The sequence below is a fragment of the Flavobacterium psychrotolerans genome, from assembly GCF_003097635.1.
Classification (GTDB): domain Bacteria; phylum Bacteroidota; class Bacteroidia; order Flavobacteriales; family Flavobacteriaceae; genus Flavobacterium; species Flavobacterium psychrotolerans.
This window is the reverse complement of the sequence record NZ_QCZI01000006.1, coordinates 1-57,671: the sequence shown is the minus strand read 5'-3', so window position 1 is coordinate 57,671 and position 57,671 is coordinate 1. Positions and strand designations below refer to the sequence as shown.

Sequence of the window (57,671 nt, the reverse complement as noted above, 5' to 3'; positions counted from 1 at the left end):
TTTTAACATACAAAACACCCCATATGTTGGGTATTGCACTGCTTTATCCAATGAAGTAATTTTGAAATGTTGAAGTCCTCTGAGTATCTTGTATAGAATTACATCCCGAATATTAGGAGTCACCACTCGACCTAAAAACATATCACCAACCAAAATAATACTTTTTGAAATTTTGACATGGTTAAAATAATTATGTATTAAAAAAGGAATTCTGATGCCTAAAACAAGTAGGAAACAATTAACCATAAATACCATGATGAAACAAATTTACCTAAGTTTTTCTGAAGTGTTCACCTCAGGAAACAGAAAATTAGTAGTCGCAATCTTTTTTTCAATCTTTTCAAACATTGCAACCGCAGAAAATTTATCAGACAAAAATATCGAGAAACAACACCTTAGACAATCTGAAAGAGAAATGCACCGTTTTTGGTTGGATATGACCAATAGTGGAGGGGCATTTTCTCAAACTCTAATAGGGTATATTACAGGAGCCACTCTTGGGGTTGATCGTGGCATTGATGGCAAATATTTTAACGACGGGGAAATTGCTTTATATTCTTTAATTGACAATGTTAACTATGCCATTCAAGGGCGTGGATTGCCATTTGACGCTTCAAATTCCGTACCTTTAGGTTTTAAGGTAACAACTGCTGGTAATTATTCTGTTACAATTAACCATATGGATGGCCTATTTTCTTTAGGTCAGAAGATATTTATAAAAGATAATTTAACCAATACTACATATGACTTGAGATTAGGGGGATATACTTTTTTTTCTGATTCGGGAACTTTTAATAGTCGTTTTGAAATTGTATACAAAATGCCATTTGAAGAAAACCAAAACTCATTAACAGGAACACAAACTACATTTAATGAAAATACAGTAATCGTATACAAACAAGACCAAAATTTAATAATAAATACTGCAAAAAGCATCATATCTTCCGTAAAAGTATTTGATATAAAAGGACAACTTTTAGCAGAAAGAAACGCAGTTAATTTATCCGAAGTGTCGATCCCAATGAACAACTCAAATTTTTTCCTATTGGTACAAATAATATCACGGGAAGGATTCGTTTCAATTAAAAAAATATTTTTCTAACTCATTCGCTTTAAAAATGACAAAATAAAATTCTCGATACCATTCGCTTTTTGTAGTGCTCTATCGAGAATTTTTCTGCACAAATATTCCATTTTCAATGCGTTCGGCACCCATCAAAACTTAAAAATTTAAGTGTAATTTTAACCCCCCAATTAAATCCAACCTTCCCGGATCACTTTTGCAACGAGTTCACAGGTTGTGATGGCTCCAGTTTTTTTAAGCATGTCTTTTCTATAGCTTTCTATTGTATATACCGATAAAGACAATTCTTCGGCTATTTCCTTACTGACTTTTCCATTAATCAGCAAATTGACAACTTGTTTTTCCCGTTTAGACAAAAAAGAGGAAATACTATATTTTTGCTCCACATCAATATCAATATAGGAAGGCTCTCCGGCTATTCCTATTATGGACAGCAAGGGTTTGCCACTTCCTTTTAAGTGCGATACATCAATATGGGAACTCAATGATTTTAATATATCTCCGTCATCATCGTGTTCTAGAACAATATCTTGTTGAAGAATTCGCATGTACTGCCCATTGCTTTTTTGAACTCTATAATCAAATCTCGATTTGTATTTGGCAATTTTTTCGGCAGGCAAGTTTTTAAAAAATGCAGCTATCGCATGCGTATAGTTCATGAAATGGGACAAGTCTTCCGGATGAATCCTCCTTAAAAGAACTTTAATGGTCACATCTTCTGGTTTCACTCCTAAGATCTCTTCGGTGTGCTCACTTACATAAATGAATTTTCCCGAATGATTATCTAGAACAACGCAATAAAAATCTCCAACTTGAAAAACATTACGTTGTTTTATATGGGCTTGTATTTCAAATTCTAAATTTTCACTTAATTTAATTCCTTTATTTTCTCCATTGACAACCAGCAGATCATTTTCTGTCAAAACGACAAATTTTTGTTTTAATTTACCCTCTTGCACTTGCTTGTTTTTTGAAATATCCGTTGTGTTCATTTTTTTGACATTTTAATGTAAAAGCGTTTAAACAACAATACAAAGGTGAGTCCATTTTAACTGGAAAGTATTACATAACTTTAGGAAGTAGTTATATCATTCACGGCATGTGTAAATACAATCTTTAGTCAATTTAGAGAAAAAAAACATTGAGTTGTTTTTTATGGGCTTGTATCTCAAATTTCAAATCTTCGTTTAATGCTCCCCCTTCTGTAAGTACTGTCCAAATATTGGAAACTCCGGTTATATTGGACTTTTTTGTAGTATTAGGCATTGTTCGATTAATTAGGTATTATAAAAGTTGATTTTAAGAAAAACATAAAAAGGAAATTTATGTCATTGCAGGTATCAATCTAATATGATTGGTTTAAAGGGTGTTGTTGTTTAAAAGAGCATTCATTTCTTTGTCTAATTGCTTATATTCTTTTTTTATTTTGTCTGCAAAAACCGGCGTTCGATCTCCCGTTATACATTGTTTGATCTATCTTTTAGAAAAGCTATATTTAGTGGCTAAAGAACTTAATACCGTTGTATTCTATTTTATTTTTTTGTCTACTTTTGTCCATTGGTTTTTTTGCTCCCATTGTTGGAGCAAATATAATAAGACACATTCTAAATAATCATTTTTTTAAGATTTTTTCTAAATTTTATATATATTTTATTTTATGGAAATAGGCACGTTAAAAAGAATTAAAATATACATTGATTATAAGGGATTTAGTGTTATGTTTTTCGAAAAAGAAGTTGGGATGTCCAATGGCTCTTTTGCCAGCCAATTAAAAAAAAATAAGACGATTGGAGTAGATAAATTAGAAAATATCTTAAAAAAATACCCTGAAATAAACCCCGAATGGTTACTAACAGGCAAAGGATCCATGTTAAAAGATCAACTAAAGGAGGAGAATTCTTCCGAGGGACTCAATGTTGTACAGTTAGCCCAATTGCTGGCTATCATAAATAATAAAGAAGAAATAATATCTGGATTAAGAAGAGAAAATCAATTGTTAAGAGATATCATTTCGAAAAAAGAAAGCAAAAAATATGAAGAATAAACTGAGCACCTAATTATCTGGCGGTACTTGTATTTAGAATCAACACTAACTCAACCAATACACTACCATAACGGCGGGAATAAAATAAATGATAATGGTTCGGGCTCCATCATAATCTTTAGCCAAACGCTGTCCAAAAAGCATCATTATTAAGGTAATACAGGAAAAAATTCCGCCATAAAGTCCGAAAGTTCGCCCGTTGTTAACTAGCAATTGAATACACCCTACAACACACAGAATTCCTGAAATCAATTCTAGAACTAACAAATGAAATAGCGCTAAAGGAACATGATTTTTAAGTCGTGTTTTCGAAAAATGTTCTTTGAGCCAAGTAACATTGTCACTCCAATACATTACTTTTTCATAACCGGATTGGATAAATGTAACTGCAAGCAGCACCAGAACTAAAATGGAGGCGATGTTAAACATAAGTTCTATTTTTTATGGATTAATCGAGTCAGTTTAATTGACAAATCCGTTAATATTATTTTTGCATTACCATTACGTTCAATATGGTACATCGCATCAGAAAGTTCCTTAAAGATATCATTTATATTTGTACCATTAACAAAGGGCGCAAAATTTTCGAGCTTGAATTTTTCGATTTTAGGCTCCATATACACTAAACTCGTAGTCTGATAATTCAGCAGCAAAGCCTGCCGAAACATTTCAATACAATACTGCAAGAACTTTTTCTGAGTTTCTCTTCCCAAACCTGCAATTTGTTCACTCCAAGCAATTAAATCCTGAATTGCTGCGGCATTCCCCTTGGCACGAAAAGCAGCGCGAACCCAATCTACAAAATGTTTCTCAAAAACAACCTCTTCCCCATTTTCCTGCAACATTTGCAAGGCTTTGTTATAATTCCCTTGTGACTGATGTGCCAGTTTTGTGGCTGCTCTAGGTTCAATATTTTTATCGGCAACAAGGGCTTCGACAATCACTTTCTCTGGCAAGGCATTAAAATGCAAAACTTGGCAACGCGAACGAATAGTCTGAATAAGGTCTTCCTCGTTTTCAGTAATTAAAAGAAACAGCGTTTTATCCGTAGGTTCCTCCAACAATTTCAATAATTTATTAGAAGCGGAAATATTCATTTTATCGGCCATCCAAACAATCATGATTTTATAGCCCCCTTCATACGATTTCAACGCTAAAGATTTCAAAATTTCTTGGGCGTCTTCTACACGAATTTCGCCCTGCTTATTCTGAACTCCAAGGATTCGGTACCAGTCAAACAAACTTCCATATGGGTTTTCAGCAACAAACTGACGCCAATCGGCAATAAAATCGAGACTTTTCGGCTTGGTCTTCACCTCCTCTGTAGTTACGGTAGGAAATATAAAATGCAAATCTGGATGCGAAACCGTCTGAAATTTCAAATTGCAAGATTCATTTCCTCCCGAATTATCATTCCCAATATTGTGGCATAAAATATACTGCGCATAGGCAATTGCCATGGCTAATGTCCCGCTTCCCTCTGGCCCCACGAACAATTGTGCATGCGGAATCCTACCTGAAGTGGCACTTTTAGTCAAATGACTTTTAATATAATCTTGTCCTAAAATGTTAGAAAATTGCATGAAGCAAATATATTTAAAAGTTCCAATGTTATCGATTTACAAAACCGCAAAAAACAAAAAAGAAAATAAATTTTAAATTTGTTTATTATTTACAACGTTTTCGTAGATCTATTGCCCTTATTTTGACACAATTCCTATTTTTTTGTTCCTTAAAAATCATATATTTGTGAATCCAATAAAATTTAACTAAAAAAATAGCAATAATGAAAACTTTGAACAACTTCAATTTCAAAAATAAAAAAGCCTTAATCCGTGTTGATTTTAATGTGCCTTTGGACGAAAATTTTAATGTGACAGATGCCACTAGAATTGAAGCCGCAAAACCAACCATTGATAAAATTCTTGCCGATGGCGGAAGCGTAATCTTAATGTCACATTTAGGCAGACCAAAAGGGGCTGAAGAAAAATATTCATTGAAACACATTTTAAAAACGGCATCAGAAGTTCTTGGTGTTCAAGTTAAATTTGCCGAAAATTGCATTGGGCCAGTAGCAAAAAAAGCTGCTGATGATTTAAAACCCGGAGAAGTCTTATTATTGGAGAATTTACGTTTTCATAATGAAGAAGAAGCTGGAGATGTTGCTTTTGCAAAAGAATTAGCGTCACTTGGCGACATCTATGTAAATGATGCTTTTGGAACAGCACACAGAGCACACGCCTCAACCACAATAATTGCACAATTTTTTCCAAACGACAAATGTTTTGGCACGTTATTGGCTAAAGAGATAGAAAGTTTGAACCGCGTATTGAAAAACAGTGAAAAACCAGTAACCGCAGTTCTTGGAGGCTCTAAAGTATCTTCTAAAATTACGGTTATCGAAAATATTTTAGATAAAGTAGACCACATGATTATTGGTGGAGGAATGACCTACACCTTCGTGAAAGCCCTAGGGGGAAAAATTGGAGATTCCATTTGTGAAGACGACAAACAAGAATTAGCCTTGGAAATTTTGAGACTGGCGAAAGAAAAAGGAGTTCAAATTCATATTCCAGTTGATGTAGTTGCGGCAAACGCTTTTTCAAACGATGCGGAAACTCAAATTGTGGATGTTACCAAAATCCCTGACGGATGGCAAGGGTTGGATGCTGGGCCGAAATCATTGGAAAATTTCAAAAAGGTAATTTTAGAATCTAAAACCATACTTTGGAACGGACCGTTAGGTGTTTTTGAATTGCCAACTTTTGCAAATGGAACCATCGAATTAGGAAATTATATTGCGGAAGCAACTGAAAAAGGCGCCTTTTCGTTAGTTGGTGGAGGAGATTCTGTTTCTGCAGTAAAACAATTCGGATTGGAAGACAAAATGAGTTATGTTTCCACAGGTGGAGGTGCTATGTTAGAAATGTTAGAAGGACGAGTTTTACCTGGAATTGCTGCAATTTTAGATTAAAAATTCACAATTAACACTATTTGGGATAAATTTAAGTTATAAGATTAAGTATGTTTGTTATAAGATTCCTATGTTTGCAAATATAATTGTTTGAAATATAGCAACTTGTGAAATTGATTTCGTTAGAAAACTGATTTCGCACAAAAAAAACAAATTAATGTATTCAAAATAACATTGCTTTCCTCCTACTGAAAGCAATAAAAATATAATTTATGAATTTAAAAAAAATCACCTTATCTGTCCTTTTACTGATAGCTGGAAATGCTTTTGCCCAAGACATTTCCAGTAATTCGATAAAGCTCCAATCGAATATATCGTACTTAGATTCTATCAAAAGGACGTTCATAAATGACAATATTGCGTCTTGCGTGGACAGCCTTTGGCTGAAAGAATTGACCAGTTTGGATTTATACAATGATCTCGAAACGGATATCAAAACCATAAATCTGGATCAGAAAGTAGATTATGAATTGCCGACAGCATTATTGAAAGCAAGATTAAAGGAGATGGATGCAAAATCTCCCTTTAACATCGAATACAACCAAGGGCTTGAAAACATTATCAAATCATTTCTTAAGAATAGAAAAAAATCTTTCGAAAGATTAATGGCAACATCAGAATATTATTTTCCAATTTTTGAAGAAGCTTTATCTAAACAAAACGTTCCACTAGAGATTAAATATTTAGCAGTAGTAGAATCGGCTTTAAATCCAAAGGCGGTTTCAAGAGTGGGTGCAACGGGACTTTGGCAATTTATGTATCAAACAGGAAAACAATACAATCTAAATATTGATTCCTACGTTGATGACAGAAGCGATCCGCTTAAAGCCAGTGAAGCGGCAGCACAATACATGACAAACATGTATAAGATATTTGGGGATTGGGATTTAGTTCTCGCATCCTACAATTCTGGACCCGGAAATGTAGCCAAGGCAATCCGACGTTCCGGTGGACAGCAAAATTATTGGAACATCAGAAAAAATCTTCCGGAAGAAACTCAAGGATACGTTCCTGCTTTTCTGGCTACCATGTACATCTATGAGTACCACAAGGAACACGGAATCATTCCGAATAGAGCCATTGTAAAGCAATTTGCAACAGACACTATTATGATTAAAAAACAGATGAGTTTCAAGCAGATTTCAGATTTACTTGATATTCCCGTGGCGCAATTGCAATTATTGAATCCGCAGTACAAACTGAATGTGATTCCTGCCTATAATGACAAAAAACATTTCTTGAGATTACCCTCGCAAAAAATTGCTGTCTTTACTTCAAATGAAGAGAAAATCTATGCTTACGCCCAACGGGAATTAGACCAAAGAGAAAAACCATTTACACGTCTTCAGCGAGCCTTTGCGTCAAGGGATTCAATAAAAGGGGATAGTTATGTGGTATCTAAAACTAAATTTCACAAAGTAAAACGTGGAGATAATTTAAGTGAAATTGCAGATCGGTACGACGTATCCATGTCACAAATTAAAAAGTGGAATAAGCTAAAAGGAAATAAAGCACCCTTAGGCAGAAACTTAAAAATTATCACAAGCGAAAGAATCGCAGTCAAAGAAAAGAAAAAGACTATCGATACTATTTCTGTTACTAAAAACACCGAATCAATTGCTTTAAATTCAAATACCGTGGTTCAAGCTCAAACGAAAGAGCCTAAGGAATTGAAAGTGTACAAAGAAGAAAAAGTAGTTACTTTTAAGGATATCACCACAATTTATAAAGTGAAAAAAGGAGATAATTTAGGCGAAATTTCAGATAAATATGGAGTTACTATAGTCCAAGTTAAAAAATGGAATAAATTGAAAAGCAATAACGTTGCTTTAGGAAAAAAACTGAAAATTATAACAAACGAAAAAATAGTTACTACGGTTAAGAAATTAGTTAAATCGGAAAGTATTGCTTCTTATGAAAAGCCAAAGAAAGATCAAAAAGCGAATGCTTCCGAAAAACAAGCTACTTTTTATGTAGTACAACAAGGTGACAATTTAATTGCTATATCTAGAAAATATAACGTTTCTGTAGATGACTTAAAACAATTGAACAATCTTGAAGACAATAATATTCAATTAGAAAGCAAACTAAAAATTGCTGATATTACCGTTGATGAACAGTCCGAAACTGCACCTAAAACCGAAATCAAAAACGTGGAATATGTGATTCAAAAAGGAGATAATTTAAGAACTATTGCCAGCAAAAACGATGTTGCCATTTCTGATTTAAAAACATGGAACGATTTATCTGGGGATAATATTCAAATTGGTACAAAAATCATTGTCGGTAAAAAACTAATTGCTGATGCAAATCAAGCTGTAGTTGAAAAGCATGCCAAAAAAGACAAAGTTTCTAAAACCGAAAAAGAAGACCATTATTACGTTCAAAAGGGCGATTCTCTATTTAGTATCGCTAAAAAATACCCGGGAATCACGATTTCTGACATTAAAAAATGGAACAGAATTAGTGGCAACGAATTAAAACCAGGAATGAAATTGAAAATAAACGGATAATACAAAAAATCTACATAAATTTAGGGCTTATTTCATATCAAATTTAATTATGAAAAAAGCCCTTTTTTTATTTCTTCTTATTTCCATCCTCTCCCTGTCGTGCACCAATAAACACGATAGAAATACAGAAAAAACCTCGGGAAAAATAAACACGATTTCGGTAATCATTGATGACCCATTGTGGAACGGGGAAGTTGGCGACAGCATTAGAAACAAATTCGCATCTCCTGTCATTGGTTTGCCGCAGGAAGAACCGCTTTTTACCATCAATCAATATCCGATTAAATTATTGGAAGGCTTTGTGACTAAGACACGAAACAGCATTGTCATAAAAAAAGAAGCCAAAAATAATTTTGAGGTTATAGAAAACGAATATGCCTCTCCACAAAACGTATTTCATATTTCCGGAAATACCTCTGCAAGTATCATAGACCTTATCGAGAAAAATGCGCCTGCAATCATCCAGAAAATGCGCCAAACAGAAATTAAAGAAAATCAGAGAATTATTGATACTTCCCGAATCAAGACCAAGAAAATCCAACGCAAATTCAACATTGATTTACATATTCCCAAAGGCTATATCTATGTTTTGGAAAGAAAGAAATTCATGTGGTTAAAAAAAGAAATTACCAGCGGAAACACCAGCATTTTAATCTATCAAATCCCTCTAAGCAGCTTGAACAGAAACTCAAATGTAGTAAACCGTATTATTAAAATCAGGGATTCCATAGGCAATTTATACATTCATGGTACTATTCCAAGAACCCACATGATTACCGAGGACTCCTATGCACCCTATTTATTTCACATCAAAATAAATGGAAAAGAAACCTTTGAAACTAAAGGAACTTGGGAATTAAAAAATGACTACATGTCTGGGCCTTTTATAAATTACACCATTTTGGATCGAGCAAACAAACGAATTTTAATTTTAGAAGGATTTTGTTATGATCCATCAAAAGAAAAAAGAGATTTGATGTTTGAACTTGAAGCCATAATTAAATCAATAGAGTTTCGGAAAAAAACAGAACAAATTAATCCTAACCAAAACTCAATTAATAAAAAATAACGCATTGATTAGTTTTGTTCATTTCGTATTTATGGAACAACTTTTGGACACGAAATAGCAAGCCGTTACTCCCTGTAATTAGATTGATCAAAAGGCGGTAAAAGAACGACACCTAAAAGTGTTCAAATTAGCAACTATTTTTAAGTTTATCGTGAGCAGTTTCGATAACAGAAAATATATCAGCCTATGTTTTGAGAAATAAAAAATACAAAAGTATTTGAAACAACTAAAACGATACAAATGAAATAATGGATAATAATTACATCAGACTTTGACATGATTCACCTGTGTTTAGACTGTATGCCAAGAAAAATTGGAGTGGTTTTGTCAAAATTTTATCGAAATTAATTCATAATAAAAAAAAATTAGTATTTTTATTGAAATACAAGACGTAATTTTAGTTAATTTGATTGGAATTAAATGCCTGAAATTTATTAAAATTTGTCTTTTTTGCATTTTTTATCACGATTATTAATCGAATCCAGGTTCCCCAGTTTATTAGCATTTACTCATTTAACACTAACTAAATTTTAAAACAATGACAAAAAAAATCACAAGTCTGCTTACTTTGTTTTCGGCACTTCTAATTTCGCAATTCTCTTTTGCTGATCCTACTGAAGATTTATGGAAGGCTCTAAAAGGTAATAATGCCCAAGATGCACTTACAGCCATTGCCGCTGGTGCTGATGTAAAAAATTTAGATTCGGCTTTTGGTTCTCCACTCAATTTTGCTTCGTGCTGGACAAGCGCCGAAGTTGTGAAAGCTTTGATTGATGCAAAATCAGATGTCAATTTCGTAGCTGCCGCCAACGGATATACGCCTCTAATGAATGCTGCGGTATGGGGAAACATTGATGCCATGAAACTGTTGTTAACCGCTGGAGCCGACCCTAAAGCCACCTCACCAACTGGAAATGTATTATCGGCAGCCATTATGAGTAGCAAAGGCGAATGTATTCAATTGATAATTGATGCAGGAGCAAACGTAAACACCCCATATTTAATTAAAGGCAACCCAACCTATAAAACAAAGGATATGGAAATGTTTCCTTTTACTACTTTTTGCATGTCTTATAAATCACCCGCCGAAAAAACAGCAGGTGTTTTAGCCACAAAGCCCTACTTAGAAAAAATGGGACTTGTTTTACCAAACTCAATTACAGAGCCATCTGAAAAAAATTACACTTCAGAAGAAGATGCTACTGATATTTTTATAAAGGCAGGAGCGGATATAAAAACAAAAACAGCATTAGGAACTCCTTTTGAAATTGCAACACGTTCAAAAAAATTAGGAATTGCTTCCCGATTAGGTGGAAGTATTTCAGCATCAACCAAAGGTGCCGATCCAGATGAAGATTTAATTGATGCAATTAAATATAAAGACTTGGCTAAATTAGAAAAAGCCATAGCTGCAGGGGCTAAAGTTAATCGTGATTTTAAACAATTTCACATGATGAAAATTTTCGGATCTGTAAATATTAAAAGCTGTACGCCTTTAGTATATGCCGTAATTAATGATTTTTATGATGGTGCTTTAGAATTATTACGTAACAAAGCCAAACCCAATGAAGACACTAAAATAACGGGAGGTACTTATGGATCTTGTAATTACGACTCATTTAAAGAAGTAACGGCTATTTATTATGCTATTGACAATCAAAATATTCCAATGATAAAATTGTTAATACAAGGCGGGGCTGATCCGTATATGATAGCTGTTGGAACCATGCCTAAAGGATATGTTTGTAATGGAGGTGGAATGTTTTTCGGACTTAAACGTTTAGCCAAAGACTTAAACAATCCTGAAATTGTAGAAATTATTAAAGAGGGCAGAAAAGCAATGTGGGCAGCGGGTGGACTTCCACCTAAAGGTGGGGTAAACAACATGAAGTAAGCATTCTTTAAAAACCAAAAGCCTCAAGTTTGAATATAAACTTGAGGCTTTTTTATTGATGTAATTTACAACTTGACAAATTGGTGGGCGTTTAGATATGAATCTAAAAAACTGGGCGTCACATCAAAATTTAAACAAAACCAATCTACAATACAAAAAAATAAGTATTTTTATCGAATTACAAGACACTATTTTATTTAAACATTTAAAATTCAACACTTTAAATAAACCAATTTTTATCTTTTTTATTTTTTATAACAAATTATTAATCGAGTTCAAGTTTCTATGTCAATTTATTGGAAAATAAAGTCTTTTGAAGCGCTTTCCGTTAGCGAACTCTATTCAATATTAAAATTGAGGAGCGAAGTCTTTGTCGTGGAGCAAAACTGTATCTATCAAGACATTGACAACAAGGACTACAAAGCATTGCATCTCGTGGGAGAATATCAAGGCAAAATTATCGCCTATTCTCGTCTTTTTAAACCAGGAGATTATTTTGAAAGGGCTTCTATCGGGAGAGTCGTTATCGATGTCAATTACCGGGACAAAAAATGGGGACACGATTTGATGCAACAAGCCATTTCTGGTATTGAGAGCCATTTTGGAGAAACTAAAATCACGATTTCAGCACAACTGTATTTGCGGAAATTCTATGAAAGTCACGGTTTTACAAAAACAAGTGATATGTATTTAGAGGATGACATTCCACATATCGAAATGAAAAGAGGTTAACTATATTTTCGTAATCACCAACTCCACCCTTCGGTCGTATTTAGAACCTTTATGCAAAGGAACCGTATTCCCATAGCCTTTAAAAGTCATTCCCGCTCCACAAAGAGTTCCTATGAAAAGCTCCGCAAATGTCTCCTGACTTTGCGGAATTTTTCTATAAAAATTGTATCTTCGAAAAAAATAGCTATAAAATAAGGTTGAGTTGGTTCAGCTATTTTTTGTAAATGTTTTAAGCCAAAATTCTATTGTAAAATATTAGTATGATTGATGTTGTTCCGCAAAGTCAGGAGACATTTGCGGAGCGTTGCCGATACACACTTCGGAGAGCGGGGTTACCAAACGTACCCAGATTACGAAATTTTTCGTTGGATAACTAACCCTTAAAAAGAGAATTAATTTTTGAAAAATAAATTATGAAAAAATCAATATTTATAACCATTTCAGTATTTGTATTTATAAGTAGTTGCGGGCAATCAAAAAATCAAGTTTCCGAGATTGAAGCAAAAAATATGTTAAAAAAGTTTTATACCACATATAACAAAGTTTGGTCAAACACTTCTAATCCTGATATTCTTGTAAAAAAAATCGATTCCCTGAAAGCAATATACTGCACTTTGAATTTAACAAATAAGATTAAAAAGCAATTTAAACTTGAAGGGTTAGACCATGATTTGTTGACAATTGACCAAGTAGCGGATTTGAACCAAATAGAAAAATTGTTAGTTACAAAAGATTCCGTCAAGCCAAATGTTTACATCGTTTCTTATATTGAGGATTATACAAATCCTTCAAACAAGAAAGAATTTAAAATGGCTATTATTCATGTAGCTGTTGTTAAAGATAAAAGTGGCTACAAAATAGATTCTGTTTGGTAATATAGGGAATGTTCCAGATTTAGTGATGAACTAATACCCCACTCTCGAAGTGTTCGATTAAAACGTTAGTGCTCCGCAAATGTCCCCGCTCTCCGAAGTGCTCCATTAAAACATTAGTGCTCCGCAAATGTCTCCGACTGGCTATTCACCATCATATGTACTTCCATCAATGAGTAGTGTGCCACGAGGAATAAGAATGCATTAATTAAAATGAAAGAATATAAAATAGAGAAAATGAAAAATTTACAATTACTTTTCCTAATGACATTTTGTTTTTTGTTAGGTTGTTCAAAGAAAGAAACTGTGACTAAAAAAAACGCTATTCTGAATTCAAAGTCAGTAAGCAATACACACACACTTTTAATTAGTCAACAAGAAAAGGACTCAATCAAGTATGATTCCAATTATTTTTTTGCCAATGACTCTGTTTGTAACAAGATTTCTATTAAAACCTTGAATAAAGGGGAAGAAGATGGGATACCGAAGAAACTAGGATTTAATTTAATGCTTCGAAATAAGAAAAAGAATAATCAGCAAATCAATTTTAAAGGTATAGCTGTATTAACAAGTTCCGATGAGTCATTCTTTGATAAAACAGAAAATGATGGAGGTGATTATTTTGCTGCGGACTATAGTTTTAGTGACACTAATTACAATTTAAAAATAAGATTAGATATTGAGAAATATGAAGCTTGTGTGATTTCCATAGAACATAAAGGCTCAAAGGATTTGATTAAAGAATATGGTTGTTTCGTTAAAAAATATCCAGATTACGATGTAATGAAAAAAGGGGATTGCAGATAATATCTTTATCCTAGATTAAGACAAATACCCCACTCTCGAAGTGTTCGATTAAAACGTTAGTGCTCCGCAAATGTCTCCCGACTTTGCGGAATATAAAAGATTAAAAATTATGAAAGGAGTATATATAATAAGAGATCAAACATTCCCCAGATACCAAATAGATACTCTCGTGTGGTAATTATTATTAAAATCTGTTTTATTTACTATTGTCTTGACCTATACATATGATTAAACTAAAAACGAATAAAAAAACTTTGGACTCTTCAATAAACATTACAGTCAAGTTTAACTATATTTTAGTAATCACCAACTCTACCCTTCTGTCATATTCAGAACCTTTATGCAAAGGAACCGTATTGCCATAGCCTTTAAAAGTCATTCTGGTCTTGAGGACTCTTTTAATCGTCAGGTATTTATAAACCGATTCGGCGCGATTGGTGGATAAATTGCGCTTTCTGGTTTCCATGTCGATAGCTTCTTTTTGATAGGGAGGCGTGCAACAGATATGGCCTTGTATTTCAAATTCCATAGTCTTGTATTTCAGTAATGCTCTCGAAATTTTGTCCAGTTGCGTTTTGGCTTCATACGTAAGTTTGCTGCTCCCGCGTTCAAACAATAGGTTTTCCAAATAAATATGATCCCCTACAATATGTTTCCTTTTAATGGTGGTAAAATAACCCGGAATTTCAATTTTTGGTAATTCCTTCAAATTCAAAACCACATCTACCCTACGGTTTTTAGAGCGCTTTTCGGGAAGATTTTCCAATATATCATCATCAATTAAAACGCGTCCTTTGCCTTCAATGGTGACAATAATTTTATTTTTAATGCCACTCAAAGTCAGTTTTTCCTTGATGGTATTGGCTCTATTGGTAGATAATTTAAAATTGTAGGCATCCTTCCCCACATCATCCGTATAACCAAAAATCTGAACCGATTCGATTCGGGTGGAATCAGTAGTTTTTATAAAATCAACAACGGCATTGCTTTGATTTTCATCCAAACTGAATTTATCAAATTCAAAATAAACGGACTGCACTTTTTCCTCTTGGGCAAAAAGCACCCCACAAAACAACAACGGTAAAACCTTTAAAAATGGAATCATTATATTTTCAATATCTTGTTATATTCTATTGGATTGTTCAAAATGGAAACTGCCTTTTTGATTTCTAAATTATTTTTTACATAATATTGATACAAACCTTCTTTGTATTGGTAACGTTTGATGATTTCATCCAGAATTAATTTTTTGATTTCCTTTTGGTTCTGGTTGAGTTGCGCATCTTCGCTTTTTTGCAATGCCACTAACAACTGTTGGTATTCAAGGGTAATCTGGCCATCAATTTTTTCCTTTTTGGCCGCTGCCAAAGTATTTTTCAAAGCAAGCTCCGTTTCGGTATCAAAGTTAAAATTCTGATTTTTCAGGAAGACTTTAAATGACACAAAATCGGCATCGGTAATCGTTGGAATGGTGGTTCCCAAATTCGGATTTTTATAATAATAGTAAGTGACATAATTAAAAATCCCGTCGTTTTTCACTAAGGCTTCAGCTATAGAACTCATCTTAGATTCCTCTAAAACCTCATCCGGAAGGATTCCGCCGCCATCGTAAACCGTTCTTCCTTTTTTGGTTTTAAACGCATTGTAATTTACAGAAGCCGTCCGAATTGCCTTGCCCTCTTTGTCTTTATGCGAATAATCCAATGCCTGAATACATCGACCGGAAGGGGTGAAATAACGAGAAATAGTGATTTTTATTTGCGTTCCGTAGGTCAAGTCTACAGGGCGTTGCACCAATCCCTTCCCAAAACTGCGGCTGCCCACAATTACGGCACGGTCTAAATCCTGCAATGCACCCGAAACGATTTCTGAGGCCGAAGCGCTTTTTCCGTCCACGAGTATAACCAATGGAATGGCTAAATCAATAGGTTCCCGGCTGGTTTTGTAGGTATTGTTGTGCTTGTCTATTTTAGATTTTGTGGTAACGATAATTTCATCTTTTGGCACAAATAAATTGCAAATATTAACTGCTTCATTCAAGAGTCCTCCAGGATTTCCTCGCAAATCGAGAATGATTTTTTCGGCACCTTCTTTTTTCAATTGTTCCAAAGCTTCTTTGGTTTCCAGCGACGCTTTCTTGTTGAATTGTGACAAAACAATGTAACCCGTTTTGTCATCCACTTTCCCAAAAAAGGGAACGGCTTTGATTTCTACTTCGTCCAAAACAATTTGGGTGTTCAGCGTTTTGCCTTGGCGCAGGTATTTAATGTCTACTTTAGTGTTCTTGGCCCCTTTTAACAATTGAGAGGCATCGTCCTTGAAATCCATCAGATTCACATCGCCAATCTGGATGATTTCGTCTCCTGCTTTCAATCCCGCTTTGTCCGCAGGGAAGTTTTTATAAGGTTCCTTGATGATCAGTTTTCCTTCCTTGCGGGTAATCATGGCACCAATTCCGGTGTATTCGCCCGTATTGTTGATTTTGAATTTCACCACATCCTGCTCGTTAAAATAATTCGTATAGGGATCCAAACTGGCCAACATGCTTTTTATAGCCGTGTCCATCAATTCCCCCGGATTCGTTTCATCCACGTAGTTGGCATTGACGGCTTTAAAAAGCGTAGTGAAGATTTCGATTTGTTTGGCAACCTCAAAAAAATCTTGGGTAAAACTAACACCAACGAAAAGAAAAACGCTGGCTACAACGGGAATGATATATCTTTTTTTAAGAAATGCGTACATGATTTTGTGGTGCTTTAAGAGAATTTAGGCAAACGAAATTACGATTTAACTTCAAATATAAAGGATTAACAATGACAAAAGCAAACTTTTACCATTTCGTTATAATTTCATGTATTAAAAAAGGGATTTATTTGTTTTCTTCTTCGGTTATTGCCTTCACGAACTTCTCAAACAATTGAATCGTTTTTGTTTCAATTTCGGGATAGCTCAATCGGTCTTTGCTTTGATAAAAAAACATAATCGCATACCGTTTGTCCAGGGCATCAAGGAGGATTTGTTTGTTCAATCGGTAGGTTTCCCGGAGAACGCGCTTAAAATAATTCCGATCTACGGCATGTTTGAAATATTTCTTGGAGACCGAAACCCCCATTTTTATTTTCTGTTCCGAGTCTTCCGGAATGCCATAATCACTTTCCACATACACCAACCGCAACGGATATTTTGACACCGACTTCCCTTTAGAGAACAGCAAGTCTATCGTTTTTTTGCTTTTTAGCTTTTCGGATTTGGGGTAGGTAAAGTTCATTTTGTTTTATAAAAGCGTAGCAGCAAAGGTACAAAGTCAAAAGCAATAAAGAAGCACGATGGTGCCGTTGCTTGCTAATTAGGGTAAATATATGCTCGTTCCCTGAAAACTGCATCGAATTAACCTAAATTTGCACAAAATTAAAACTCCAAAAATGGCTTCAAAATTTACATCCCTCGGATTAATAAAACCACTAATCAATACATTAACCCAATTAGGCATTACCATTCCTACGGCTATTCAGGAAAAAGTAATCCCTGTTTTGTTAGAAAACAAAAACGATATTGTGGCGCAATCCAAGACGGGTTCCGGTAAAACCGCCGCTTTTGGCTTGCCCCTTTTGCAATTGGTCGATACGAATATTCCAACCCTTCAAGGCGTAATTTTAGTGCCAACACGGGAATTGGGAAATCAAATTTTCACGAATTTAGTCTCTTTTGCTACCAACATACCCAATATCAAAATAGTATCCGTTTACGGTGGCGTTCCCATAAAACCACAAATTCAGCAACTGGCAGAAGGCGCACACCTTGTTATTGCAACCCCCGGCAGATTGATTGACTTGTTGCAACGCAACGCCATTCAATTAAAAAACACCCAATTTCTAGTTTTGGACGAGGCCGACGAAATGGTCACCGCCCTAAAAGAAGGATTGGATGAAATTATTGCCGCCTTACCCAAGGAAAGACGAACCTGGCTGTTTTCGGCTACGATTCCCGGAAGCATCAAGCAATTAGTTCAAAATTATCTGCACAAAAATGTCACGCACCTCAGCGCCGAATCCGAATCGGCAATAAATCAAAATATCACTCATCAGTACTCAGTGGTCGAGCCAATAGAAAAACTAGAATTTCTAATGCACTTTTTAAACCAAAGGGAAGGCGAACGCGGAATTATTTTCTGTAAAACCAAAGCCGCAGTAAACAAGTTGGCTAAGAATTTAGCTATCAATAAATTCTCTTCCGGCGCTTTGCACGGCAGTTTAACGCAGGCCATCCGGGAAAGAATCATGAACCAGTTCAGAGCGGGTCAGGTCTCCATTTTGGTGGCTACCGATTTGGCTGCGCGCGGAATTGACGTTGCCGAAATTGCCTATGTGGTGAACTACCATTTACCCGACACCTATGAAACTTATGTGCACCGTAGCGGAAGAACCGCCCGTGCCCAAGCTAAGGGGATTTCCCTTACCATTCTGCAACCCGAAGAAGTGGCGGGACTGGAAGATTTCAGAAAAAATCTAGGCATTGATTTCATAAAATTTGAAAAACCAACACCCGAAAGTATCGAGGAAAACAACACGGTGTTGTGGGCTAAAAAAATCTTCAAAACCAAACCCAATCATGAAATTTCTGCCGCTTTTAAGGGGAAAATCAAGGAGATATTCCACCACCTCTCTAAAGACGAATTGATCGAAAAAGTATTGGCATTTCAATTGGCTCAGACCAAGAAAGAAGACGCCTCCATAGGAAAAAAGTAATCCGGAATGCGTTTCCTTTTTGAGTAAGAAAAGTTCGTCTTGTTTTATTAAAACAAACATTTACAGACAATTACATCGTCGAAACTTTGAAAACAGATTAAAAAGAGTTAAATTTAATATAGTGATTTTTGAGAAACAAAAATCTTCAAACCGTTAAAAAAACCGGTTTATGGATACTAAAATTCTTGTCATTATAGTACTCCTTTTGAGCTGTAATCTTTTTATTGCCCAAGAAAAAACACACAAATGTACTTTGGGGTTTCACTATGGTTTTGGCAATGAAATCAAAAACTCGGATTATACTTTTTCCAATCAGTATTACAAGCTACAATTAGATTGTTTGTTAAAGGAAACAAAGACTTTACGGTACGAATTGTTGCTTCAGCCTGAAGTCAATTTTGCCACACACCAACTTTTGAACCCCTATTTTGTAACGTCAAACGAACCTGATTATGATGGAAAAAGGGCAAAATATACTCAATTTAAAACCCTAAAAGAGTATATTTTAAACATCGGGATCATCCTTAGGAAACCGATTTTAAAAAAAAGCAGCATCTATGTATTAGGAAGTGTGGGGCCTTTGATGGCCGATACCGAAACGGAACGACTGTCTAAAGGGTTTGCTTTTTCGGATGTTTTGGGTCTGGGAATATCCCTAAAAACAAATGCAATCACTTTTGAGCTGTGTCCCAATATTCGGCACGTTTCTAATTTGGGTCTGCTAAAACACAATGCTGGGTATAATACCCTAAATCTTGAATTTGGCTTTTCTTTTTCGTTATAAAAACACCATTCAACTCGATCACCACACCACACCATTTTCAGTTCGGACAACTTCCCCATTAATGGTCTGAAGGCCTTGTATGCCCAAAATGAAAAGCTATGCTTTTTGGAAGTTTTCACCCCAACGCTAATGAATGACAAGATATTGTTGGAGTATTTTAACGAATTGGAGTAACCCATTTTTTATGGCATATCCGTTACCAATTCACGGCAACGTTTTTAGAACTTCCCTTCACTTTTTTTATGTGAGCCGATATTTTACCGGAATATTTTCACGTCTAAAAAAAGATTTCTTTGATTTTCCGGGTAATGGTTTTTTTATAATCTTTCGGATAGGTTCTGTCTCCCATAAATAAGTCAGTCATTGCCTCGGCTAGATACTGTCCATATTTTTTTATAATCCCATTGCGCAAGGTTTGTTTTTCGTAAAACATTTTTGCAATAAAAAGACCCGATTTTATTTCTGGAAGGAGATTTTCTTCTAATTTTTTGTGGTACAATTGTGCCGCAATACTAGAATTGAGATTGCCCTCAACAATAGATTGCGCCGCCAGTTTGCCGCTTAATATCGCATTGGAAATCCCCTCGGCAGAAATAGGGTCGGCAAATCCTGCGGCATCCCCAATTAGAAAAACATTTTTTTGAACGAAAGTATCCGTTCTAGGAGAAATTGGAATAACGAAACCATGAGCCGACTCCTTTATCATTTCGTTGATTCCCAATGTTTTTAGATACGTTGCGTAATATTCTTTCAAATTGATTTTGCTGTTTGTTTTTGAGAAAACAGCAACACCTATGGATAAATGATTCTTTTTAGGAAAACACCAGCCATAGCCATAAGGGATGGCATCAAAATCGAAACGTACGTTTTGCGATAATCGTTCAAAATCGGAATCAGGAACTTCCACCTCATATTCTAAGGCAGGAATTATGGTTCGCGTTTCTTTCCAGCCGGCTATTTTGGCCACGGGACTCAAAGCGCCGTCTGCGGCGATGATAAATTTGGCTTTTACATCTCCTTCAGAAGTATGGATGGTTTGCATTTCTCCAAAAGTAATATCTAAAACCTTGTGATTTTGCAACAGTGTGACTCCATTTTCTTTCGCTTTTTCCACAATCAAATTGTCAAAAGCATCCCGCATAATCATGCTTATTATCGGATTGTCTCTTTTTGTGGTATGTTTCACATTCATTTTCTCAAAATGAATGTCAACATCATAAAACTCTCGTTCTACCACTGATGCAATATCAAAAGGCATATTTTTTCTTCCCCTGAAAACAAAACCGCCACCGCATGTTTTATATCTTGGTAAGATTTCTTTTTCAATTATAACGGTCGAAATCCCATTTTTAGCTAATTCCAAAGCTGCTGATGCTCCTGAAGGACCACTGCCAATAATTGCTACATCAAACGTTTTCATGAATTTTATTTTTTGCAAATCTAAAATAAATATGCAATCACCAATAATTTTTCTGGATTTAAAATAAGTGGGGTTCTTTTCTTCTTAAAAACGCCTTGACAAGATCCCGTTAAGGTTATGAAATCATTATGGTTGCATAAGTTGATTGAATTAATTGTCATTAAGTTTGGACAGGAACCACTGGGACACATTAGCAGCAAGACCACCGAGATTTATACCCACGTAAGCACAAAAAGTATCCAACAAATAAAAAATCCTTTTGTAATATTTTTTTATACATTTGAAAGTAATACGCTATTGAGTAGCGAGTATATACGGGATGCGCAAAGTGTAGCCACTGCGCAAATATCTCTGACTTTGTGCCCACAACAATGCCCCTGATAACAAGGAATTGCATTCCCACAAAGTGGAGAAAACACAATAAGAAACCTATTTCTTACCTACAGCAGGAAAAACGTTGTTTTCCCTATTCACATCGGCCATTAAACCGCTTTCGTCAATCGTGATTTTTTTGATGGTGGCTTTGGGTTTGGCAATGCTAAATTCAAACGTGGGATATGCCCAAGCCCAATCGTTCAAAATCGTTCTTTTGATTTCCGGATTTGGGTTCTCTTTCTCGAAACTCATCATTCGCAACGGAATGTAAAAACTTTCCTTGGTTCCATCAGTATATTCTACCGATAAATCAATAGGCATGGGCATTCTGCCGAGGCGTTCCAAAGTAACAGTCGTGTTATTTCCGTTTTCGGTTACGTTTTTTATGCCATAATCAATGGTATTTGTCGTTTGGGTCCAATCCGTTAAATACCAATCTAAATTGGCACCGGAAACTCGTTCTGCGGTGCGCTTGATGTCATTTGGCGTTGGATGCTTGAACTTGAAATCATTGAAATACCGTTTCAGGGTTTTCATCAAATTGGCTTTCCCAATGAGGTAACCCAATTGCGAAAGGAAAATATCCCCTTTGCTATAGGACGTAATGCTGTAAATTTGGTTTACTTCATACCGGTCGGAATGTGTGGTTTGGGGTTGCTCCTTCCCGGTTTTAACCATATAATAGTACCCGTCATAAGATCCTTCATGGGGATTAGCAACTTTCTTTTCGGCAATCTCATTCATTCCCAAATCTTCCAGAAAGGAAGTGAACCCTTCGTCCATCCACCCGTGTTTGCTTTCGTTGGAAGCCAAAACATGCTGGAACCAGGAATGCGCCATTTCATGGGCAATAACGCCGACCAGTCCATCAAAAGTACCTTCGCCAAGAACCAAAGTGCACATGGCATATTCCATGCCACCATCACCTCCCTGAATCACGGAATATTGATCGTAGGGATATTTTCCCACGGTTTCATTGTAAAACTGCATCAACTGAACCGTTTTGGATTCTGCATTTCTCCAGTTGTCTGTGATTTTTGGATTGTTTTTATACAGAAAATGAAGCGTAGTCCCATTGGGAACCTGTACTACATCGTGAAGATAATTTTTATCGGCGGCAAAAGTAAAATCATGCACGTTTGGCGCTATAAAATGCCAAGTCAAAGTTTTGGTTTTCTTTGGATACGAAACAACGATTCCCGCATCCTGATAACCGTGACCGATTTCGTTTTTATTTTGCAAATACCCGCTTCCGCCTAAAACATAGTCTTTGTCGATGGTGATATTCACATCAAAACTTCCCCAAACGCCGTGAAATTCTCGGGCAATATAAGGATCGGTGTGCCAGCCTTCAAAGTCAAATTCCGCTATTTTGGGATACCATTGTGCCATTGAAAATTCGACCCCTTCAGCATTATTCCGTCCCGAACGACGAATTTGAACCGGAACCTGCCCGTCAAAATCGAGGGTAAACGTGGTTTTGGAATTGGGAAAAATGGGTTTTGCCAAAGTCACTTCAAGAATGGTTCCCACTTCTTTAGCACTGGCAGGAAGGCCGTCCTGCATGAAATTTGATATCTTCAAACAACCTATTTCGTTGGGCTTCAATTTAGAAATCCGACTCTCTTTTACTTCTTTCCCATCTACCTTGTTTTTATTGACCATCCTCCTATCCGGATCAATTATGGATTGCACTCGGGCGTCCATTTCGCTTCCCGGTTGGAACGCATTGTTGTACAAATGATAAAAGATACGTTTTAAAGTATCTGGAGAATTATTGGTGTAAACCAATTCCTGCTTGCCCTTGTATTGGTAGTTTTTTACATTCAGCGCCACATCCATTTTATAATCGACATGCTGTTGCCAATAGGAGGTGCTTTGTGCAAATGTATTTCCGAAAACCAAAAAAACAGTCGAAAGTAAAAGGAGTTTCTTCATAGGAATGCAAATAAAAAATGGAAGGATTTTGGTCCTTCCATTGAAAATAGTGATGTGGAATTATTTTTTGGTTGCCATTTTTTCAGCCATTAGCAATGCGTTGTAGGCATTGACCATTTTTCCTGATTTTGATGCGTTGGTAAACGGACGTTTCTCTTCTTTTTCCCCTAAAATCACAGTAGAGGTAACCGGAGTTCCAGAATCCATAAGGATTTGTTTTACTTGTGCGGCGGTCAAAGTTGGATAATAAGAACGAATTAAAGTGGCAACACCAGCAACATTTGGAGATGCCATAGAAGTGCCTTGTTCGTATTTGTATTTGTTGTTGGGAACGGTGGCGTAAATTTTCATTCCCGGAGAAAACACATCCACATTAAAACTACCAAAATTAGAAAAATTAGCCACTAACCCGGAACCATAAGTTGTGTTTAAAGCACCAACCGTAATGAAATTATTTGCAAATTCTGTCTTGTTGTCATCTGAATCATTCGGATAGTTTTTGTTTTCAGGCAAGTCGATATCATGTCCGTCATTTCCTGCGGCATGAACAATCAAAACGTCTTTGCTTGCCGCATATTTTATGGCATCATATACCCATTGTTTGTGTGGGGAATAGCTTTTACCGAAACTCCCGTTTATCACCTTAGCACCGTTGTCTACCGCATAACGAATTCCTAATGCGATGTCTTTGTCGTATTCGTCCCCATTTGGAACTGCTCGTACCGCCATGATGATGGCATTGTTTGCAATACCGTCTCCTCCTAAATTGTTGTTACGAACTTGGGCAATTATTCCTGCAACATGAGTTCCGTGAAGTGCATCTTCCTTATTAGGCCCATAAACAATGTTGTTTCCGTAAACTTTATCGTTGATGTCTTCGGGATTGTCTCCTACCACTTTTCTTCCGTCAAATTCTAAATTCAAATTGTAATTCAACATATCATAAACTTGATTTTTGTAGTCCTTTAATTCCGAATTAAAATCCGGGCCGGTTTGTCCAATAATACTCATCATTACTTGCTTGCTTTGGTTTAAAGTAGCGTCTGTTGTGGTGATGGCCGTTACCTCTTCAATGGTGTAATTTTCTTTTTTCAAATAATCGCTTACCGTTTTATTCGCTTTAAAGATGAAATCTACCTGTTGTTTGCTCCCCTGATTGTCCTCAAGTTGTTTGTCGTAATCCGCCTTTGCCTCTTTATAGAATTGCAAACTGGTATCTCCTTTTTTAACAATTCGGGTCATTTCCAGGTTTTCATTTCCTGAATTGCCCAAGAAATTCCATCCGTGAATATCATCGATATACCCATTTTTGTCATCGTCAATTCCGTTACCGGCAACTTCTTTCGAATTGGTCCAAATCACTGATTTTAAATCCTCATGGTCAATATCAACACCCGAATCGACAATTCCAACAATAACTTTTACTCCTTTTTTATTTTTTAACAATTCAGCATAAGCCTTATCTACACTCATTCCCGGAATGGTATCTTTCATCAAATCTAAATGGCTCCAGCGTTTTAGGTCTGATTCTTTTATCGGGCTAATTTTTAAAGGAATTTTGTCGACATTGGCAGCGCTAGTCGAAATCATTTTTGATGTTCCGCAACTCGCTAAGGTTACTATTGCAAAGGCCGTCAAGGCTAGATTTTTAATTAATTTCATGGTATTTTTGTTAAAATTCAAAATATTGGTCTAAATTATATGTTTTTGTTACACTTAACTCAAGCATTAACGCTATTTTAAGATTTCTTCAGAAATAAAAATATCTTTTAAACGAACGCCCTTCTCCGTGTTTTCAACCGTAATGATTTCATTATGTGCATCGTGTTCCAGGAATAAATAAAAATTATTTTCGGCTGCCGAAGTCAAAAATTTTGCTTTTTCGGGCATCGTTAATAGCGGTCTAGTATCATAGCCCATCACATAAGGTAAAGGAATGTGTCCTACGGTTGGCAATAAATCGGCCATGAAACAAATGGTTTTGTCTTGGTATTGAATGTGTGGAATCATCATTTTTTCGGTATGGCCGTCTACAAAGAATATTCCAAATCCCATTTCCGATTTTTGAAGCATATCGCCTTCCGATCTTTTGATGAAATGCAACTGTCCGCTTTCCTGCATCGGCAAAATATTCTCAGTGAGGAACGACGCTTTTTCACGAGGATTGGGTTTTGTTGCCCATTCCCAATGATTTTCATTGGTCCAATATTTGGCGTTTTTAAAAGCGACTTCATAACCGGTTCTGTCTTTGTTCCATTGTACGCTTCCGCCACAATGGTCGAAATGCAAATGGGTCATAAAAACATCGGTGATATCATCCCGATGGAACCCATATTTCGCTAAGGATTTGTCCATAGAATGCGTTCCCCAAAGCGAATAATAGCCAAAAAATTTATCGGATTGTTTGTTCCCCATTCCGGTATCGATTAAAATTAACCGATTCCCATCTTCAATCAAAAGGCAACGCGCCGCAAGGTCAATGAGATTGTTGGCATCGGCGGGGTTGGTTTTATTCCAAATCGTTTTGGGCACAACGCCAAACATGGCGCCACCATCAAGTTTAAAATTACCGGTTTCTATAGGATAGAGCTTCATTGCTTTTGTTTAAAGATTGAAAAATCCAAAATTTCAAATATGCTGCAATTTAGCGAAATCTAAATTATTTAATTAGATGCAAATCAATTTTTTCTATTCCCCTATCAAACATAAAAATGTTAAGAAGCATTAAAGAAACTTTAAAATTTAATATCTTTGTCTTTTATTTAGACAAAATCAAAATAAGCCATGGAATAGGCATGACAAAATTTAATTTAATTATTGATTTTTTAATTGCAAATTGCATAGCGCTTTCCAAATAACAATAAAAAAGAGGTTATGATACAAGTTTCAGATACAGCAAGTAAAAAAATCGTCGACATGATGAAAGACGATGGATATGACGCGGCCCAAGATTACGTGAGAGTGGGCGTAAAAAGCGGTGGTTGCTCTGGTTTGTCATACGAATTGAAGTTTGACAAAATAATTGGAGAAACCGATAAAGTTTTTGAAGTAAATAATGTAAAAATTGCGGTAGAGAAGAAATCTTTTCTTTACTTAGCGGGAACCATTCTTGAGTTTTCAGGAGGGTTAAATGGCAAAGGATTTGTATTCAATAATCCTAATGCAAGCAGAACATGTGGTTGCGGAGAATCATTTTCTTTGTAAAACAGTAAAAAGAAATTATGTCAAAATATACCGAAGACGACTTAAAAATCGAATTAGAAACCAAGGAATACGAGTACGGATTTTATACGGATATTGCTTCCGATACGTTTCCAGTTGGGTTGAATGAAGATATTGTTCGTGCCATTTCTCATCGGAAAGAAGAACCGTTGTGGATGATGCATTGGCGAATTGAAGCTTTTAGAGCCTGGGAAAAAATGGTGGAACCGGAATGGGCAAATGTCCATTATCAAAAACCAGATTTCCAAGCCATTTCCTATTATTCTGCACCTTTAAGCAAAGCGAAATATGAAAGTTTGGACGAGGTAGATCCTGAATTACTAGAAACTTTCAAAAAATTAGGCATTTCAATCGACGAACAAAAAATGTTATCGGGAGTTGCCATGGATATCGTGGTCGATTCCGTTTCTGTAGCCACCACTTTCAAGAAAACATTAGGAGAAAAAGGCATTATCTTTTGTTCTATATCTGAAGCGATTCGGGAATATCCTGAATTGGTTCAGAAATATTTAGGAAGTGTTGTTCCTCAAAAAGATAATTTTTACGCCGCCCTAAACTCGGCCGTCTTTTCTGACGGATCGTTTTGTTATATTCCAAAAGGCGTTCGTTGCCCAATGGAACTTTCTACGTATTTTCGTATCAACCAAGCTGGAACAGGACAATTTGAAAGAACATTGGTCATTGCCGATGAAGGAAGTTACGTTTCCTATTTAGAGGGTTGCACCGCGCCAAGTCGAGATGAAAACCAGTTGCACGCAGCTGTTGTGGAACTAATTGCCATGGATGATGCCGAAATTAAATATTCAACAGTTCAAAACTGGTATCCTGGAAACAAGGAAGGAAAAGGTGGTGTTTTCAACTTCGTAACCAAAAGAGGTTTGTGCGAGAAAAATGCAAAAATTTCGTGGACACAAGTCGAAACGGGTTCAGCCGTAACTTGGAAATATCCTTCTTGTATTTTAAAGGGAGATAATTCGGTAGGGGAATTTTATTCGATTGCCGTTACCAACAATTTTCAGCAAGCCGACACAGGAACCAAGATGATTCACATTGGTAAAAACACCAAATCGACAATTATTTCGAAAGGAATTTCAGCCGGAAAATCACACAATAGTTACAGAGGATTAGTGAAAGTTGGACCAAATGCAGATAACGCGAGGAACTTTTCACAATGTGATTCTCTACTGATGGGAAATAATTGCAGCGCAAATACATTTCCTTACATCGAAAGCAAAAACCCATCAGCCAAAATAGAACATGAAGCCACGACGAGTAAAATTGGAGAAGACCAGGTTTTCTATTGCAACCAACGCGGAATTCCAACCGAAAAAGCCATCGCTTTAATCGTAAACGGTTTCAGTAAAGACGTTTTAAATAAATTACCAATGGAATTTGCCGTAGAAGCACAGAAATTGTTGGAGATTTCTCTAGAAGGAAGCGTAGGGTAAAAATTGGTTTAAAGTTTAAGGTTTAAAGTTGTGTAACCGGAATCATTAATAACTTTAGACAACGATACTTTAAATTAAAAAGATGGCAACAATTACAAGATTTGAAGATTTAGAAATTTGGCTAGAAGCTAGAAGATTAGCAACAGAAATTCATATTATTAGTGTAGAAACTGATTTAAAAAATGATTTCAGATTTAAAAATCAAATAAAAGCATCGTCGGGTTCCGTAATGGATAACATTGCCGAAGGATTTGAAAGAAATGGAAATTTAGAATTTAGACAATTTTTATCTATTGCAAAAGGATCGGCTGGAGAATCCCAATTACAACTATACAGAGCATTAGATTTCAATTATATAAATGAAGAAAAATTTAATATTCTAAGATTAGATTACAAGAATTTAAGCGGGAAAATAAACAATTTTATATCATATTTAAACAAGAAAGATTTTAAAGGCACGAAGTTTCAGTAATCACGAGAACTTTAAACTTTAAACTTTAAACAAATAAAACAAGATGTTAAGCATAAAAAATTTACACGCCTCAATTGGAGACAAGGAAATATTAAAAGGAATCAACCTTGAAGTAAAAGCAGGAGAAATTCACGCGATTATGGGCCCGAATGGAGCTGGGAAAAGCACACTTTCCGCAGTAATCGCAGGAAATGACACTTACGAAGTGACTAAGGGCGAAATTCTATTAGAAAACGAAGATATTTCAGAATTAGCTCCTGAAGAAAGAGCCCATAAAGGGGTATTCTTGTCTTTCCAGTATCCAGTAGAAATCCCGGGAGTTTCAGTAACCAACTTTATGAGAACCGCAATCAATGAAACTCGTAAAGCGAACGGTCAACCTGAAATGCCGGCCAACGAAATGCTGAAAGTGATTCGCGAAAAATCAGAATTATTAGAAATTGACAGAAAATTTTTATCTCGTTCCCTTAACGAAGGATTTTCTGGTGGGGAGAAAAAACGTAATGAGATTTTTCAAATGGCCATGTTAGAACCAAAATTGGCGATTTTGGACGAAACCGATTCAGGATTAGACATCGATGCTTTGCGAATTGTTGCTAATGGGGTTAACAAATTGAAAAGCGACAAAAACGCCATCATCGTCATCACACATTACCAAAGATTATTGGACTATATCGTTCCTGATTTTGTTCACGTTTTATACAACGGGAAAATTGTAAAATCCGGAGGTAAAGAATTGGCTTACGAACTAGAGGAAAAAGGATACGACTGGATTAAACAAGAACAAGAAGCGTAAATTTTGTTTAAAGTCTAAAGTTTAAAGTTAGCATGTTAACTTTAAACTTTAAAACCTTAAACTTTAAACAATAAAGAATATGGAATTGAAAGAAAAATTATTGTCGTCTTTTATGGCTTTTGAAGAGCGTATCGATGTACATTCTGATTTGCATGAGGTCCGAACTTCAGCCATAAAAAATTTTGAAAATAAAGGGTTTCCGACTAAAAAAGAGGAAGCTTGGAAATACACTTCGCTAAATACCATTTTGAAAAATGACTTTTCTGTATTTCCGAAAAATGAAAATGCCATTGAATTCGCTGATGTAAAAAAATATTTCATCCATGAAATCGACACCTATAAAGTCGTTTTTATCGACGGGGTATTTAGTTCGTTTTTATCTTCAACTACTCATGACGGAATAGACGTTTGCTTGATGTCATCAGCATTGAACAAGCCCAAATACAAAATGATTATTGATAATTATTTTAATAAAGTTGCTAATAAAGATGAAAGTTTAACCTCTTTAAATACGGCTTTTGCCAACGAAGGAGCCTATATCAATATCCCAAAAAGCAAGGTGGTCGACAAACCTATTGAGATTATGTATTTCTCAACAGGAAACGAAGCCGCTTTACTGGTTCAGCCTAGAAATTTGATTATTATTGGAGAAAATTCGCACGTACAAATCATCGAAAGACACCAAAGTTTGAATGAAAATCCGGTTTTAACCAATTCGGTTACCGAAATTTTTGCCCAAAAACGTGCCATTGTTGATTACTATAAAATTCAAAACGACAATCTCGAAGCCAATTTGATTGACAATACCTATGTTTCTCAAAAATTAGAAAGTACGGTTTCGGTAAACACCTTTTCTTTTGGAGGAAATCTGACTAGAAACAACTTGAATTTCTATCATTTTGGTGAAAGAATCGTGAGTAATCTTAACGGAATTACGATTATTGGAGACAAGCAACATGTGGATCATTATACCTTAGTACAACATGCTCAACCCAATTGTGAAAGCCATCAGGATTATAAAGGAATTTTTTCTGACCGTTCGATAGGTGTTTTTAACGGGAAAATTTTCGTAGAAAAAGAAGCACAAAAAACGAACGCGTTCCAGAAAAGCAATAACATATTATTGAGTGATAAAGCGACCATCAATGCTAAACCGCAACTGGAAATTTTTGCCGATGACGTAAAATGTTCTCACGGTTGCACCATTGGTCAATTAGATGAGACCGCCATGTTCTACATGCAACAACGCGGAATTCCGAAGAAAGAAGCCAAAGCATTATTGATGTATGCTTTCTCTAATGCGGTTATAGAAAGTATCAAAATACCAGAACTCAAAAAACGAATTACCACCATTATCGCTAACAAATTGGGCGTGAAGTTGGGATTTGATTTATAATCTTTCAGGACTATTTGACTTCTATAGTAATTAATTAAGGACAAAATGAGTTTTAACATAAAAGATATTCGTGCAGATTTTCCAATTTTATCTCAAAAAATAAATGGAAAGCCATTAGTTTATTTCGATAACGGAGCCACATCGCAAAAACCCCAAGTGGTAATTGATGCAATTTCAAAATATTACCAAGAAATAAATGCCAATATCCATCGTGGAGTTCATACGCTAAGCCAGCTTGCTACCGATGCTTATGAAGCTTCCCGTAACAAAATTAAAAATCATATTAACGCAAAATTCGCTCACGAAGTTATTTTCACTTCGGGAACAACACATGGAATCAATTTGGTTGCCAATGGATTTGCTTCACTATTGAAACCGGGTGATGAAGTTTTGGTTTCGGCATTAGAACATCACAGTAATATTGTGCCTTGGCAGATGTTGTGTGAAAGAACTGGAGCCACTTTAAAGGTGATTCCGATGAATGAAAACGGCGAATTGATCTTATCGGAATTTGACAAATTACTTTCCGAAAAAACCAAAATAGTTACCGTAAATCACATCTCCAATGCTTTGGGAACTATCAATCCCATAAAGTACATGATTGATAAAGCGCACCAAGTGGGAGCCGCCATTTTAATTGACGGAGCGCAGGCAGTATCACATCTTAAACCCAATGTTCAGGAATTGGATTGTGATTTTTATGCTTTTTCAGGTCATAAAATGTTCGCCCCTACGGGAACCGGGATTTTGTACGGAAAAGAAGCTTGGTTAAATAAACTTCCGCCTTATCAAGGGGGAGGTGAAATGATAAAGGAAGTAACTTTCGAGAAAACGACTTATGCCGATTTACCTCATAAGTTTGAAGCTGGAACTCCAAACATTGCTGACGGAATTGTACTAGGAACTGCCGTTGATTACATCAATTCAATTGGAATTGAAAACATTCAAGAACAGGAAAAAGAATTATTGGAATACGGGACACAACGATTGTTAGAAATTGAAGGGTTGAGAATTTTTGGAACCGCGGCTGCAAAAACTTCCGTGATTTCGTTTAATATCGAGGGAATTCATCCATACGACATTGGGACAATAATTGACAAATTGGGTATTGCTGTAAGAACAGGCCATCATTGCGCACAACCCATCATGAATTTCTATAATATTCCAGGAACCATTAGGGCTTCATTTGCTTTTTATAATACCAAAGAGGAAATTGACGTTATGGTGGAAGCAGTCAAAAAAGCAAAATTAATGTTATCTTAAAAAAATAATTTATGAAATCGCCGTGATTCAAGATCACAAATCATAATGAAGATTGGCGACCCGAGCTTGCGAACAGGCGAAGCATACCATATTCCTTTAAAAAACAAATATTATCAACATATGAAAATAATGTCTTTACTATTCCTTACCCTTTTTCTTGCAAAAGGTTGCGACAGCGAAAAAAAACAAGATCTGGCCACTGCTAAAATTGAATATGTTGCTAACACGAGAGGATATTATAAAAAAATAACGATTCAAAATCAAACAGTTTCAATTTCAAAAGTCAGAAAAGGCAATGAAATTCCCACTCCGAAGAAAATTTCTGACAAGGATTGGAAAGAGCTTATTGTTTATTTTCAAGAAATTGAGTTAGAAGAAATTCCAAATTTAAAAGCCCCTACCGAAAAGCGTTTTTATGATGGTGCAGCCATTGCCAATTTAAAAATCAACTATAAGGAAAAATCGTATGAATCAGCAAGTTTTGATCATGGAAATCCACCGGTAGAAATCGAGAAATTGGTCACTAAAATAAATTCATTGATTAAAGAAGAATAATGAACATAAAAGAAATACAAGACGAAATAGTAGACGAATTTTCAATGTTTGATGACTGGATGCAGCGTTATGAATACATCATCGAATTAGGAAAAAACCTTCCGTTGATAAAAGAAGAATTCAAAACGGAAAACAACCTGATTAAAGGCTGCCAATCTAAAGTTTGGTTAAAAGGGGATCAAAATAATGACACTATTGTTTTTACTGCCGATAGCGACGCTATTCTGACCAAAGGAATAATTGCCATTTTAATTCGGACTTTTTCCAATCAAAAAGCTACGGATATCTTGAATGCGGATATGGATTTCATAGACGAAATAGGACTAAAAGAACATTTATCACCAACTCGAGCCAACGGATTGGTATCGATGATTAAAAATATTAAAATGTATGCTTTGGCATTCGATTCAAAAAACTAAAATTATGGAACAAGTAATAGACACTAACTTATTAGGGGAAGAAATTGTAAAAAAATTAAAAACCATCTACGATCCAGAAATCCCTGTTGACATTTACGAATTAGGATTAATTTATGACGTCATGGTAAACGAAGATTACGAAGTAAAAATCCTAATGACACTAACGTCCCCTAATTGTCCTGTTGCCGAAACGCTGCCATTAGAAGTAGAAGAGAAAGTAAAATCGATTGAACATGTGAAAGATGCTGATGTTGAAATCACGTTTGATCCGCCATGGAGCAAAGATTTGATGAGTGAAGAAGCAAAATTGGAATTGGGAATGCTTTAAAATTCAGTTATAAAGTTGACAGTCATAAAATCAAAAACAGGAATTTTATGACATTCAGCTACAAGATCTCATTATGGATGAAATAATTAACAAAGTCGCCAATAGTTCACTCGAAGTTTTCGATCTGGAGGATTATTATCCAAAAGGAATTCGTTCCCAAATTGACATGTCCCAATGGCTTATTGAAGGGGTTTTATTGAGAGAAAAGGACTTTCGGGAAGGACTTAAAAATCATAATTGGCTTCAATACCAAGATCATTTTGTCGCCATAAATTGTCTGACCGATGCCATACTTCCGGCATGGGCACCTCTATTAGTGGCAGTTCATGTAGCTCCATTTGCAAAAAAAGTAGTAAACGGCACTTTAGAAGATATCGACACTGTATTGTATCAGGAGATTTTACCAAGTATTGACTTTACTGCTTATAAGGACAAGTCGGTTATTATAAAAGGGTGTTCCAAAAAACCAGTTCCTATGAGTGCTTATGTTTTGGCTGCCCAAAAATTGCAGCCTTTTGCAAAAAGCATTATGTATGGTGAAGCTTGCTCAGCAGTCCCTTTATATAAGGCAGTTAAGAAATGATTTTTAAATTATCGGAGGTCAAAATTTAACATTTAAAAGGTTTTTCAGTATATTTGTTAAGCAAACATACAAAAAAACAAGAAAATGAAAAAAATCCTATTATTAGTCGCTTTTTTAACTACCACTGTTTTTTTACGAGCCCAAAATACCGAGAAAGAGTTAGTGCTAAATACAGAAAAGGCAGTCAAAATAATTGCTGACACTACCGCTAAAGGATGGAAAAACAAGGGAAATCTATCTTTACTTTTTAACCAATCGAACTTTAACAACTGGATTGCCGGCGGGGAGAATAACATGTCCGGGAATTTGAGTATCAATTATGATTTCAATTACAAAAAAAAAGATATCACTTGGGACAACAAGATTCTAGCCTCCTATGGTTTACTTCAAACTAAGAATACAGATTTTGAAAAGAAAACTGACGATCGTTTCGAATTTAATTCTGTTTTAGGTAAAAAGGCTTTTGGAGAATGGTATTATTCTTTCTTTTTAAATTTCAGAACTCAATTTACGAAAGGTTATGTTTACGGAAAAGACAGTAATGGTGCAGAAATCAGGACAGAAAACACCAACTTGCTTTCTCCTGGTTATTTAACTTTTGGTCCAGGAATCTTTTGGAAAAGAAGTGAGAATTTGAAGGTCAATTTTGCTCCCTTAACCTCTAAATTGACTTTTGTAGATAAAGACAGGACATCCATTTTAGGATATGTTGATGGCAGTTATTTTGGTGTAGATGCCAATAAGAGCTTGCGATATGAATTGGGTTTTTATACCTCTGCCTATTATAAATTAAATGTAATGACCAATGTTTCTGCCGAAAACACCTTGAATTTATATTCCAATTATCTTGAAAAACCAGAAAACGTTGACGTTGATTACTCTCTAGCTATTGTCTTGAGAATTAACAGATACCTATCTACAAATGTATCCGTGCAAACCATTTACGATGACAATGCTTTTCATGGGTTTCAAACGAGAGAAGTTTTTGGTTTAGGAATCAATTATGGATTCTAATATCAAAATGAATCATAAAAAAAGACCTTTAGTGATGTGCTAAAGGTCTTTTTTGATTTGTAAAAATCTAATCTTCTTTTTCTACCGCATCTTTATAATCTGGGTATAAAAATTTGTTATACGGAAAACGAGTGATATGAATTTGTCTAACCGCTTCGTAAACCCGTTCTTTAAATTCTTCAATATTTTCTTTATTAATTGCTGAAATAAACAGTGCGTTTTTTTCCCCTACATTACTCATCCAAGTTGACTTCCATTCTTCTAATGTGTTATGTCTTTTTGTTTTTTCAGTAATTAAATCATCGTCGTCAATGGTTAGATGTTTGTATGCGTCAATTTTATTGAAAACCATAATTATCGGTTTGTCATTGCTTTTAATGTCCAATAACGTTTGGTTAACAGAGGCAATATGATCTTCAAAATCAGGATGAGAAATATCCACCACATGAAGCAACAAATCTGCTTCACGGACTTCATCAAGCGTACTTTTAAATGAATCGACCAATTGAGTAGGCAGTTTTCTAATAAAACCCACAGTATCTGAGAGCAGGAAAGGGAGATTTCTAATAACTACTTTACGAACCGTTGTATCTAGTGTTGCAAAAAGTTTGTTTTCAACAAATACATCGCTTTTGCTAATTACATTCATCAATGTAGATTTCCCTACATTAGTATAACCAACTAGGGCAACGCGAACCATTGCTCCTCGATTGCCTCGTTGTACCGACATTTGTTTGTCAATAATTTTGATTTTGTCTTTTAGCAGCGCAATTCTATCGCGAACAATTCGTCTGTCGGTTTCAATTTCTGTTTCTCCAGGACCACGCATTCCAATTCCCCCTTTTTGCCTTTCTAAATGCGTCCACATTCCGGAAAGTCGAGGTAATAAATAAATACATTGTGCTAATTCTACTTGTGTTCTGGCATAGGAGGATTCGGCTCTTTGTGCAAAAATATCTAAAATAAGATTGGTTCGATCTAATACTTTGCAATCTAAAATTTTAGTAATATTTTTTTGTTGCGAAGGTGACAATTCATCATCAAAAATCACGGTAGAAATATCATTCTCTTTGACATAAAGATTAATTTCTTCCATTTTTCCCGTTCCAAGAAATGTTTTTGGATTCGGCCGTTCCATTTTCTGAAAAAAACGTTTCACAACTTCTCCGCCTGCAGTAAAGGTTAAAAATTCAAGCTCATCAAGATATTCCTTTAACTTTTCTTCATCTTGCTTTTGAGTGATAATTCCAACAACAACTGTCTTTTCAAATTTTATAGTTTCTTTTTCTAGCATAAGTTTAAATGTAATACAAATTTAATGATTTGCCAATGATTTAAGTGTAAATGAAGTTTAAAATACAAGCAAAATTCAGAATTAACATTGATTATTGATGTAATTCTGATTTTTATACTAAATTTTGCTACATTTGCTTCGATTTGTTCAAAAGCAGCTATGCTACTATTAGAATTTGAAAGTGGTAAGTCTTAATCCTTATGGGTTTATTTAAACAAAGCACGCTAATTTAGCAATACTAATTAAAATCAACAAAAACATAAAAATGAAGAAAGCACATTTCATTGCCCTAATGGCATTATGCATGTTTGCCGATATGCAAGCACAACAAGACCCACATTATACTCAATACATGTATAATATGAATGTAATTAATCCCGCCTATGCAGGCTCAAAAGAAAACCTGACTTTTGGTCTACTATACAGAAAACAATGGGTAGAGATTGAGGATGCTCCATCAACTTTCTCCCTTTCGGGATCTTCTCCAGTTGGAAAAAATGTTGGAATGGGATTATCCATCATTTCAGATAAAATTGGACCAGTGGAAGAGAATAATGTTTATGGCGATTTCTCTTATACCCTAAATTTAGGAGGAGAACATCGATTGGCTTTAGGGTTAAAAGCGGGAGCTACTTTTCAAAAAGTTGGTTTGTTCAGCGAAATTGGAAATGGACATGTTGCCAATCCAGATGATGAGGCTTTTGCTCAAAATTCCAGTACCACAAATTTAAACATAGGAACAGGATTTTTCTATTATACCAACAAATACTATGTGGCTTTGTCTGTGCCAAATATGTTAAAAGCAACTCATTTGGATTATAACGGAAGAAAATTCGGGACGGAAACTTCACATTATTTTTTAACGGGGGGCTATGTATTTGACATCAATCAAAATTTAAAATTCAAGCCATTCGCCATGTTAAAATCGGCGTTTAATGCGCCAGTATCCGTGGATGTTTCCACCAATTTCCTGTTTTATGACAAATTCGAAATTGGTGCCACTTACAGATTAGAAGACAGCTTTGGCGCGATGGTAAACTATGCAATATCTCCAAATCTAAGAGTTGGATATGCCTATGATCATATCGTTTCTGATTTGAATGTAACAACACCTTCCTCTCACGAAGTAATTTTGTTATTTGATTTGAACTTCCCTAAAAAAGTATCACAATCACCACGATATTTCTAACCTAAAGCAACCGTAAAAAATGAAAAATCTATATATACTATTAAGTTTTATAATAGCTACCACAAGCCTTTGTGCACAAAACAAAAACACCAAAAAAGCTGATAAGTTATTCAAGCGTTTTGAATATATTACTGCGGCGGAAGAATATTTAAAATTAGTTGAAAACGGAAAATCGGACGGTTATGTTTACAAACAGTTGGCCGACGCTTACTATAATACCTTCAACACTACCGAAGCGGTAAAATGGTATGCCAAAGCAACGGAGACACCACAAGATGCCGAAACATACTTCCGTTATGCACAAATGCTAAAAGCGAACGGAAAATATGAGGAAGCCAACAAGCAAATGCAAAAATTTGCCAGCCTGGCTCCTGCCGACCAAAGAGCCAAAACATTCCTGGGCAATCCAAATTACATACAGGGATTGTTAAATTTAGAAAAATTATTTGACGTCAATACATTAAATATTAATACCGATAAATCCGATTTTGGAGCACTATTGTTTGACAATTCCCTTTATTTTACCAGTGCCAGAAATGCCTCTAAAAAAGAATACGGATGGACCAAAGAGCCATTTTTAGACATTTACAAAGCCAATTACAATGCCGATGGTACATTATCAGGTGCTGGGGCAGTAAATGAATTAAATTCGAAATTCCACGACGGAACAGTGACCATAAGTGCCGATGGAAACACCATGTATTTTTCTAGCGACAGTTTCAGAGAATCATCCTTTCAAAAGGACAAAGCAAACAAATTAAAATTAGGAAGAAACAATATATTTAAAGCGACTAAAGAAGGAGACAGCTGGGGAGCAATTTCTTCAGTTTCTTTTAACAGCCCAGCCTATTCTACCAGCAATCCAAGTTTGAGTAGCGACGGAAAAACACTTTATTTCTCATCTGATATGCCGGGAAGTATTGGTGATGTTGATATTTGGAAAGTAGCCATTAATGCAGACGGAAGTTTTGGTACACCTGAAAATTTAGGAATAAAAGTAAACACAGAAGGTGCCGAAAGTTTTCCTTTTATTGCTGAAGACAACACTACCCTCTATTTTGCTTCAAGCGGAAGACCTGGTCTTGGTGGATTCGACATTTTTCAAGCAGATTTAGCTAAGGAAACAGAGGCAACAAATCTTGGAAAACCGGTAAATTCTGAAAAAGACGACTTTGCTTTCACCTACAATAAGGGAAGAAAAATAGGTTTTTTATCGAGTAACAGAAACGGAAATGACGACATCTTTAGCGCAACACCACTTTGTAAAGTAGAACTGCTTGCCGTAGTGACCGATGCTAAAACAAATGCCATATTAGCCAACGCAACTGTTGTTATTCTTGATGACAAGAAAAACATTATTGCTACCGAAAAATCCAATGAAAAAGGAGAAGTGAAACACAGAGTAGAATGCGACAAAGCCTATGTAATTCAAGCCTCAAAAGACGGTTATGAGAGCAATACCGCTACCGTAGCACAAAGCAAAGGACCAGAGGTGAAAATTAATGTTCCATTAAAACCAATTGATGTAATTGTTACTGAAACCGAAGTTGTATTAAAACCAATTTATTTTGATTTCAACAAACACAACATTACTGCCGCTAGTGCTGCCGAATTAGACAAGCTGGTTCAGGTAATGAAAAACAATACGCGAATGGTCATTTTAGCTAAGTCCCATACGGATAATAGGGGAAGTGACAGCTACAATCTAACGTTGTCTGACAAAAGAGCAAAATCGACTGTGAGATATATTGTTTCAAAAGGAGTTGATATGACCCGAATTGCAGGAAAAGGATACGGAGAGACAGTGCCTAAAGTAGATTGCAAAGAAAACTGTACCGAAGAAGAACATGCTCAAAACAGAAGATCAGAATTCATGATCGTGAAGTAAACCGTTAAAAACTAAATAGCTTTTAAAACCGCCTCGTGATGAACTTGGCGGTTTTTTTATTGCTATTGTTTCCTTTTTAGATTGCGGGAAAGATTGTGATAAACTTTCTCTTGCATATTTATTGTGCATATTCAAAAGCTTTATAGCGAATTGAAAATCTTTTTGTTCAGCATTTTTTAGCGTGACAAAATACCGTACGGATCAAAATTATGTTCATGAAAAAAGCAGCTACCATTACGATAACTGCTTTATATTTATACCTGATCCAAAATCACAAGTTTGCCTATTATAATTTCGATCTAAAACTAAGACCCACACATTTCACAATCCTCTGCATCTGCATTTCTAGAAAGCTCAATCAAGGCTCTGTATTCATCGGCAGACATTTCTTGTGGCGCAGCTTCAACCGCAACGGCAACTGCAGCCACAGCTGCTATAGGTTCCGTTTTTTTATCGTTGTTCAAGGTGAATTTTATGGCGTCAACCGCAGCCTTAGTTCTCAAATAGTACATTCCCGTTTTCAATCCCGATTGCCAAGCATAGAAATGCATCGACGTCAATTTAGAATAATTCGCATTTTGCATAAACAAGTTCAACGACTGTGATTGATCTACAAAATAACCCCGCTGACGAGACATATCGATAATATCCTTCATAGACATTTCCCATACCGTTTTATATAAATCTTTCAGGTCTTGTGGAATATTTAGGTCCTGAACCGAACCGTTATTTCTCATTAACTCCTGTTTCAAGGTTTCGTTCCACAAACCAAGTTCCACTAAATCATTCAACAAATGCTTGTTCACCACAATAAATTCTCCTGAAAGCACCCTTCTTGTATAAATATTAGAAGTGTAAGGCTCAAAAGCTTCATTATTCCCTAATATTTGTGATGTAGAAGCCGTAGGCATTGGCGCCACTAACAATGAGTTTCGAACTCCGTGTTTCATTACCTCTTTTCTCAAACTTGCCCAATCCCAACGACCAGAAAGTTCTTCGTCTTTCAATCCCCAAAGATTGTACTGGAACTCTCCCTGCGAAATAGGCGAACCCACAAAACTGGAATATGGCCCTTCTTCTTTCGCCATTTCCATCGATGCGGTTACCGCAGCAAAATATAGCGTTTCAAAAATTTCCTGGTTCAATTTTTTAGCTTCGTCGCTCGTAAATGGCAAACGCAATAGGATAAAAGCATCGGCCAATCCTTGTACACCAAGACCTATTGGTCTATGACGCTTATTAGAATTTTCCCCCTCTATAACAGGATAATAATTTCTATCGATAACTTTATTCAAATTTCTGGTCACCCTTTTGGTCACCGTGTACAACAATTTGTGGTTGAATTTTTTGTTTTCCACAAACATTGGCAATGAAATTGAAGCCAGATTACAAACGGCGACCTCATCTTTAGAAGTAAATTCCATAATCTCGGTACACAAATTCGAGGAACGAATGGTACCTAGATTTTTTTGGTTTGATTTTCTGTTAACTGCATCTTTATACAACATGTAGGGTGTTCCGGTCTCGATTTGTGATTCTAGAATTTTTTCCCACAATTCATGTGCTTTAATGGTTTTTCTGCCTTTTCCTCTTTCCTCATAATCCGTATATAGCGCCTCAAATTCCTCTCCGTACACATCATATAATCCTGGACATTCATTAGGACACATTAAGGTCCAATAACTGTCTTCCTGCACGCGTTTCATGAACAAATCCGAAGTCCACATAGCAAAGAATAAATCTCGGGCGCGCATTTCCTCTTTTCCGGTATTCTTTTTCAAGTCTAGGAATTCAAAAATATCGGCATGCCAAGTTTCAATGTAAATAGCAAAACTTCCTTTGCGTTTTCCGCCACCTTGGTCAACATAACGTGCCGTGTCATTAAAAACACGCAACATGGGAACAATTCCGTTTGAAGTTCCGTTAGTGCCGCGAATGTAAGATCCTGTTGCGCGAATATTGTGAATAGAAAGCCCTACTCCGCCAGCCGACTGGGAGATTTTTGCCGTTTGTTTCAACGTATCATAAATCCCATCAATGCTGTCATCTTTCATTGCCAAAAGGAAACAGGAGGACATTTGAGGTTTTGGAGTCCCAGCGTTAAATAGTGTTGGCGTCGCATGGGTAAAAAATTTCTTAGACATCAAGTCGTACGTTTCTATCACAGACTTAAGGTCATTCAAATGAATTCCCACCGAAACACGCATCAACATATGTTGGGGTCTTTCAACAATTTTACCGTTTATTTTAAGCAAATAAGAACGTTCTAATGTTTTGAAACCAAAATAATCATAGTTAAAATCCCGGTTATAAATAATATGCGAATTCAAAAATTCAGCATTTTCCATAATCACGGCATGTACCTCTTCCGAAAGTAATGGGGCATCCTGCCCGTTTCTTGGATTTACGTAATGAAACATATCATTCATCGTTTCCGAGAAGGATTTGTTTGTGTTAGAGTGCAAATTAGAAATCGCAATACGCGCTGCTAATTGTGCATAATCGGGGTGAGCAATGGTCATGGAAGCCGCCGTTTCGGCCGCTAAATTGTCTAATTCCGATGTCGAAACACCATCATACAATCCTTCAATTACACGCATGGCTACTTTTACGGCATCCACTAAATCATTTAAACCATAGCATAGTTTTTTAATTCTATCGGTAATTTTGTCGAACATTACCGGCTCTTTGCGCCCATCTCTTTTTACTACGTACATATTTTTTTCTTCTTAAAAAAAACAGAAAATCCCTTTTCTGTTTTTGGGTTATTTGTAATATATTTTGCCACAAATACACTAAGATACAAGTTTTTTTCTTTAATTTTAGTATTTGTAACGGGGTTTTAGCCTGAATTTTGAACTTAGCCTATTTTTAGTGACTTTATAGCTAAAATTCTAAAAATCGGCATCAAAGCTAATTTTTTGGGCATCACTATCCGTATTCATTACTCCTGCTTTTTGGTATTCGGCCACTTTCTTTTCAAAGAAATTGGTTTTTCCCTGAAGCGAAATCATATCCATAAAATCAAATGGATTTGCCGTATTGTACTCTCTTTCACAACCCAATTCAACCAATAATCTGTCGGTTACAAATTCCAAATATTGCGTCATTAATGAGGCATTCATCCCAATTAAACTCACCGGAATCGATTCGGTTATAAATTCACGTTCAATATCCAGCGCGTCAACGATAATTTTTCTAATTCTATCTTTTGGCACTTTGTTTATCAAATGGTGGTTATGTAAGTGCACGGCAAAATCGCAATGCACCCCTTCGTCACGAGAAATTAATTCGTTAGAATAAGTTAAGCCAGGCATCAAACCCCGTTTTTTTAACCAAAAAATAGAGCAAAAACTTCCAGAGAAAAAGATACCCTCTACGGCTGCAAAAGCAATCAGCCGTTCCGCAAAAGAGTCCGACTCAATCCATTTTAAAGCCCAATCCGCTTTTTTCTTGATAGCCGGAAAAACCTCGATTGCCGTAAACAATTCGTCTTTTTCGGCTTCGTCTTTCACATACGTGTCAATTAATAGCGAATAGGTTTCACTGTGGATGTTTTCCATCATGATTTGGAAACCATAGAAAAATTTCCCCTCGGCATATTGCACTTCATTGATGAAATTTTGGGCTAAATTTTCATTAACAATTCCGTCAGAAGCCGCAAAAAAAGCAAGAATGTGTTTCACAAAATATTTTTCGTCCTCACTTAATTTATTGTTCCAATCGTTCAAATCTTGTGCCAAATCAATTTCTTCGGCAGTCCAAAAACTGGCTTCCATTTTTTTGTAAAATTCCCATATATCATGGTGTTTGATAGGAAAAATGACGAAACGATTTTTATTTTCTTGTAATATGGGTTCAATTTGAGACATTGTCTGTATTTGTATTTATAACGTTTTAAACAAAAAAATTGCTTTAATAAGAGCACAAAGATTGTCATTTGAAACTGAAAAAGAAAGCCAAACTTATTCACAATCGACCCTAGTTTTTAACAAACGAAGGAATAACAATGTTTTTCTTAAATAAATTTATACCGCTGAATATCAGTACTATAAAAAATTAAAAATAAAGTAAAGTACCGTAAAATATAGGATTATATAAATAATAAACAAGGGGAATTCCGATTGATTTTTAATTATTTTTCAGTTCCTCTGCCACTTTTTCCAACTCCAAATACCAATCCTCTCCAAACCTTCGAATAAGCGCTTCCTTGACAAATTTATATACCGGAACTTCCAATTCCTTACCTAAAGAGCAGGCATTGTCACAAATGTCCCATTTGTCATAATTAACAGCGGCAAACTCCGTAAAATCCTTCACCCGGATAGGATACAAATGACAGGAAACAGGTTTTTTCCAGTCAATTACACCTTGGTTGTAGGCTTGCTCGATACCACAAAGAGCGGTTTTTCCGTCAAAAATGACATAAGCGCAATCTTTATTGTCAATCAATGGCGTTTCGAGATCACCATCGGTTCCTTTTGTCCAAGTTCCTTGTGCTTCTATTGCCGCAATTCCTTCTTTGCGAAGAAAGGGTTTTACTTTTGGATAAATCTCTTCCAAAATTTTAGTTTCCTCCAAACTCAAAGGTGCTCCGGCATCGCCATCGACACAGCAAGCGCCTTTGCAGGCTGATAAATTGCAAACAAAATCTTTTTCTAAAATGTCTTCTGAGACAATGGTTTTTCCTAGTTGAAACATGGTGTATTAATGTGAAATGGTAATTTTATGAGTCGATTTTTGATTGTTGACATCCTTTAATCTAAGAACATAAATTCCTGACGGAAGATTTTCAACATCCATTTTGGTGATATTTAGAGAATGGTCTTGTTTTACTAAAGCCCCTATCGTGTTATAAATGGCAGCTTCAATAATGGGCGAAGATTTAGAGTTTATGTTTAGGAGTGAAGAAGCTGGATTTGGAGCAACTGAAACTTTAGAATGGCTCACAAAATCTGTTGTTTTCATTGTTTCTAATGAATATACTTTACCGTTACCAATCAATTTATTGTTTAATCCTTGGATTTCACTTAGATAGAAACCGCCACCACCACCCGTAACTAAAACCGTTCCATTTTCGCTAATCACGCTACTCCAATAATAAGGCTCCATTATCATCGGGGAGTAATAGGTATATGACAATTCAAGTAATGTGTCTGGATTTATTTTTGATTCTGAGATATGATTAACAGAAGCTACAGAATAGCCCTCATAAGGAACTGGAAGACCTATGATTTTCCATAAGGTATGGTCGTTGTTATAAATTTTGGCTTGGTTGTTTAAAGGTTGATTGGAAGTATAGTATTTCTCACCCGAATTTTCCAATTTGATTCTGGTAATTTCACCATCATAGGCATTCTCAAGCAACAAACTGGGCAATTTATATACATTTGAAGAATAAATTATGTTTCCGTAGGAGCTATTACTATAATTAATCTTAGCTATAAGTTTATTTTCACAACCTTCCAAAACACTAACATACATTGTTTCTGCCTGAGGGATTGTCAGTAAATCAACATTATTTTCGCTTATTAATTTACCAACATAATTAAAGCTACTGCCATTGGAGGTGTAATATGTATATCCTATTTCTAACAAGGCATCCGGATTAATTTGACTTTCTGAAATAATACCGAGGTCAGAATATGTCGCATTGGCTGGTTTTGTTAAATTGATAGTTTTCCACAAACTGTGATTTTGATTGTAAACCTTAATATTGTTATTTACTTTGTCCAATAAATAATATTTTTCACCTGAATTTTCGAGTTTAATCCTGTTCACATCACCACCAGTATAAGTATTCTCTAAAACAAGTTCCGGAACTGAATATACTCTGCTAATTGAAGTAGTGAAGTTTTTTACAATTATTTTATTCGGAAGTCCCGGTATTTCATTTAAATCCACTTGATAAGCATTGGGTATCGTTAACAAAATTATACCGTTTTCAGAAATAATTCTACTCTCGTATTGTTGAGAAGCGGTATTATAAGCCCCATAAATAATTTCTAAATTAGCATCTGGGTTTATTTTGGCTTCAGAAACATGAAACAAATGAGTAGGCGGTAATATTTCATTTGGAGCTGGCGCTGGCAATACAATTGTTTTCCATAAACTATGATCGGCATTATAAAAAACCAATTCATTGGTAGCCCTTTTAAACAAATAATATTTCTCTCCTGAATATTCCAGTTTCACTCGGGTTACGACACCATTATCATAGGTGTGTTCCAACGTGATTTGCCCGAAAGAAGCACATGTAAAAAGAATTGCTAAAAAGAATAGTGCTTTATTCATTTCAAAAGTTTTTGTAAAAGTACGCTATTCTGACCATACCCCAATTGTTTTTGAAACATCTAAACTTTAAAATTAACCTGAATTTAGCTTTTAACTACCCTAAAATCAATACTTTTGCGCTTTAAAAGAAACTTATGGAACTGAATTTTAAAGAAATAATTACCGTTGGAATGGTGCTTTTTGCCGTAATAGACATCGTGGGAACCATTCCTATTATTGTGGATTTGAGAACCAAACACGGGCATATCGAATCCGAAAAAGCATCACTTGTTGCAGGAATCATCATGATTGTTTTTCTTTTTGTAGGCGAAGAACTCCTGAGCTTTATCGGTATCGATGTCCACTCCTTTGCCGTAGCAGGTTCCTTTGTGTTATTCTTTTTAGCATTGGAAATGATTTTAGGCATTCGGATTTATCGGGATGAAGGAGCGAGTTCAGCCTCGATAGTCCCTATTGCTTTTCCCTTGATTGCGGGAGCCGGAACAATGACGACCTTACTTTCCCTACGTTCCCAATATCACGCCGAAAATATTGTGGTTGCCATTGTCCTAAATATTATTTTGGTATATGCCGTTTTAAAATCCTCTTCCCAAATTGAAAGAATGTTAGGCAAAACTGGCTTAGGCGTTGTCAGAAAAGCCTTTGGTGTTGTCCTTTTAGCCATTGCTGTTAAATTATTTGCGGCGAATGTTAAAGGTTTGTTCATGTAACCAATTTTTATTAATTTCACACCAAATTAAATCATTCAAAATGAAAATTTTTACTTCTATATTAGTCTTTTTAGCTTTAGCTTTAATCATCTTCAACATTACGCTTCTTGATTTTAATCATTTATTTGAAGGCAACAGTATCATTGCATTAATTGGCATCACTGCTTCTTTTTGTGCTGTTCTTATTTTGCTTATTTTTAGAATGTCTAAAATGATTCAGGAAAAAACCAAAAATCAATAATTGCATGTTTGATGTCTTAATTATTGGTGGTGGCGTTTCTGGAATGTCATGTGCATTAATTTTAGGCTCAGCCAAAAATAAACCCTTTGCTGTCGATAAAAAAATTGGAATCATTACCCATCAAAGAACGTCAGCTCTACAAGAAGCATTATTTAACAACGCCTACGGAATTACTCCCGGAAAATTAGGTTCCGAATTGTTATCGGAGAGCATTGGACATTTGTCGCAATTATATCCCCATGTATTGCAAATTGCTGATGAAAAAGTCTTAAAAATAGAGAGCACATTTCCTAATTTTACCGTTGTCACCAATAAAAAATCCTATTCCACTAAAATTATTATTGTAGCCATTGGCTCTGCAAATACTTTTGCCATCGAAGGATTGATGGGCTACGTAGAACCACATCAAAAAACGATTGTCGAGAAACAAAGAATACAATTAAAAAATACCGACCACAAAGTTGCCGAAGGTATCTATGTTGTGGGAACGCTTGCAGGTTGGAGAAGCCAATTGGCCATTGCTGCCGGAAGTGGAGCCTCTGTAGCCACCGATATTTTGACTTTATGGAATGGCGGAGTTGACTCTCAAAGTCACGATAGCATCAAAAAATAAAAATTCTATTTTTTATTCAAAACGGCCTTAATCATGGCATCTTCTTTCAAAACAATCTCATAATATTTTTGCTCGTCAAAAAGTTGTCTGGCAAATTCAGCAGCCAAATAGCGCTTGACCAAAGACTTGCTTGCAGACAATTTTACTAAGGCACCATTATCCAACAAATAGTTCTGGAAATTAGTAAAATACAAATCGGTTTTATCCATTTTGTCTAAAAATTGAGCAAAGGTCAATCCTTTAAATGCATTTCTGTCTTTATCCAGTTGCTCGAAAGCAAAATGCCCCACAACTCCAGATTGTTGCATGACATAAACCACACTTTCCTCCCCGTGCTTCCCTTCAAGAGGAACAAAAACGTCAGGGACAATTCCGCCACCACCGTAAACAATTTTTCCTTTTGGCGTTTTAAATTTTAAAGTGTCCGCAATTTTTATGCTGTCTTTATCGTACAATTCCCCGTTTTGAAAACGGGTGCCAAATTCATTAAAATAGTCCTCATTCCCTTTTTTATAGGGTTTTTGAATGGAGCGGCCCGTAGGCGTATAATATCTTGCAATGGTCAATCGAACCGCAGAACCATCATCAAAATTCATTTCACGTTGCACTAACCCTTTCCCGAAAGAGCGACGTCCCACAATAATTCCCCGGTCATTGTCCTGAATTGCGCCCGCTAGAATTTCACTGGCCGAAGCAGAATTTTCATCAATTAAAACGGCCACTTTTCCCGTTTCAAAGCTTCCTTTTTTAGTCGCAAATGTTTTATCGATTCTCCCTTTTCTGTTTTTCAGAAAAACGATTAACTGTTTGTCTTTTAAAAATTCATCAGCAATTTGAGCCGCCATTTCCATATAACCGCCACCATTTTCTCGAACGTCAAGAATTATTGATTTAGCGCCTTGTTTTTGTAGTTTCTGCAAACCGGATTTGAACTCATCATAAGTCGTTTCGGCAAATCGATTGATTTTGATGTATCCCGTCACTGGATTCACCATCAAAGCAACATCCACACTCTTTATGGGAACCACATCTCGTCTCAGCTTTATTTTGCGCTTTTTATTTTCGCTTTTTCTAAAAATAGTCAATTCTATTTCAGAACCTTCTTCTCCTTTTAGTTTGGCAAACAAGTTGTCGGTAGATAATTTTCGTCCAAATAATTTATAATTATTGGCATACAAAATCCTGTCGCCGGCCTTAATTCCCGCTTTTTCCGAAGGCCCATTTTCTAAAGGTTTGATTACGGCAACCGTATCATTATACATATAGAAATTCACTCCAATTCCCACAAAATCACCTTTCATGCTCTCCGCAACGCCTGTTTGTTCGCTTGGTGGAATGTAAACAGAATGCGGATCGAGTTTGGTCATAATGTCATTGACAGTAAGGTTTACTATAGAATCCGTATTGACTTTGTCTACATATTCATTGTCGATAAAATCAATTATTTTGTAGAGCTTATTTTTAGAATCATTTTTGGAAAGCCCCCTCTTTTCAATAGGGAAATTCAAGTATCCGCCAAGCAAAACCCCGAGTGCAAGCATAAAAAAAAGTAGTATGGGAAAATAGATATTGCGCTTTTTCATGTTTATTCTAAGACTTCAATTTGTTCAACAATCACCCCCGCTTTGGTTAAAAAATCTATCCCAGCGTTGTCTTTGTAACCCAATTGATACACCACTCTTTTAATTCCAGATTGATGGATCAATTTACTGCACTCTTTGCAGGGAGAAAGCGTGATATACAACGTAGCTCCTTCACAGGTTTGTGTAGAACGCGCCACTTTTAGGATTGCATTCGCTTCTGCATGCAATACATACCAATTAGTTATCCCTTCATCATCTTCACAACAATTTTCAAAACCAGAAGGCGTTCCGTTATATCCATCCGAAATAATCATTCGGTCGCGCACTATTATTGCACCCACTTGCTTACGCTTACAATAGGACAAAAGACTCCATTCTTTAGCAATCCGAAGATAGGCTTTGTCGTATTTATTTAATTTTTTTAATTCCATTTAGTGTTTTGAAAAACTTTTTTAAGCAATTCTAGTATAGGGTTAAGGTTGTTTGAATTCTATCTTTAATCGAAATTAATTCCAAATGGCACTTTCAATAATTATTGGCAATACAACTCCAATTACAAAAGAGGAAAAAACCAAAGTAAAATCACGTTTGGAGAATCGGAAAAAGTTTTGAAGTATATAAGAGAAAATCAAAACCACTAAAACTATCAAAATCTGGGCTACTTCTATTCCTAAAGCAAACTCGAATAATGGTTTTATTTTATCTGACAGACTTCCTTTTATAATAGATTTAAAGTAAATTGAAAATTCCAAACCATGAATGATTCCAAAAAAAAGAGTTACAATCCCAATCAAATTGATGCTGTTGCCCTTATACGATTTACCAACTGAAAACAAGTTGAAAAGAGCGGTGATTAATATGGTTATTGGAATCAAAAACTCGACTAACAACAATTTAATAATAACAATTCCGAAAAATGAAAGTAACAATGCTAAAGTTTGACCAATAGTAAAAATGGTGACTAAAAGCAGCAACCTTTTCCAGTCTTTAAAGCCATAAGGCAATGCCAAAGCTATTAAAAATAAGACGTGGTCAAATCCTTTAATATCTAAAACATGCCCCCATGCTAATTGAAAATATGTCAAAAATTCCGACATTATATCTGGTGTTAAAAATTTAGGCAATGTAAAATTACAATTAATTTTGAAAACAGGACGTTGGATTTAACATTTTAGAATTTTCCGAATAAAAAACAAAAATTATTAAGAAATAGTTTTCATAAAAATTGAAATAGAATTATATTTGTATGTATCTCTAAAACCAATCATTATGTCAATAGCAGACTTATTCGATAGCGAATTTAAAAACAGAAATAAAGGTCATTTCTCAGCCATTGTTCGTGTTGCGTTGGCTGATGGAAAATGTACTCCAGAAGAAAAAGCTTTTTTGGACAAATTGGCTTTGCATCTTGAAATATTTCCAAAGGAATATGAAGAAATTTTAGAAAACCCATTAAAATATCCTATTAATCCGCCGTATTTGTATGTAGAACGATTGGAGCGACTGTATGATTTGGCGAGGATGGTTAGTGGAGATCACCACTTAGGGGACAAACAAGACCAGCTCTTGATAAAATTTGGAATTGCCTTAGGATTTACCCCCAGCAATGTCAATTATATTGTTAACAAAGCGCTTTTACTTATTGATAAAAAAGTAGATTTGGATACTTTTATTTATGAAATGAAAAATATGAACAAATAAAAAACAGGCTCCAAAATTTGGAGCCTATTTTTAAATATTTAGTATTTACTCAATTTTGCCTTTTGCATAAAACATTCAGCTTTCTCCACCATATTGTAACTGCCTCCAAAAAACGGAACCCTTTGATGCAATTCCGTAGCCTGAATTTCCATTATTCTTCCAAAACCATCGGATGCTTTTCCTCCTGCTTGCTCTATAATAAAAGCCATTGGATTGCATTCATAGAGCAAACGCAATTTCCCCTTTGGCGCTTTAGAACTGGTAGGATAAATATAGATTCCACCTTTTATCATGTTTCGATGAATATCGGAAACCAAACTTCCAATATAACGGGAAGTATAAGGCCTATCCCCTTCTTCAAACTGGCAATATTTAATGTAATCTTTCACACCCTGCGGAAAATGCACATAATTTCCTTCGTTGATGGAATATATACTTCCATCCTTAGAGAATTGCATGTTGGGATGAGACAAATAGAAAGTTCCAATGGCTGGATTTAAGGTAAATCCGTTTACGCCACAGCCCGTAGTATAAACCAACATGGTCGAAGTTCCATAAATAACATAACCGGCAGCGACTTGATTGATGCCGGGTTGCAAAAAATCTTCTATTGCAACAGGTGTTCCAATAGGCGTAATTCTTCTGAAAACTGAAAAAATAGTTCCAACCGAAACGTTCACATCAATGTTTGACGAACCGTCTAAAGGATCCATCAAAACCACATATTTATTGTTGTGGCTATTGTCTGAACCTTGTACAGTAATGAAATCGTCATTTTCCTCTGAGGCAATTCCGCAAACAATTTCCCTATTAATAAGGGTTTGAATAAAAACCTCATTAGCATAAACGTCTAATTTTTGTTGGTCTTCACCCTGAATGTTTTGTTCCCCTGCAGCACCAATAATATCTACCAAACCCGCCTTATTGACTTTGTAGTTGACTACTTTGGCAGCAAGTCGGATGGAATTGATGATTCGCGATAATTCTCCTGAAGAATATTGAAACGCATTTTGATTTTCAATGATAAATTCTCCTAGTGTTTTGTTGTGTTTTTCCATAACGAAATCGTTGTAGTTAATTATACACAAATATCGGGGTTTTTGTGAAATTGAAATGATTTTCACAAGATAGTTTGTCAGAATTGTATATTTGTCGCTTAAATGATAATTTTTAGTCCAAAAACTATAAGAATAGTTCTTGAGATCAAAAAAATGGGCAAATAAAATATGGGAATTAGAAAAGGCCGTAAAGAAGACATGCCGGCTATTCTAGATTTAATTAAGGAACTTGCTGTTTTTGAAAAAGAACCAGAAGCCGTTGTTGTAACGGTTAACGATTTAGTACGCGATGGTTTTGGCGAAAATCCATTATTTCATACTTTTGTCGCTACAATTAACAATGACTCGAGCGATAGCGAACAGGCGGAGCAAATTGTAGGAATGGCTTTGTATTATTACCGCTATTCTACTTGGAAAGGAAGAACAATTCATCTGGAAGATCTGATTGTGAAAGAAGAAATGCGTGGCTCAGGTTTGGGACATGCCTTATACAAAGAAATAGTTGCCCAAGGAAAAAAGGATAAAGTCCGCAGAATTGAATGGAATGTATTGGATTGGAACACTCCGGCCATTGATTTTTATGAAAAATCAGGTGCTGTCGTTTTAAATGATTGGCGTGTGGCACAAATGGACTCCAATGGAATAAATGAATTTTTAGAAAAAAACAAAATATAAATTAGTGGCTTTCATTTTTCAAGTTGAAAATCTGAAATCTAAAATCTGAAATAAATATGAGAGTATTCAAATTTGGTGGTGCATCCGTGAAAGATGCTGCAGGAATTAAAAACGTACACGACCTTTTACAAAAAGTAGGTTATGAAGATGTATTACTGGTAGTTTCTGCGATGGGAAAAACAACAAATGCCTTAGAAACTGTAGTTGCAGCTTATTTTGACAAATCGGCAACTCTGCAATCTTCCGTTCAAGAAGTGAAAAAATACCATAATCAAATTTTATTGGATTTGTTTGAAGATGAAAATAATGAGGTATTTACTGCGGTGAATGGCTTATTTTTTGATTTGGAATATTTTTTAAGTCACAACAAATCTCCAAATTATAATTTTGTTTACGACCAAATCGTGAGTTATGGAGAGTTGATTTCGACCACTATCCTTTCTCATTTCATGAGTTTCATGGGTATAAAAACCACTTGGATAGACGTACGTAACTTCATAAAAACCGACTCTACCTATCGTGATGCAGAAGTGGACTGGGATTTAACACAGAAAAACATTTCTAAAAACGTAAAACGAAAAGTCTTGAATATTACCCAAGGTTTTTTAGGTTCTGATGAAAATGGCTTCACAACCACTTTAGGCCGTGAAGGTTCTGATTATACCGCAGCTATTTTTGCCTACTGCCTCAATGCGGAAAGCGTGACGATTTGGAAAGACGTTCCTGGAGTGATGAATGCCGACCCACGCTATTTTGAAAATGCGAGTTTGCTGAATCAAATTTCCTATCGGGAAGCCATCGAATTGGCTTTTTATGGAGCAAGCGTTATTCATCCCAAAACCTTACAGCCATTACAAAAAAAGGAAATTCCATTATTTGTAAAATCATTCATTAACCCTTTATTACCGGGAACCAGCGTTTCTAAAGGGGAAGATTTGGTGCCGCAGTTGCCTTGTTTTATCGTAAAGAAAAACCAATTGTTGGTTTCGCTTTCTTCAATAGATTTTTCATTTATCATGGAAGAAAACATCAGCGAAATTTTCGGATTGTTGCATCAATACAAAATGAAAGTAAGTCTAATTCAAAACTCTGCAATCAGTTTCTCCATTTGTGTAGAAGACAAATTTGGCAATTTTAATGAATTGAAAAATATACTGGCAAAAAAATTCAAGGTTTCTTACACCGAAAATGTTTCGCTTTACACCATCAGACATTTTGATGAAAAAGCGGCGCAAATGGTTGAAGATGGTAAGGAGGTTTTGTTGAAACAAGTGAGTCGGGAAACGATGCAAATTGTGACCAAGGAAGCGATTTAATTTCATGTTAACAGGAATATAAGGATTTCAAACTCTTGAAATATCAAATAAAACGCACTACTTTTGATGTCTTGGCGTTATATTCTTTATGTTGCAAAAACTGCTTTTTGGGGTTATACTTTGTGCTTTTTCAGGGCTTCAAGCCCAACAAATAAACACGCCTTATAAAACCAAAAAAATTCCCGTTTCTCACGACACTATCCATGTAGAGAAAACCAGCATCAATTCGAGTTTTTTTAAATTGCTTGACACCAATGCCAATGCAATTGACACTTCTTTTTACAAAATTAATTTTCAAAAAGGAACATTGATTTTTAAGGATAATCTGCCGAAAAATCTAGACACTATAACCGTTCAGTATCTTAAACTACCCGATTATCTAACGAAAGAATACAGTATTTATGACGACAGCCGTGTGGTGAGTAACGATGCCAGCGGAAATAATTTATACCGCGTTTCTAATGATGCCGTAAAAAAGTTCGTCCCTTTTGACGGATTGAACACTTCGGGAAGTATAACTCGCGGAATCACGGTGGGCAACAACCAAAACGCAGTAGTCAACTCTAATCTCGATTTGCAAATTACCGGTAAAATATCCGATAAGGTAAGCCTGCGCGCTTCCATTCAGGACAGTAATATTCCGCTGCAAAATGGCGGCTATTCGCAAAAACTAGATGAATTTGACCAAATATTCATTGAACTTTTCAGTGACAAATGGAACATTCGTGCCGGAGATTTATTTTTGGAGAACCGAAAAACCAGTTTTCTAAATTTCAACAAAAAAGTGCAGGGCTTATCGACCAATTTTACTTTTGGAACCCCAGAAAAAAAAACCAATGTTTTTGCCTCGGCGGCTTTGGTTCGAGGCCAATATGCCAAAAGTAATTTTATAGGCCAGGAAGGAAATCAAGGCCCCTATAAATTGCGCGGATCTAATGGCGAATTGTACATTTTGGTCATTTCAGGATCAGAACGCGTTTATGTGAATGGAATTTTGCTGAAACGAGGTGAAAACAATGATTACACGATTGATTATAATGCAGGAGAAATCAAATTTACGACGCTGTTCCCCATCACTTCGGAAATGAGAATTAACATAGAATATCAATATTCCGACAGAAATTACACTCGATTTCTTACTTATTTTGGCGCCACCCATGAACAGGAAAAATGGAGTATTGGTGCTTATGTTTATTCTGAAAACGACGTGAAAAACCAACCTTTACAGCAAAATTTATCTACAGAACAAGCCCAAATATTAGTCAATGCTGGCGACAATACTGATTTGATGACAGCACCATCTGCCTATGCAGACAGTTATTCTGAAAATAAAATTCTGTATAAAAAAACAATCGTCAATGGCGTGGAAACTTTTGAATATTCAAATAATTCCCAAGAACTACTTTATAATGTAAAATATAGTTTGGTGGGAAATAATTTGGGAAATTATGTATTATCTAATGCCGGGGCAATTGGTAAAATTTATTCCTATGTAGAACCTATAAACAGTGTTAAACAGGGCAATTACGAACCCATAACCCGTTTGGTTGCGCCCACTAAAATACAGATTGCCACCATTACAGGAAAATACAACCCTTCTGAAAAAAGTTCCATTGATTTCGAGTTAGGCATCAGCAACAACGACCTGAATCTTTTCTCCTCTCAAGATGACGTCAATAATAAAGGTTTGGCTGGAAAAATAAATTCGAAAAAGCGTCTTTTTACCGGAAAATGGGAAGTCGATGCTTTTGCTAATTTTCAGTTCGTGCAAAAGGATTTCAGAACCATCGAACGACTTTACACCATTGAGTTCAATAGGGATTGGAACCTTACCTCTGTTTCAGGAAATCAAAGTTTATTGGTTTCTGGTTTGAACTTTAATTTGCCTAAAAAGGGATTGTTAACCTATCAATTTGAAAAACTTGATTTTACCAAAACGTTTTCGGGAAGCCGCCACAGCATCAATGGATTGTTTAAATTCAACCATTGGAACATTCAAAATCAGGGGAGTTTTTTGAATAGCGATGCCACTTTAACCGATTCAAAATTCATCCGAAACCAAACCCAAACCCGGTATCATTTCAATAAAAACTGGGTTGGCGCGAGCCTTAGATTGGAAAATAATCAGGGAAAAATTAAATCGTCCAATCAGTTTTCGGCTTTAAGCCAAAAATTTACGGAATATGGTGCTTTTTTAGGACGGGGTGATAGTACGAAAGTGTATGCCGAAATGGGGTATTTAACCCGACAAAACGATAGTGTGCAAAATGGGTTTATAAAACGCGTGAACAATTCGCAATCCTATTATATTAAATCGAAATTAATTCAGAACGAAAAAAGCGATTTGTCTGTTTTTGTGAATTATAGAAATTTGAAATATGTTGATGTTATTCGAGGGAACGAACCATCATTGAATTCCAGAATTTTGTATAATTCTCGTTTTTTCGACCAATTTATTCAAACTACAACGGCTTTTGAAACCACTTCCGGAACCATTCCACAACAAGAATTTACCTATCTGGAAGTTGATCCCGGGCGAGGCGTTTACACTTGGAATGATTACAATGGTAATGAAATCCAGGAACTGCAAGAGTTTGAAGTTGCTCCTTTTCCCGATCAGGCCAAGTACGTTCGCGTATTTTTACCCAACCAGATTTTCATAAAAACGCATCAAAATAAATTTTCGGAATCGGTGACTTTAAATTTAAATCAATGGCAAAATGAACAGGGTTTTAAAAAAATTGCGTCGTATTTCTACAACCAAACTTCCTATTTGATTGACCGAAAAATAAAGCGCAACGGAAACAATTTCGACCTAAATCCATTTAATAATTCCGATGAAGATCTGTTAGGATTGAATACCAGTTTTAGGAACAGTTTATTTTACAAACGAGGAAAACAGGACCATTCGGTAACCTATACCTATTTGAACAGTCGCTCTAGGAATTTACTTTCAGTTGGTTCTTTGGAAAGTAAAAATGATTCCCATCAATTGCAATACCAGCATTTATACAAGAAAAGCTGGTTGTTTGCGATGGCCGCTAAAACGCTCCGAACAGCATCCATGGTCGAGAATTATGCGTCCCGAAATTACACCATAGAAGGCTATCAATTGTCTCCTAAAATTTCCTATTTATTCTCCCGAAATGCAAGTTGGGATTTGTTTTATGAACTCCAAAACAAAGAAAATAAAATTAGCGAATTAGAAACACTGAAACAAACTCGAATTGGAACTTCCTTTACCTATGCCAGCGAAAAGAAACTCACGATGAATGGCGAATTTTCATTATATGAAAATAAATTTAACGGAAACGATGCCTCGGCAGTAGCTTTCCAGATGCTAGAAGGATTGCAACCAGGGCAAAACATGACCTGGCGATTGTTGATTCAACGAAACTTAACACAGTTTTTAGATGTTAACCTTAACTATCAGGGCCGAAAGAGCGAAACCAGCCAAACGATACATACTGGAAGCATACAATTACGAGCATATTTTTAATTTTTTTCTTAAAATATAAAATTAAATTATTAACTTTATCCTAATTAATAATTTAAAATCAACCTATTATGAAAAATTTATTGTTAATATGTCTCGTGTTCCTTCTTTCTGGTAATTTTTATGCTCAAGAAACAAAAGAGAAAAAAGCCACTAAAGCTAAAACCGAAAAAGCGGCACAAGTAAAAAAAGAAAAAGCAGCTGCAAAAAAAGAGGCTGACAAAATGAAAAAAGAAGCATCAAAAGCTGAGGCTGATGCAAAAAAAGAAGCTGCAAAAACTAAAAAAGCTGAGGCTAAAGCCAAAAAAGAAGCCAAAGAAACTTCTGATAAAGTAGGTGCTAAAACAAAAAAAGCTAAAGCAGATATAAAAAAAGAAACCAAAGAAACAACTGACAAGATTGGCACTAAAACCAAAAAATCGAAAAATAAGGCAAAAAAAGAAATCAAAGAATTAACCGATAAGACAACTGAAAAAACAAAAAAAACAACTGCAGACGCCAAAAAAGAAACAAAAAAAGTTGAAAACAAGGTAATGCCGAAAATAAAAAAAACGTCAGAAAAAGTTAGAGAAACAACAGAAAAAGCCCCAAAAGTTCCGGATAAAATTACAGGTGAGTACAACGGAAAAAAAGTATATACTGGCCCTAGAGGAGGGAGATATTACATCAACTCAAATGGCAATAAAACCTATATTTCTGACGATGAATAGGGAGGTAACTCTCTAAAACAAAAAACGCATTTGCTTAGGCAAATGCGTTTTTTGTTTTGTGTAGTTTCACTATTCCATCTCACTAGTGTCCACTTAAAATAAGTTGAAAACCAGCTGGTTAGAATCAAGTTCATTGACATTATTGTAATCTGATTT

Annotated in this window: 51 protein-coding genes; 32 read left to right on the top strand and 19 right to left on the bottom strand. The window is 35.6% G+C overall.

Going from position 1 to position 57,671, the window contains the following annotated elements:
* Positions 1-214 precede the first annotated feature (214 nt).
* Complete coding sequence (locus DB895_RS06265) at positions 215-1,102, top strand: hypothetical protein (protein WP_133242649.1); 888 nt, start codon at positions 215-217, stop codon at positions 1,100-1,102.
* 152 nt (positions 1,103-1,254) lie between these two features.
* On the opposite strand, the gene DB895_RS06260 is transcribed toward DB895_RS06265, so the two are convergent.
* Positions 1,255-2,076, bottom strand: a complete 822-nt coding sequence (locus DB895_RS06260; protein WP_116724511.1) for a LuxR C-terminal-related transcriptional regulator — start codon at positions 2,074-2,076, stop codon at positions 1,255-1,257.
* Between the two features lie 665 nt (positions 2,077-2,741).
* On the opposite strand from DB895_RS06260, the gene DB895_RS14370 reads away from it, so the two are divergent.
* Positions 2,742-3,128 (top strand): hypothetical protein, encoded by a 387-nt coding sequence (locus DB895_RS14370; RefSeq protein WP_208012140.1) that lies wholly within the window; start codon positions 2,742-2,744, stop codon positions 3,126-3,128.
* 45 nt (positions 3,129-3,173) lie between these two features.
* On the opposite strand, the gene DB895_RS06250 is transcribed toward DB895_RS14370, so the two are convergent.
* Complete coding sequence (locus DB895_RS06250; RefSeq protein WP_116724510.1) at positions 3,174-3,557, bottom strand: DoxX family protein; 384 nt, start codon at positions 3,555-3,557, stop codon at positions 3,174-3,176.
* Between the two features lie 5 nt (positions 3,558-3,562).
* Complete coding sequence (locus DB895_RS06245) at positions 3,563-4,711, bottom strand: DNA polymerase III subunit (RefSeq protein WP_116724509.1); 1,149 nt, start codon at positions 4,709-4,711, stop codon at positions 3,563-3,565.
* Positions 4,712-4,914: 203 nt separating this feature from the next.
* Here DB895_RS06245 and DB895_RS06240 point away from each other — a divergent pair, with 203 nt between their 5' ends.
* The 7 genes from DB895_RS06240 to DB895_RS06200 all read left to right on the top strand — a co-directional run bounded on the left by DB895_RS06240 (position 4,915) and on the right by DB895_RS06200 (position 13,989).
* Positions 4,915-6,102 (top strand): phosphoglycerate kinase, encoded by a 1,188-nt coding sequence (locus DB895_RS06240; RefSeq protein ID WP_116724508.1) that lies wholly within the window; start codon positions 4,915-4,917, stop codon positions 6,100-6,102.
* Between the two features lie 212 nt (positions 6,103-6,314).
* Entirely contained in the window at positions 6,315-8,615 is a 2,301-nt protein-coding gene (locus DB895_RS06235; RefSeq protein ID WP_116724507.1) for a LysM peptidoglycan-binding domain-containing protein, read from the top strand.
* A gap of 49 nt (positions 8,616-8,664) precedes the next feature.
* Positions 8,665-9,684, top strand: coding sequence for a DUF4837 family protein (locus DB895_RS06230; protein ID WP_116724506.1), 1,020 nt, complete (start codon positions 8,665-8,667; stop codon positions 9,682-9,684).
* Positions 9,685-10,222: 538 nt separating this feature from the next.
* Positions 10,223-11,578, top strand: coding sequence for an ankyrin repeat domain-containing protein (locus DB895_RS06225; RefSeq protein ID WP_116724505.1), 1,356 nt, complete (start codon positions 10,223-10,225; stop codon positions 11,576-11,578).
* A gap of 285 nt (positions 11,579-11,863) precedes the next feature.
* Complete coding sequence (locus tag DB895_RS06215; RefSeq protein WP_116724503.1) at positions 11,864-12,310, top strand: GNAT family N-acetyltransferase; 447 nt, start codon at positions 11,864-11,866, stop codon at positions 12,308-12,310.
* Positions 12,311-12,723: 413 nt separating this feature from the next.
* Complete coding sequence (locus DB895_RS06205; protein ID WP_116724502.1) at positions 12,724-13,185, top strand: hypothetical protein; 462 nt, start codon at positions 12,724-12,726, stop codon at positions 13,183-13,185.
* A gap of 210 nt (positions 13,186-13,395) precedes the next feature.
* Positions 13,396-13,989, top strand: coding sequence for a hypothetical protein (locus DB895_RS06200; protein ID WP_133242648.1), 594 nt, complete (start codon positions 13,396-13,398; stop codon positions 13,987-13,989).
* Between the two features lie 289 nt (positions 13,990-14,278).
* Here the strand turns inward: DB895_RS06200 and DB895_RS06195 are convergent, their stop codons facing one another.
* From DB895_RS06195 to rnpA, 3 genes are all read right to left on the bottom strand, one after another.
* Positions 14,279-15,094: an OmpA family protein gene (locus tag DB895_RS06195; protein WP_116724500.1), complete on the bottom strand. Its 816-nt coding sequence runs from the start codon at positions 15,092-15,094 to the stop codon at positions 14,279-14,281.
* On the bottom strand, positions 15,094-16,731 hold the full coding sequence (locus DB895_RS06190) for a S41 family peptidase (protein ID WP_116724499.1): 1,638 nt from the start codon (positions 16,729-16,731) through the stop codon (positions 15,094-15,096). Before DB895_RS06190 ends, DB895_RS06195 begins: the two co-directional genes overlap by 1 nt.
* Positions 16,732-16,858: 127 nt before the next feature.
* Positions 16,859-17,257, bottom strand: a complete 399-nt coding sequence (rnpA, locus tag DB895_RS06185; protein ID WP_116724498.1) for a ribonuclease P protein component — start codon at positions 17,255-17,257, stop codon at positions 16,859-16,861.
* Positions 17,258-17,411: 154 nt separating this feature from the next.
* Here rnpA and DB895_RS06180 point away from each other — a divergent pair, with 154 nt between their 5' ends.
* A complete protein-coding gene (locus DB895_RS06180) occupies positions 17,412-18,734 on the top strand; it encodes a DEAD/DEAH box helicase (protein WP_116724497.1) in 1,323 nt (440 codons plus the stop codon).
* A 169-nt stretch (positions 18,735-18,903) separates the two neighbouring features.
* The gene (locus DB895_RS06175) at positions 18,904-19,518 is read left to right on the top strand and encodes an acyloxyacyl hydrolase (RefSeq protein ID WP_116724496.1); all 615 of its coding nucleotides are present in this window, start codon (positions 18,904-18,906) and stop codon (positions 19,516-19,518) included.
* A 277-nt stretch (positions 19,519-19,795) separates the two neighbouring features.
* Here the strand turns inward: DB895_RS06175 and DB895_RS06170 are convergent, their stop codons facing one another.
* The 4 genes from DB895_RS06170 to DB895_RS06150 form a co-directional block, all read right to left on the bottom strand.
* Positions 19,796-20,938: a geranylgeranyl reductase family protein gene (locus tag DB895_RS06170; RefSeq protein ID WP_116724495.1), complete on the bottom strand. Its 1,143-nt coding sequence runs from the start codon at positions 20,936-20,938 to the stop codon at positions 19,796-19,798.
* A gap of 429 nt (positions 20,939-21,367) precedes the next feature.
* Positions 21,368-23,251 carry a M1 family metallopeptidase gene (locus DB895_RS06160; RefSeq protein ID WP_116724494.1) on the bottom strand — a complete coding sequence of 628 codons (1,884 nt, stop codon included), beginning with the start codon at positions 23,249-23,251 and terminating at the stop codon, positions 21,368-21,370.
* Positions 23,252-23,311: 60 nt separating this feature from the next.
* Positions 23,312-24,913, bottom strand: coding sequence for a S8 family peptidase (locus tag DB895_RS06155; protein WP_116724493.1), 1,602 nt, complete (start codon positions 24,911-24,913; stop codon positions 23,312-23,314).
* Between the two features lie 72 nt (positions 24,914-24,985).
* On the bottom strand, positions 24,986-25,846 hold the full coding sequence (locus DB895_RS06150) for an MBL fold metallo-hydrolase (RefSeq protein WP_116724492.1): 861 nt from the start codon (positions 25,844-25,846) through the stop codon (positions 24,986-24,988).
* Positions 25,847-26,125: 279 nt separating this feature from the next.
* Between DB895_RS06150 and DB895_RS06145 the strand changes: the two genes are divergently transcribed.
* From DB895_RS06145 to DB895_RS06095, 11 genes are all read left to right on the top strand, one after another.
* Positions 26,126-26,455 carry a HesB/IscA family protein gene (locus tag DB895_RS06145; RefSeq protein WP_116724491.1) on the top strand — a complete coding sequence of 110 codons (330 nt, stop codon included), beginning with the start codon at positions 26,126-26,128 and terminating at the stop codon, positions 26,453-26,455.
* A 17-nt stretch (positions 26,456-26,472) separates the two neighbouring features.
* On the top strand, positions 26,473-27,921 hold the full coding sequence (gene sufB, locus DB895_RS06140; protein WP_116724490.1) for a Fe-S cluster assembly protein SufB: 1,449 nt from the start codon (positions 26,473-26,475) through the stop codon (positions 27,919-27,921).
* Positions 27,922-28,003: 82 nt separating this feature from the next.
* The gene (locus DB895_RS06135; protein ID WP_116724489.1) at positions 28,004-28,393 is read left to right on the top strand and encodes a four helix bundle protein; all 390 of its coding nucleotides are present in this window, start codon (positions 28,004-28,006) and stop codon (positions 28,391-28,393) included.
* 43 nt (positions 28,394-28,436) lie between these two features.
* Positions 28,437-29,189, top strand: coding sequence for a Fe-S cluster assembly ATPase SufC (gene sufC, locus DB895_RS06130; RefSeq protein ID WP_116724488.1), 753 nt, complete (start codon positions 28,437-28,439; stop codon positions 29,187-29,189).
* A 79-nt stretch (positions 29,190-29,268) separates the two neighbouring features.
* Positions 29,269-30,585 (top strand): Fe-S cluster assembly protein SufD, encoded by a 1,317-nt coding sequence (gene sufD / locus DB895_RS06125; RefSeq protein ID WP_116724487.1) that lies wholly within the window; start codon positions 29,269-29,271, stop codon positions 30,583-30,585.
* A 45-nt stretch (positions 30,586-30,630) separates the two neighbouring features.
* On the top strand, positions 30,631-31,848 hold the full coding sequence (locus DB895_RS06120; RefSeq protein ID WP_116724486.1) for an aminotransferase class V-fold PLP-dependent enzyme: 1,218 nt from the start codon (positions 30,631-30,633) through the stop codon (positions 31,846-31,848).
* A gap of 45 nt (positions 31,849-31,893) precedes the next feature.
* Positions 31,894-32,403 carry a hypothetical protein gene (locus tag DB895_RS06115; protein ID WP_243694635.1) on the top strand — a complete coding sequence of 170 codons (510 nt, stop codon included), beginning with the start codon at positions 31,894-31,896 and terminating at the stop codon, positions 32,401-32,403.
* Complete coding sequence (locus DB895_RS06110; protein ID WP_116724485.1) at positions 32,403-32,822, top strand: SufE family protein; 420 nt, start codon at positions 32,403-32,405, stop codon at positions 32,820-32,822. Before DB895_RS06115 ends, DB895_RS06110 begins: the two co-directional genes overlap by 1 nt.
* Before the next feature lie 4 nt (positions 32,823-32,826).
* A complete protein-coding gene (locus DB895_RS06105; protein ID WP_116724484.1) occupies positions 32,827-33,150 on the top strand; it encodes an SUF system Fe-S cluster assembly protein in 324 nt (107 codons plus the stop codon).
* 73 nt (positions 33,151-33,223) lie between these two features.
* On the top strand, positions 33,224-33,733 hold the full coding sequence (locus DB895_RS06100) for a DUF2480 family protein (RefSeq protein ID WP_116724483.1): 510 nt from the start codon (positions 33,224-33,226) through the stop codon (positions 33,731-33,733).
* Positions 33,734-33,817: 84 nt separating this feature from the next.
* Positions 33,818-34,747 (top strand): DUF3078 domain-containing protein, encoded by a 930-nt coding sequence (locus DB895_RS06095; protein ID WP_116724482.1) that lies wholly within the window; start codon positions 33,818-33,820, stop codon positions 34,745-34,747.
* A gap of 67 nt (positions 34,748-34,814) precedes the next feature.
* On the opposite strand, the gene hflX is transcribed toward DB895_RS06095, so the two are convergent.
* Positions 34,815-36,041 (bottom strand): GTPase HflX, encoded by a 1,227-nt coding sequence (gene hflX, locus DB895_RS06090; protein ID WP_116724481.1) that lies wholly within the window; start codon positions 36,039-36,041, stop codon positions 34,815-34,817.
* Positions 36,042-36,306: 265 nt separating this feature from the next.
* Here hflX and DB895_RS06085 point away from each other — a divergent pair, with 265 nt between their 5' ends.
* Both DB895_RS06085 and DB895_RS06080 read left to right on the top strand, forming a co-directional pair.
* Positions 36,307-37,230 (top strand): PorP/SprF family type IX secretion system membrane protein, encoded by a 924-nt coding sequence (locus DB895_RS06085; protein ID WP_116724480.1) that lies wholly within the window; start codon positions 36,307-36,309, stop codon positions 37,228-37,230.
* A gap of 19 nt (positions 37,231-37,249) precedes the next feature.
* The gene (locus DB895_RS06080) at positions 37,250-39,118 is read left to right on the top strand and encodes an OmpA family protein (protein WP_116724479.1); all 1,869 of its coding nucleotides are present in this window, start codon (positions 37,250-37,252) and stop codon (positions 39,116-39,118) included.
* Between the two features lie 305 nt (positions 39,119-39,423).
* On the opposite strand, the gene DB895_RS06075 is transcribed toward DB895_RS06080, so the two are convergent.
* The 4 genes from DB895_RS06075 to DB895_RS06060 all read right to left on the bottom strand — a co-directional run bounded on the left by DB895_RS06075 (position 39,424) and on the right by DB895_RS06060 (position 45,412).
* Positions 39,424-41,835 carry a ribonucleoside-diphosphate reductase subunit alpha gene (locus tag DB895_RS06075; RefSeq protein WP_116724478.1) on the bottom strand — a complete coding sequence of 804 codons (2,412 nt, stop codon included), beginning with the start codon at positions 41,833-41,835 and terminating at the stop codon, positions 39,424-39,426.
* Positions 41,836-42,012: 177 nt separating this feature from the next.
* Positions 42,013-42,990, bottom strand: a complete 978-nt coding sequence (locus DB895_RS06070; protein ID WP_116724477.1) for a ribonucleotide-diphosphate reductase subunit beta — start codon at positions 42,988-42,990, stop codon at positions 42,013-42,015.
* 259 nt (positions 42,991-43,249) lie between these two features.
* Positions 43,250-43,819: a DUF3109 family protein gene (locus DB895_RS06065; protein WP_116724476.1), complete on the bottom strand. Its 570-nt coding sequence runs from the start codon at positions 43,817-43,819 to the stop codon at positions 43,250-43,252.
* Positions 43,820-43,825: 6 nt separating this feature from the next.
* A complete protein-coding gene (locus DB895_RS06060; protein WP_116724475.1) occupies positions 43,826-45,412 on the bottom strand; it encodes a T9SS type A sorting domain-containing protein in 1,587 nt (528 codons plus the stop codon).
* A gap of 134 nt (positions 45,413-45,546) precedes the next feature.
* Here DB895_RS06060 and DB895_RS06055 point away from each other — a divergent pair, with 134 nt between their 5' ends.
* From DB895_RS06055 to DB895_RS06045, 3 genes are read left to right on the top strand one after another with little or no spacing between them, the layout of a single operon-like run.
* Positions 45,547-46,122, top strand: a complete 576-nt coding sequence (locus DB895_RS06055; protein WP_116724474.1) for a MarC family protein — start codon at positions 45,547-45,549, stop codon at positions 46,120-46,122.
* A gap of 40 nt (positions 46,123-46,162) precedes the next feature.
* Entirely contained in the window at positions 46,163-46,363 is a 201-nt protein-coding gene (locus DB895_RS06050) for a hypothetical protein (protein ID WP_116724625.1), read from the top strand.
* 4 nt (positions 46,364-46,367) lie between these two features.
* Positions 46,368-46,976, top strand: coding sequence for an FAD-dependent oxidoreductase (locus tag DB895_RS06045; RefSeq protein WP_116724473.1), 609 nt, complete (start codon positions 46,368-46,370; stop codon positions 46,974-46,976).
* A gap of 5 nt (positions 46,977-46,981) precedes the next feature.
* Here the strand turns inward: DB895_RS06045 and DB895_RS06040 are convergent, their stop codons facing one another.
* From DB895_RS06040 to DB895_RS06030, 3 genes are all read right to left on the bottom strand, one after another.
* The gene (locus DB895_RS06040) at positions 46,982-48,559 is read right to left on the bottom strand and encodes a S41 family peptidase (RefSeq protein WP_116724472.1); all 1,578 of its coding nucleotides are present in this window, start codon (positions 48,557-48,559) and stop codon (positions 46,982-46,984) included.
* 2 nt (positions 48,560-48,561) lie between these two features.
* Positions 48,562-48,990 (bottom strand): deoxycytidylate deaminase, encoded by a 429-nt coding sequence (locus DB895_RS06035; RefSeq protein WP_116724471.1) that lies wholly within the window; start codon positions 48,988-48,990, stop codon positions 48,562-48,564.
* 75 nt (positions 48,991-49,065) lie between these two features.
* Positions 49,066-49,656, bottom strand: a complete 591-nt coding sequence (locus DB895_RS06030; protein WP_116724470.1) for a HupE/UreJ family protein — start codon at positions 49,654-49,656, stop codon at positions 49,066-49,068.
* A 172-nt stretch (positions 49,657-49,828) separates the two neighbouring features.
* On the opposite strand from DB895_RS06030, the gene DB895_RS06025 reads away from it, so the two are divergent.
* Positions 49,829-50,260: a tellurite resistance TerB family protein gene (locus DB895_RS06025; protein ID WP_116724469.1), complete on the top strand. Its 432-nt coding sequence runs from the start codon at positions 49,829-49,831 to the stop codon at positions 50,258-50,260.
* Positions 50,261-50,298: 38 nt separating this feature from the next.
* Here DB895_RS06025 and fbp read toward each other — a convergent pair whose 3' ends face one another.
* Positions 50,299-51,318: a class 1 fructose-bisphosphatase gene (fbp, locus tag DB895_RS06020; RefSeq protein WP_116724468.1), complete on the bottom strand. Its 1,020-nt coding sequence runs from the start codon at positions 51,316-51,318 to the stop codon at positions 50,299-50,301.
* 168 nt (positions 51,319-51,486) lie between these two features.
* Here fbp and DB895_RS06015 point away from each other — a divergent pair, with 168 nt between their 5' ends.
* The 4 genes from DB895_RS06015 to DB895_RS06000 all read left to right on the top strand — a co-directional run bounded on the left by DB895_RS06015 (position 51,487) and on the right by DB895_RS06000 (position 57,515).
* A complete protein-coding gene (locus tag DB895_RS06015) occupies positions 51,487-51,993 on the top strand; it encodes a GNAT family N-acetyltransferase (protein WP_116724467.1) in 507 nt (168 codons plus the stop codon).
* A gap of 56 nt (positions 51,994-52,049) precedes the next feature.
* Positions 52,050-53,309 carry an aspartate kinase gene (locus DB895_RS06010; RefSeq protein WP_116724466.1) on the top strand — a complete coding sequence of 420 codons (1,260 nt, stop codon included), beginning with the start codon at positions 52,050-52,052 and terminating at the stop codon, positions 53,307-53,309.
* An 88-nt stretch (positions 53,310-53,397) separates the two neighbouring features.
* Positions 53,398-56,808 carry a hypothetical protein gene (locus DB895_RS06005; RefSeq protein WP_116724465.1) on the top strand — a complete coding sequence of 1,137 codons (3,411 nt, stop codon included), beginning with the start codon at positions 53,398-53,400 and terminating at the stop codon, positions 56,806-56,808.
* 68 nt (positions 56,809-56,876) lie between these two features.
* Positions 56,877-57,515, top strand: coding sequence for a hypothetical protein (locus DB895_RS06000; protein WP_116724464.1), 639 nt, complete (start codon positions 56,877-56,879; stop codon positions 57,513-57,515).
* Positions 57,516-57,671: the final 156 nt, after the last annotated feature.

Excerpts from the sequence above, each read along its gene's own strand:
- DB895_RS06265 (WP_133242649.1), top strand. The coding sequence starts at position 215 with ATGCCTAAAACAAGTAGGAAACAATTAACCATAAATACCATGATGAAA.
- DB895_RS06260 (WP_116724511.1), bottom strand. The coding sequence starts at position 2,076 with ATGAACACAACGGATATTTCAAAAAACAAGCAAGTGCAAGAGGGTAAA.
- DB895_RS14370 (WP_208012140.1), top strand. The coding sequence starts at position 2,742 with ATGGAAATAGGCACGTTAAAAAGAATTAAAATATACATTGATTATAAG.
- DB895_RS06250 (WP_116724510.1), bottom strand. The coding sequence starts at position 3,557 with ATGTTTAACATCGCCTCCATTTTAGTTCTGGTGCTGCTTGCAGTTACA.
- DB895_RS06245 (WP_116724509.1), bottom strand. The coding sequence starts at position 4,711 with ATGCAATTTTCTAACATTTTAGGACAAGATTATATTAAAAGTCATTTG.
- DB895_RS06240 (WP_116724508.1), top strand. The coding sequence starts at position 4,915 with ATGAAAACTTTGAACAACTTCAATTTCAAAAATAAAAAAGCCTTAATC.
- DB895_RS06235 (WP_116724507.1), top strand. The coding sequence starts at position 6,315 with ATGAATTTAAAAAAAATCACCTTATCTGTCCTTTTACTGATAGCTGGA.
- DB895_RS06230 (WP_116724506.1), top strand. The coding sequence starts at position 8,665 with ATGAAAAAAGCCCTTTTTTTATTTCTTCTTATTTCCATCCTCTCCCTG.
- DB895_RS06225 (WP_116724505.1), top strand. The coding sequence starts at position 10,223 with ATGACAAAAAAAATCACAAGTCTGCTTACTTTGTTTTCGGCACTTCTA.
- DB895_RS06215 (WP_116724503.1), top strand. The coding sequence starts at position 11,864 with ATGTCAATTTATTGGAAAATAAAGTCTTTTGAAGCGCTTTCCGTTAGC.
- DB895_RS06205 (WP_116724502.1), top strand. The coding sequence starts at position 12,724 with ATGAAAAAATCAATATTTATAACCATTTCAGTATTTGTATTTATAAGT.
- DB895_RS06200 (WP_133242648.1), top strand. The coding sequence starts at position 13,396 with ATGAAAGAATATAAAATAGAGAAAATGAAAAATTTACAATTACTTTTC.
- DB895_RS06195 (WP_116724500.1), bottom strand. The coding sequence starts at position 15,094 with ATGATTCCATTTTTAAAGGTTTTACCGTTGTTGTTTTGTGGGGTGCTT.
- DB895_RS06190 (WP_116724499.1), bottom strand. The coding sequence starts at position 16,731 with ATGTACGCATTTCTTAAAAAAAGATATATCATTCCCGTTGTAGCCAGC.
- rnpA (WP_116724498.1), bottom strand. The coding sequence starts at position 17,257 with ATGAACTTTACCTACCCCAAATCCGAAAAGCTAAAAAGCAAAAAAACG.
- DB895_RS06180 (WP_116724497.1), top strand. The coding sequence starts at position 17,412 with ATGGCTTCAAAATTTACATCCCTCGGATTAATAAAACCACTAATCAAT.
- DB895_RS06175 (WP_116724496.1), top strand. The coding sequence starts at position 18,904 with ATGGATACTAAAATTCTTGTCATTATAGTACTCCTTTTGAGCTGTAAT.
- DB895_RS06170 (WP_116724495.1), bottom strand. The coding sequence starts at position 20,938 with ATGAAAACGTTTGATGTAGCAATTATTGGCAGTGGTCCTTCAGGAGCA.
- DB895_RS06160 (WP_116724494.1), bottom strand. The coding sequence starts at position 23,251 with ATGAAGAAACTCCTTTTACTTTCGACTGTTTTTTTGGTTTTCGGAAAT.
- DB895_RS06155 (WP_116724493.1), bottom strand. The coding sequence starts at position 24,913 with ATGAAATTAATTAAAAATCTAGCCTTGACGGCCTTTGCAATAGTAACC.
- DB895_RS06150 (WP_116724492.1), bottom strand. The coding sequence starts at position 25,846 with ATGAAGCTCTATCCTATAGAAACCGGTAATTTTAAACTTGATGGTGGC.
- DB895_RS06145 (WP_116724491.1), top strand. The coding sequence starts at position 26,126 with ATGATACAAGTTTCAGATACAGCAAGTAAAAAAATCGTCGACATGATG.
- sufB (WP_116724490.1), top strand. The coding sequence starts at position 26,473 with ATGTCAAAATATACCGAAGACGACTTAAAAATCGAATTAGAAACCAAG.
- DB895_RS06135 (WP_116724489.1), top strand. The coding sequence starts at position 28,004 with ATGGCAACAATTACAAGATTTGAAGATTTAGAAATTTGGCTAGAAGCT.
- sufC (WP_116724488.1), top strand. The coding sequence starts at position 28,437 with ATGTTAAGCATAAAAAATTTACACGCCTCAATTGGAGACAAGGAAATA.
- sufD (WP_116724487.1), top strand. The coding sequence starts at position 29,269 with ATGGAATTGAAAGAAAAATTATTGTCGTCTTTTATGGCTTTTGAAGAG.
- DB895_RS06120 (WP_116724486.1), top strand. The coding sequence starts at position 30,631 with ATGAGTTTTAACATAAAAGATATTCGTGCAGATTTTCCAATTTTATCT.
- DB895_RS06115 (WP_243694635.1), top strand. The coding sequence starts at position 31,894 with ATGAAGATTGGCGACCCGAGCTTGCGAACAGGCGAAGCATACCATATT.
- DB895_RS06110 (WP_116724485.1), top strand. The coding sequence starts at position 32,403 with ATGAACATAAAAGAAATACAAGACGAAATAGTAGACGAATTTTCAATG.
- DB895_RS06105 (WP_116724484.1), top strand. The coding sequence starts at position 32,827 with ATGGAACAAGTAATAGACACTAACTTATTAGGGGAAGAAATTGTAAAA.
- DB895_RS06100 (WP_116724483.1), top strand. The coding sequence starts at position 33,224 with ATGGATGAAATAATTAACAAAGTCGCCAATAGTTCACTCGAAGTTTTC.
- DB895_RS06095 (WP_116724482.1), top strand. The coding sequence starts at position 33,818 with ATGAAAAAAATCCTATTATTAGTCGCTTTTTTAACTACCACTGTTTTT.
- hflX (WP_116724481.1), bottom strand. The coding sequence starts at position 36,041 with ATGCTAGAAAAAGAAACTATAAAATTTGAAAAGACAGTTGTTGTTGGA.
- DB895_RS06085 (WP_116724480.1), top strand. The coding sequence starts at position 36,307 with ATGAAGAAAGCACATTTCATTGCCCTAATGGCATTATGCATGTTTGCC.
- DB895_RS06080 (WP_116724479.1), top strand. The coding sequence starts at position 37,250 with ATGAAAAATCTATATATACTATTAAGTTTTATAATAGCTACCACAAGC.
- DB895_RS06075 (WP_116724478.1), bottom strand. The coding sequence starts at position 41,835 with ATGTACGTAGTAAAAAGAGATGGGCGCAAAGAGCCGGTAATGTTCGAC.
- DB895_RS06070 (WP_116724477.1), bottom strand. The coding sequence starts at position 42,990 with ATGTCTCAAATTGAACCCATATTACAAGAAAATAAAAATCGTTTCGTC.
- DB895_RS06065 (WP_116724476.1), bottom strand. The coding sequence starts at position 43,819 with ATGTTTCAACTAGGAAAAACCATTGTCTCAGAAGACATTTTAGAAAAA.
- DB895_RS06060 (WP_116724475.1), bottom strand. The coding sequence starts at position 45,412 with ATGAATAAAGCACTATTCTTTTTAGCAATTCTTTTTACATGTGCTTCT.
- DB895_RS06055 (WP_116724474.1), top strand. The coding sequence starts at position 45,547 with ATGGAACTGAATTTTAAAGAAATAATTACCGTTGGAATGGTGCTTTTT.
- DB895_RS06050 (WP_116724625.1), top strand. The coding sequence starts at position 46,163 with ATGAAAATTTTTACTTCTATATTAGTCTTTTTAGCTTTAGCTTTAATC.
- DB895_RS06045 (WP_116724473.1), top strand. The coding sequence starts at position 46,368 with ATGTTTGATGTCTTAATTATTGGTGGTGGCGTTTCTGGAATGTCATGT.
- DB895_RS06040 (WP_116724472.1), bottom strand. The coding sequence starts at position 48,559 with ATGAAAAAGCGCAATATCTATTTTCCCATACTACTTTTTTTTATGCTT.
- DB895_RS06035 (WP_116724471.1), bottom strand. The coding sequence starts at position 48,990 with ATGGAATTAAAAAAATTAAATAAATACGACAAAGCCTATCTTCGGATT.
- DB895_RS06030 (WP_116724470.1), bottom strand. The coding sequence starts at position 49,656 with ATGTCGGAATTTTTGACATATTTTCAATTAGCATGGGGGCATGTTTTA.
- DB895_RS06025 (WP_116724469.1), top strand. The coding sequence starts at position 49,829 with ATGTCAATAGCAGACTTATTCGATAGCGAATTTAAAAACAGAAATAAA.
- fbp (WP_116724468.1), bottom strand. The coding sequence starts at position 51,318 with ATGGAAAAACACAACAAAACACTAGGAGAATTTATCATTGAAAATCAA.
- DB895_RS06015 (WP_116724467.1), top strand. The coding sequence starts at position 51,487 with ATGGGAATTAGAAAAGGCCGTAAAGAAGACATGCCGGCTATTCTAGAT.
- DB895_RS06010 (WP_116724466.1), top strand. The coding sequence starts at position 52,050 with ATGAGAGTATTCAAATTTGGTGGTGCATCCGTGAAAGATGCTGCAGGA.
- DB895_RS06005 (WP_116724465.1), top strand. The coding sequence starts at position 53,398 with ATGTTGCAAAAACTGCTTTTTGGGGTTATACTTTGTGCTTTTTCAGGG.
- DB895_RS06000 (WP_116724464.1), top strand. The coding sequence starts at position 56,877 with ATGAAAAATTTATTGTTAATATGTCTCGTGTTCCTTCTTTCTGGTAAT.